Origin of the sequence: Streptomyces sp. WAC 04229 (assembly GCF_003947455.1) — a bacterium.
Lineage (GTDB): Bacteria > Actinomycetota > Actinomycetes > Streptomycetales > Streptomycetaceae > Streptomyces.
Genome location: NZ_QHJH01000024.1, coordinates 1 through 57,671 on the forward strand (window position 1 = coordinate 1; position 57,671 = coordinate 57,671).

Sequence of the window (57,671 nt, forward strand, 5' to 3'; positions counted from 1 at the left end):
CCACCAAAACCACCCCAGAGTAATTGTCCGCCGCCTTCAAATGTTTAAAAAAACAAGCCCCCGCAGACACGCCGCGCCGCCACTACGTGGCGGCCACGGGGCTACGCTCCGCGTAGCCCGGACGGCTCCGCCGTCCGATACGGCCAACTCCGTTGTCCGCGGCTCGAATTGCTCCGCAATTCGGCCTACAGAAATTCGCTTCGCGAATTCCTGGGCTGGCTGCGTCCACCGAATCCACGCGGCCTGGAGGAGCATCCGTCACAGCTCGTATCGGATAACCAGAGTCCGCTCCGCGGCCCTCCAGACAATCAGTGTAAACAGCAACTTACTCAAAAATAAAGGAAACTGATAATGCGTCATTAACTGGTGACACGACATCGGTAATTACAATCACTATCTTCACTCCGCCCCCGCAAACCAACTCCCTGAAAAAACACGGCCCGAATTCCCAATTCGCTGTGAAAGTAGATCAGCAATCAACACACACAACAACAACGACCCGGAATCGTCAACCCATGGCAATGCAGAACACCACACCAACCACAGAGCGCCACATGGTGCGTATCCAAGAATCAGTCAGCGAGAAAACACCGTCAACAAGGCAATGGCCCAAGTTAATTGACGGCCAAACAGCAGATGAGGGGAGCCCGCCACCTACCCTCGCACGCGCCTCTTAGAACTCCTAACGAAATGATCTTCGAGCTGGTTGGATCACTCCGGGACTGACGACCTGGGGGTGTGCGGTGGCGCGGCCGAAGCTGTGGGGGAAGTCGAAGACGAGCTGTGGGCGGTGATCGAGCCGTTGCTGCCCAAGGTGGAGCGTCCGACGCGGCATCCCGCTCGCCGCCACCCTGACTGAGGGCAGTCGCAACGATGAAACCCAGCTAATCCTACTTCTCCAAGCCGTGCCGCCCGTTCGTGGCAAGCGCGGCCGGCCCCGACGTCGCCCCGGCAGTGCCGGCCGACCGCGGCTACGACCCCGACAAATACCGCCGCCTGGTCTGGTCCTCGGGGTGAGGCCGCTGATCGCCCGCCGTGGCACCGAGCACGGATCCGGACTTGGTACCCAACGCTAAGTCGTGGAACGCGCGTTCGCCCATTTACATGGGTTCCGCCGCTTTCGAAGCCGCTGGGAGATACGTGACGACATCCACGGAGCGTTTCTCACTCCGGTTGCGCGCTCATCTGCTGGCGACGCCTGATGCGATCGCGTGGAAGGAGTGCTGGGGTGAGACGACGTGCCGGACTTCCGGACGTCGAAGTGGTGGAGAGTGCATGGAACATTTCATCCAGCACGCCACGGCAAAGAGCGGCACGTCCGAAGCACTCAATGCGGTCATCGCCTCCGGTATCGATCCATACTCCGACAGCCGCGCACTCCTTACCGACGCTGTCGCCACCCTCCTCGCGGTCGGCGCCCGAGACGGAAGCCTGCGAACGGACGTCGCCCCGCCCATGTCCTACGCCTCATGGGTGGCATCGCATCTTCCGTGCAGCACGGCACCAAAGAGCAAGCCCGTCCGCTCCTCGACCTCTTCATGGAGCGCTGACCAAGGATTCGACCGCAAGCTGAACCCGAGCTCCCGGACCGGCACCCCAACGCGAGCGCAGCCACGGTCAATTCATCGAGTGGCTCCGTCGGTTCACGAGGTTCTGGACACATGCCGCGTACAGAGTTCCGAGCGCATTCCGTTAGGAGTTTTTAGCGGCCCAACAAAGGCGTTGGACGCGGTGGTGGGTGATCAGGCAGATGGCCAGTCCGAAAAATGCTTCGTGGATGTCGTCGCATCGTTCCCAGCGGATGCGCAGGCGGCGGGCCGGAGCGTCGCGTGCGAAGGCCGCGACGTCTCGTACGTCTACCGGCTGGATCGTCCTGTCCGGCTGGCCGGGAGCGAGGATCGCGCCGCCGCGCTTGCACCGCGGGGCCACCAGAGCAGGCGGCCGACATGAACACCGAAACAGAGGATCACGCCGGGGCGCCTTTCGGCGTGTGAGCGCAGGGACAATTTAACTTGGGTCGCAGCCCTAGCGGCCACGTCCAACTGCGGTTTCTGGCCGGTTCTCCCGCAGGTCCGGCCAGTTGACTTGCGGAGTGCGTGTGCTATTCGATGCGGGGGCGTTCTGGGCGTGGAGCGCACCGCCTGGCACCCCGTCGACCCGTGGGGCTTTCTGTGCAACGCTGGGCGGATCCGATTTCGTATTGGGGTGTGTCCGTTGGAGGGGTCTATTGGCATGCTTGAGACTGGTTCGAGTTCGGAGGACTGGATCAGCAGGTTTCATCTGGCGCCGGACAGTCCAGTGCGGCTCGTATGCCTGCCGCACGCCGGAGGGTCGGCAAGCTTCTTCTTTCCTGTTTCCGTGGCTCTCGCACCCGCGGTGGAGGTATTGGCGATCCAGTACCCCGGTCGTCAGAATCGGCTCGATGTGCCGCCGATCGACAATCTTTCAGAATTGGCGGATGAGATCTTCGGCGCGCTACGGCTCAGGATCGATGACAGGCCGCTGGCCTTGTTCGGGCACAGCATGGGTGCTGTGCTCGCGTATGAGGTAGCGCTTCGTCTGCAGCGGAGCGGTCTTCCGTCGCCGGCTCGGCTCTTTGTCTCCGGTCGGCAGGCCCCGTCCTGCTATCGAGACGGACGGACTCATCGGGCGTCCGATGACGAGGTCGTGGCTTCGATCCAGGCGCTGAGCGGCACCAGCCAGGCGATTTTGGACGATCCGGAGATGCTGGCGATGATCCTTCCGGCGATCCGCAGCGACTACCACGCCGTCGCGGGGTACCGGCACGACCCGGGTCAGGTACTCGACTGTCCGGTGACCGTGCTGCACGGCGAAAGCGATCCGCAGGTGTCGATCGACGAGGCACGCGCTTGGGCGGAACACACTACTGGGCAGACCGACGTGCAGGTGTTTCCGGGTGAGCACTTCTTTGTCGTCGACCGCAGTCGTGAGGTGATCGGACTGCTGTCACGGGAGTTGCGCGACCTGTGCGCGGGACTGAACCGATGAATCATTTTCGGGGAGTCAGCCCCTTACAGAGAAGGAGGGAGAACAATGATGCGTGTTGAAGTCGACGTTCCCAGCTGTGTTGCTTCGGGTCAGTGCGTGATGCTCGCCCCCGACGTCTTCGACCAGCGTGAGGAGGACGGCAGCGTCGTGCTCCTTGATGAAACTCCGCCTCATGAGCTGCATGACGTCGTGGGCGAGTCGGCCACGATGTGCCCCGCGCAAGCGATTCGTCTCGCGGAGTCGTGACCGTCGCCGAGACCCTCCACTGGTTGGGCCGCGAGGAAGCCCTGTCCGGAGCCTGGGCCCCCGGGCCGGCTGCCCCTGCGCGGCGGTCGGCGGCTCAGCCCGGGAGTTCCTTCCAATAGCGGGCGGAAAGCGTGCAGCGGTCGTCGTATCCGTGGTGCTGGTAGAAGGCGTTGGCATCGAGCCGGGAGCGCAGGGTCGTCACTTCGAGGGCGGAGCAGTCCCACTGTCGCGCCAGTTTTTCGGCGGCGAGGATCAGCCGGCTGCCCGCTCCTGTGCGGCGGGCCGCCTCGTCGACGACGAGGCTCTCGATGCGGGCCCAGTGCCCGGTTTTCTCGAGGTACGGGACGGCGTGCAGGGAAAGGCAGCCGATGACGCGTTCGTTGTGCTCAGCCACCAGGACAGCGCTGAACGGATCGTCGAGCCATAGGGTGAAGCGCTTTTCGACGTCGGGTGTCGTACTGGGGTACCCGAGTTGGCCCAGGAGGCCGGCGATCTGGTCGGCATCCGAGAGAGTGGCTCGGCGTACGGTGACTGTCACCTCGTCAGCCTACTGCGGTTGAGGTTGCGGCGTGGTGACCGTCCGGGCTGTTCTCGCCGGCCCCGTCACCGTGGCCCCTGACTGCCGCTGGGCGCTTCGACATCGAAGTCGCTGTCCCATCCCGTGCTGGGGGTCTCGGCGGGAAGGAGCGCGTCGGCTATCCGCCAGAGTGCGGCTTTTCGGGAGCCTTTGAGAAGCACGACGTCCCCGGCGCGCAGTTCGTCGCGCAGGAGCGCCGTTGCGGCTTCGACGTCCGGCACCAGTTCAGTACGGGTGTCCTTGCTTGCGCTTCTCGCCGCGGCTTCATGGATCTGGCGGGCGTCCTCGCCGATTACCACGATTCTGTCGGCGGACTGCGCGGCGAGCCGTCCCCAGCTGTCGTGCCTGGCGTCTTTGGAGAAGTTGGGGTCGTGTGCCGTCCCGAGCAGCGCCCACTTTCGTGCATCGCCGGTCGTGGCCATCGCGGCCAGGGTGCGCAGGGCAGCCCGCACCGATCCCGAGCTCACGTTGCGCGCGTCGTCGATCAGGGTGACTCCCTCGGGCGTCCGGTGGACCGCCATTCGGTGCGGGGGTGTCGAGCGGTCGTTTTGCAGACCCGCGATGACCTCGTCGCATGTGGCACCGAACTCCAGGGCGACTGCCGCGGCGGCCAGCGCGTTGTCGATCTGGTGCTCACCGTGGGTCGGCAGGGCGACTCGTGCGGAATCACTGATGTCGGGGAGGTTGAGCCGCATGGTGAACCGCGGTCTCGCTTGACTGTCGAGTTCGATTGCGGTGGCGCGCACGTGTGCTTGGGCGGTGCGTCCGGTCAGCACGACTCGGGCCGAGGTCCGGTGCGCCATGGCGGCGACGCGCGGGTCGTCGGCGTTGAGAACGGCGACCCCGCCGGCTGATGCGTGCGGCAGTGCTTCCACGAGTTCGCCCTTGGCGGCGGCGATGGCGTCCTGGGAGCCGAACCTGTTGAGATGGGCGTCGCCGACGTTGAGTACGACGCCGACGCGGGGCGGTGCCGTTGCGCAGAGCTTCGCCATGTGACCGATGCCTCTGGTGCCCAGTTCGAGGACGAGGTGCTGGGTGTCTTTGTCGATCCGGAGGATCGTCCACGGTTGTCCCAACTCGTTGTTGAACGATCGCGGTGATGTGATGGTCGGTCCGAGCTGGGCCAGTAGGTGTCCGATGAGGTTCTTGGTGGAGGTCTTCCCGACCGACCCGGTCACCCCGACAACTGCGCAGTTGGGGACTTGACGCAGCACATGGTTTGCGAGCTTCGCCAGTGCGGCCAGCACTGCCGCGCCGGATCCGTCGTGGTCGCCCGCCAGCGCGAGCACATCGGTGGGGTTGCGGCTGCCCAGCGACGGTACGAGGACTGCGGGTGCTGTCACCTCGTGTGCCGTGAGCACCGCGACGGCTCCTCGGGCGAGCGCCTGCTCGGCGAACTGAAGGCCGTCGGAGCGTTGTCCCGGCAGTGCCACGAAGAGCGATCCGGGTCCCACTTTCCTGCTGTCGAACTCGACGGTGCCGCGAACTTGCTGCGTGCCGTCCGCCCGGTGGAGGCGGCCGCCCACCACGCCCGCAACGGTGTTGAGATCGAGCGGGATCATTATTCCTCCACGGAGTCGATGTGCTGTGGCTGCGGAGCGTCGGCCAGGCGCAGGGTGGTGTCCTCGGGCCGTGGCGGCGGGCCGGTCTCGAGGTAGGACGGATGGTCGAAGAGGTGCTGGCCGCTCAGATCGTTCTGCCGGCTCAGAAAGAGCTGAAGTTTCTTTCGGTCGTCCGACCAACCGAGACCGTCGAAGAATTCCATGCCGGTGAACCTTGTTTTGTATCGGGCGCCTTCGTAGTAGCACGTGCCCAAATACACGTGGGAAAGGCCGTGGTGTTGTAGCTCGCTGATCACACTGCTCATCAGGTGCGAGCCGACGCTCGTTTTCCGGTACCGCGTGTCGTAGAAGGCCAGAGCGTAGTAGGCGATGGGTGGTTCGACGTACAGGGTGCCCAGCGCTGCTGGCGAATTGTCGGTGGTATCCGTCAGCGTCAGCAGATGTGTCGTCATGGGTGAGTTCAGGCGGGCCGTCAGGTCTGCGGTGCGAAATGGACGGCCTCGCCGCGTGAGCCACCACGAACTTTCGTTCATGTAGCGCACACACATGTCTGCCCAGTCATCCGGCCCGGCGAGCTGCGCACGCGGGAGAAATGCGCGGCGGAGCGTGTCGCACTGTCTCCTGACGTAGCGTTCGCGTCTGCTTTCCGTGTACCTGGCGAGGTCGATGCGCACGCTGCGGGCCAGGTAGAACCTGGTCAGCTCGCGGTTGCTCGGCAACATGCCGTAGCCGAACGCGGTGGCGGCCGTCTCGCCGTCTTCCGGAAAGCCCAGCACCTGGTACGGCGCGAGATGGTTTTCGTAGTCAGGGGTGGTTTCCGAGAAGGCCAGTCTCATGGAACGTATCCATCGATGTCGAGGCCGGTTTCGATGAGATCGAACAGTCGTGCTGGATTGGCGTTTATGTGGTCGCCGTCAGGGTGGTACTGAAAGTGCAGGTGTGCTGCCCTTGGCGGAATCGACGTGCCGTCGGCGACAGCGCCGCCGGTGTGGCCGAGGTAACCGATGACCGTGCCCGCGGTGACGGCAACCGGCCGTTCGCTCGTGCCGATGAATTCTGCCGGGAACGCGTCTGCCGGGCATGCGGGGTCGGTACCCAGGTGAAGGTAGTGGTAGAGGGCGCCGCTTATCCCGGTCAACCGCACGCGATGACCCCCGCTTCGGCCTTCCACGGCCAGGATGAACTCCGCGGTTCCCCCTTCCACGGCCAGCAAGGGGGTGCCGATCGGGGCCTTGAGATCGATGCCCTTGTGCACGTGGTTTTCGCTCCTCCGGTGGTGCCAGCCGCCTCGGCCCGGCTCACCGGCGTCAGCCCCCCGAAGTTCCGGCCGCTCCCGGAAGTCTGCCCAGCTCATTCCCGCGACAGGGAACACGAAGTCCGGCACGTTTTGTCACACCCCTTTTTCGGTTCTTTATCAGTCGACTCGGCTGCGCAGGCCCGTGGTCCGGTGTGCTGGGGCCGCCGCTGCTGTCAGCGCACAACAGGACACGAGGACGGCTGCCGCTACGCCCCAGCCGGCGATGCCAAGGGTGGCGATGATGCTGGCCAGAATCGAGCCGGCGATGTTGCCGACGGTTCGGCCCAGGGCGAAGACCGACTGGTACCGGCCGTGCATCGCCGGGTCCGCCAACTCGTAGCTGTAGGTCCATGCTGCCGCCGCGGTCCACATCTCGCCCAGTGTGAACAGCGCGATGCCGGTCACCAGCATCGCGATCGCGGCACCGGTCGCGGTCGTACTGGCGAAGGCGATGAGGGTGAAGGCACCGGCGAAGGCAGCTCCGCCGAACAGCGTCACCTTCGATGCGCCGGCCAGATCGGCAGCGCTTCGGGACAAGCGCACCTGGAGCAGGACTACCACGGTGGTGTTCAGGAACAAGAGAAACCCGGTGAGGCCCGGCGGCGCGTGCGTGTGCGCGACGATCCACAGCGGGACCGCCACGGTGAGTATCCGGGCGCGCGCGGTGAGAAGGCCGCACAGAATGGCCATCACCACGTAGCGCACATCGGCGATCGCTGTTCGGGGGGACTTCCGTTCGGGAGCCGTTTGCGGACAGGGGCCTTTGACGGTGCACGGGATGGTCGCGGCGATGGCGAGCGCCGTACACAGAAAGATGGCCGTGTAGGCCGCGCGGGTGTCGGCCTGCAGCAGCGGCACGACGGCCAAGGTGCCGATCGCGTACCCGACATTCGAAAGCGAGCGGGCGTAGGCCTGGTACCGGATCCGGTCGTCGGGTCCCATGACGCGCCCGACCAGTGCACGCTGTCCGACCGACATGCCGAGCAGTGCGGAGTTCGAAACGCTCTCGAAAAGTATGAACGTGCAAAGGGAGCCGATCCAGACGAAGCAGGTCGTTGCCGTGGCCGCCAGGGCGGTTGAAACGACAATTACCTTGCGTGGGCCGAAATGGTCCACTGCCGGGCCGATCGCGAACAACGCGGCGAAGCTGATTGCCCCGACCGCGGCCATGCCGATGCCGACATCGGCTTCCGGGAGACGTACGGAGCGAACGAGGAAAATGGCTGCTGTGGCCAGGATCGCTCCGGTGCCGATGGAGGTGAAAAGCTGGCCCAGAAGCAGGTAGTTGGACTTTCCGAACGAGGCCAACGGCGCAGCTTTCCCGTGCAGCCATGTTCCACGCATGAGATGAAGCGCACCCCCTGCTTGGTCACGTGCCGGCTTGTCAAGGGAAGTTCACGTCGTCGCGTTCGACGAGGGCGGCGGCCACGGGGATGTCTTGGGCGGAGTCGACTTCGGCCCACTCGTCGGAGGTCGCGTGCAGCACGTCCAGCCCATGGGTGATCGCCAGCTTTCGCATCGCGAATTCGTACCAGTCGCCGATCCGGCCCGCTGCGAGCATCTCGTCGATGGCCGACGAGAACCGGGCCGCGTTGGCTCCGCTCCATCGGCTTACGCCGAAGAACTCGCCCTGGCGCGGCGATGGTTCGAGGTCCTTTCCGAAGTCGACGGCCCTGCCGTCCTGGATCCGGACCTTCATGTCGATGTCCGCGTATGCCTTGCTCGTGTCGACGGCCAGGACATCTCGCGGGGAATCGACCATCCGCTGCAGGAGGTCGCGGCCGACCAGCACGTCCCCGTCGATCACGCAGAACGGCTCGTCCCAGAACGGCCTGGTCAGCGCGAGGGATACGATGCTGTTGGTCGTGGCGAAGTCGGGGTTCTCCACTAACCGCAACGGCGGCGCTTCGGGGCAGGCACGCAGCGATGTCCGGAGCGTCTCGGACCGGTAGCCGCAGACGACGACGGCTTCGGAGACCTTTGCTTTGGCGAGCCGCCGCATGGTGTGCCAGATCAACGGTGTGCCGGCGATCGGCACCAGAGCCTTCGGCGCCTCCTCGGTGTATGGCCGTAGCCGCGAACCGATCCCGGCCGCCGGAATTATCACTTTCACCCTGTCAGCCTCTCCAGTGCGCGGTCGAGTTGCCCCGGGTCACCCGCGAACGACATTCGGATAAAACGTTCGCCCGCCCGGCCGAACGCCGAGCCGGGCACTACCGCCACACCACACTCGTGCAGCAGGTACTCGGCCACTGCGGAGCCGGTCGAATCCTCCACGTGGATGCCGCGGAGCCGAGCGAATTCGCCTACGTCGACGAAGGCGTAGAACCCGCCGTCGGGAAACTCCGTTCTTGCCAGGCCGGGGAGCTGGGCGACATCGGCCAGGAACCGCTCGCCGTGGCGCCGTGTCTTTGCGGCGTGAACGGTCAGTTCACCGTCCGCTTCCGGGTCGCGCAGCGCTGCCGCGGCCGCCAGCTGGACCGCATGGCTGACCGCGAGCATGAAGAACGTGTGCGCCTTGGCCGCCTCGGTGATGACCGCCGGGCTGCCGGTCATCCATCCGATCCGCCATCCCGACATGCCGAATCGTTTGGAGAGACTGTTGACCGTGATGCCGTGGCCGTGGTGGTCCAGTGCGGCGACCGAGCGGTGCTCGATTCCGTAGGCGAACCGGTCGAGCACCTCGTCATGGATCACGTACAGGCCGTGGTCGGCCGCGAAGGTGCACAGATCCGCCAGTTCGCTCCCGCCGGTCACGCGTCCGGTCGGGTTGCCGGGCGAGTTCACCAAGACGATCCGTGAGCGTTTTGTGAGGTGTTTTCGGAGGTCCGGCACGTGCAAGGTGAAACCGTCGGCCGCGCTGGTCGGGACGCGGACGACCCGCCGGCCGAGCAGCTCGATCATCGGGGGGTAGATCATGTAGGCCGGATCGGCGAGGAGGACTTCGTCACCGGGGTCGGTCACCGTCAGGACCGCGGTCCAGAGCGCGCCCGCCGCACCGTTGGTGACCAGAAGCTGTGTGTCCGGATCGAGGTCGATCCCCTGTTCCGACCGGTAGACCTGGGCAATCGCCGTACGAAGCTCGATGGTGCCCCGGGAGTGCGCGTAGTGGTCTTCGGGCCGAGCGCTTTCGCCGGGACTGCCCGACAGTACGGCCAATCGCTCACCGAAGGACCGCGGCGGGCCGAACGAGGGAAGGCCGACGGTCAGGTCGATCGTTTCCGGATGACGCTGAGCGTACTCCGAGATCCGCTTCGATGAATGTGGCGCAAGTGCACTCAACGCACCGTTCACAGCTGGTCTCCCCTCGCCATCGATGTGACCCGGTAGCCGCGGACCAGCAGATTCAGGCCGATTGCGGCCGTCTCGGCCCAGAGCACCGCCAGTGCGGGTTCCGGGCCCCAACCCGCCCACAGGACAAGGGCGATCGTCAGCACCAGCAGCCGGGCGTCGCTGCCGGCGCTGATCCAGATGAAGGGCTTCTCCGCATGCTTCTTCGGATAGCGCGTGCCGAAGGCGGAGTGGAACTTTTCGGAGCTCACCGCGAGCAGCAGGGCACCGGCCAGGGCCAGGAGGCCGGCCCGGAGTGCCTCCTGGCCGACCGACGAGGACAGCCTGACGGCAAAGGCGATGATCAAGAGCGTTTCGACGATCCGGTCGGTCATCGTGTCGTAGAAGTCGCCGATCGCCGACTGCTTTCCCCTGATCCGGGCGACCTCTCCGTCGCAGCAGGAGAGCACGCCGAAGACCTGCACCAGCAAGGCGCCGGCCAGCAGTTGGCCGGTCAGAATGCAGGCAGCGGCCGCGATGCCTGTGAGTAGGTCGAACGTCGTGACCGTGTTCGGTCCGAACCGGCGCGCGAGCAGCGGTGAGAGGAGGCCGGACAGGCGCCGTTGCACGGTGTGGCAGTAGGCGCCGTCCACGGCGGCCTTCGCGTCTTCGACTTCACTTCCCACGCCGCAGTCCCCCTTCGCCGAGCACGGCGCCGAGCGCGGCCAGCACCTGCGTGACGTCCTTGTCGCCGACGTATCCCATGTGGCCGATGCGCAGCGCACTGTCCTTCCATGTCCCTCGCCCGGACGCAATGTGCACCCGGTGTTCCGTCGCCATCCGCTCCCGGAGGTCGCTCGCCCGCACCCCGGCCGGCGCGAAGAAGGACGTCACGGACGGAGAGGCGTGCGACTGATCGGCCGCGAGCGGCAGCCCCAGGCGGGCGAGTCCGCTGCGGCATTGCCCGGCAAGCTGCTGGTGCCTGGCGAGAACCCGGTCCCAGCCTTCGTCCGAGATCATCCGCAAGGATGCCCGGAGCGCGTGGAAGACGGGGATGGCGGGTGTATAGGTGGTCGTGTTCTCCTGGACGGCCCGGGCCATCGCGCTGAAGTCGAAGTAGTACCGCCGAGCCGGGTTCGCCGCAGCCGCGTCGAGGGCTCGCGTGTTCACCCCGATCAGCGCCAGTCCAGGCGGCGCCATCAGGGCTTTTTGGCTCACGCCGACCGCGACGTCGACCCCCCAGTCCCGCATGAGCACCGGTGTCGCCCCGAGGCTGCTGACGACGTCGACGATCAGCAGTGCGTCACTGCACTCCCGTACCACGCGCCCCAGCTCGGGCATCGGGTTCAGTACGCCGGTGGACGTCTCGTTGTGGGTGATCAGGACTGCGGCCACGGCACGGACCCGCCGGAGTGCGAGCTTGAGATCGCGGGGGTCGGCTGCCTGGCCCCATGGCACCTCGATCAGCTCGACAGCGAGGCCTGCCATCCGGGCGATCTCGGCCATGCGGTGTCCGAAGTACCCGGTCGACATGACGACGACTCGCTGCCCGGGTTGCACGGTGTTGACGACGGCCGCCTCGAGTCCGCCGGTGCCTGAGCAGGTGAAGGGCAGAATGGTCGCGGGGCCTCCGAAAACGGGGGCCAGAGCGTCGAGGACTTCCGAGACGAGGTGGCGGAAGCCCGCCGATCGGTGGCTGATCATGTCGGTGGACAGGGCCGTGCGGACCTTCGGTGGCAAGGGTGTCGGTCCGGATATTCGGAGGTTCACGGTGGGCACCAGATGTCTCCCCTCGAGTGCTCACAGCCGGGACCGCAGCAACTTGAGAACCGGGGCTTTGCGGAGCGCGACCGGATGGTTCTGCGCGCGGTTGTTGCTCAGCGCTTCTTCGAACATCGGCTCGAGGTCGGAGGCGCGCACCCCGACCTCGCCGAGCCGGGTCGGGCAGTCGGCCAGGGACAGCAGCCGCGCGAGGGCGGCTCCGGATTCGGCAGCTGTCCGGGCGCCGAGAAGCGTCAGCAGCTGGTCGGTCTCCTCCTTGGCCATGCGGGACCCTGACGGCTCACGGTCGAGTTCAGCGAGCGTGAAAGGCAGCAGCCAGACCAGATGTAATGCGCATGCGAGTCCGTGCGCCACTCCGAACTGCGCGGTCGTGGGGTACGCGAAGGCGTGTGCCGCTGTGGTGCGGGTCAGATCGATCGCGTGGCCGGCCATGACCGCGGCGCTGCTGAGCAGCTCCCGCTGTCGCGTGGTGGTGTCACGAAAGCCCGTTCGCAGGATGGGAGTCAAGTGCGACAGTGCCCCTCGTGCGAGCGCCCGCGACGACGGGCGGGCACGTGGTGACCACCACGACTCGATGGCGTGCGCGGTGGCATCGAGTGCGCAGTGCGCGGTCAGCGTCGGCGGACACGTCCGCGTGAGCAGGGGATCGATAAGTGCCACATCCGCCCGCACGGCCGGATGGTCCAGTGATTGTTTTCGCCTGCCGAGGTAGATCGTGGCGAAGGTCGTGACCTCGCTGCCCGGGCCGGCGGTTGTGGGTATCACCACGAGCCTCGGTGGTTTCGTTGCCGGCACGGGATCCACGCCGCAAAGGATTCGTTCGGCTTCCGCGCCGGTGGGCGGCAGCAGCCGGACCGCCTTCGCGGTGTCCAAAGTGGAACCGCCACCGATGCCGAGCACGACGTCGGGCCGGTACCGCGCCACGGCGCCCGCGCCTCGGACGACGTCCGCGGCCTGGGGATTCGACACGATGTCGTGGAAGTAGTCGTGGTCGTGTCCCACCAGCCATCCTGCCGCGCCGGTCCTATGCACCGCGTTTGGCGTCGCGACTACGAGAACCCGCTGGGCTCTCATCCTTCGGAGCACTGCCGGCAGCTTCGCGGCAATTCCGGTGCCCGCCAGCACCTCAATGCGGCGTTGCTCGTCCGGTTCACTCACTCCGGCCGCCTGCGCGCGTGGCGGCCAGCTCTTGTTCGAACCTGGCCCGGATCCCGGGGAGGGGCAGGTGCGCACTTGGCCGCGGCGGCACGTCGGTCTCCGCCGCCCGGATGCGCACGGCGACCAGGCACGGGCCCGGTTCCGTCAGGGCCTTGTCCAGCGCGGTTGACAGCTCGGAGCCGTCGGGGCACGTCCAGGCGGCGCGGTAGCCGGCGGCGCGGGCCAGCTTAGGCCAGTCGACCGTGGCGGAGGTGGTCGGCTGGCTTCCGGTGGAACCGTAGGTCCCGTTGTCCAGCACCACATGCAGCAAGTTCGCCGGAGCGAGATGGCCCACGGTCGACATGGTGCCCAGATGCATCAGCGCCGCTCCGTCGCCGTCGAGGACGACGACGCGTCGATCGGGCCGGCGCAGTGCTGTCCCGAGACCCAGGGCCAGCGCGTGTCCCATCGAACCTTGCATGTAGAAGTTGCCCGGCCGATCGGCGGCGGCGAACAGCGCGCGCGAGGTGTAGCCGGTCGTGCTGTAGACCGCGGCGTCCGTAACCCGTGCCGAGACCGTCCGGATCACCTCGGCACGGCTCGGCATCGGCGTCTCGTGCGGGCCGGGGGTGTTCGGGGCCGGCTCGGCCGCTTCGACCGTCCCCTTCGGCACGAGCAGGAAGTACGGCTTGCCGGCTGTCTCGGCCTCCCGCGCGCGCGCCAGCGCTGCCTTCAGCGAGGCGGTCGACGGCTCGAGGAGCGTGCTCGGTACGCCGTAGAGACGGGCCGTGGACTCGGTCGTGCGTCCCATGACGCTGTGCTGCGGTTCGTCGGTGCCCTCCGGCCAGCCGCGGAGACTCACCACGATGAGCACGGGGATCTCGTAGGCAAGTACCAGGGAGGTCAGCGGGTTGACGAGGTTGCCGAGACCGGAGTTCTGGATCAGGACGGCCGAGCGGGTGCCGGCCATCCGGGCGCCGGCGGCGGCAGCCAGGGCGGCACCCTCGTTGGCCGCCGGGACGTAACGGCCTTCGTGGCCGGACAGGACCGAGACCGGGCCCGCCAGGCGGGAACAGGGAACGCCGGAGAAGAACCGGTAGTCCTGTGCCAGCAGCGCTGCGGCGAACTCCGCCGCGCCGATCACCGGTTCTCCAAGTGCAGCCATTTGTCGAGGTGGGTCAGCTCGAACACCTCGGAGACCGGGGAGATCAGGTCCTCGACTGCGGTGGACGTGCCGGTCGACTCGATGCTGGTCAGCACCCGGTACATCGACCTGATCGCGGCCCGCAGGGCGTGGTTGGCGTAGATGACCAAGGACACTCCGGAGCTCTGCGCGTCCGTGACGTGCCAGTCGTGGTAGGTGGTGGGCACCACGACCACCGGTGCTCTCGCCTGCCAGGCATCGAGGAATTCGATCACCTCGCGGGGGGAGTCCTTCTTCGAGTGCACCAGGATCATGTCGGCGCCGGCATCGACGTAGGCATCGGCGCGGTGCAGCGCCTCCTGCACGTCGTGTCCGGCGATCAGCGCCTCGGTGCGTGCGACGAGCACGAAGTCCGGGTCGCGTTGCGCGTTCTTGCCCGCTTCGATCTTCCGGGCGAACTCGTCGACGGGGAGGAGTTCCTGCCGTCGGTCGACGAAGCTGTTGGTCTTGGGGAAGAGCTTGTCCTCGATGCAGACCCCCGCGACGCCGGCCGCTTCGTAGCGCTGGACGAGATACGCGACGTTGGGGGCGCCACCGAAACCGGTGTCGCAGTCGGCGAGGATCGGTACCGAGCAGACTGCCGCCATCCGCCCGGCAGCCTCCAGGAAGTCGGCCATCGACAGCAGGCTCATGTCGGGCAGGCCGTTGGCCGCCGAGATCGTGAAGCTGGAGGCCCACACTCCGTCGAAACCGCTGATCTCCACCAGGCTTGCGCTCAGCGGATCATGAGCTCCCGCGAACCTGGCGATCTGCCGGCTCGTGATCAGTTCGCGAAGCTTCGTAGTGCTGTTCATCAATCCCCCACTCCGATGTCGTCGACAGGCGTGCCAAGCGGTGCCACGCCACACTGCTCCGCTACGCGCACCAGATCCGTCACGACAGCGGGCGTCAGCGGAATGCCGGCCGCCAGCCGGTGCCGCTCGATTTCGTGCTCGCGTTCGCCGGCGACCAGGATGCGGTCGTGCCCGCGCGCCTTGGGCGAGGCCCGCAGTTCGCCGAACATCCTGTTGGCCTCGGCCTGGAAGTCTGCGAGCGTGGTCAGTGCGGCCACTTGACCGCAGAGGAAGAAGTGACCGAGGCCGGCTCCTTCGGCTCCGTACACGTGGCGTCCCCAGTGAGCTCCCGCAAGTGGTCCGCAGAACAGCTCCACCACGGTGGCGAGGCCGTATCCCTTGTGCCCACCGTGCGACTCCCCCGGGCCCCCCAGCGGAAGAAGGGCGTAGCCCTCGCGGGCTTTCAGTCCCTCCACGACCTTCGGGATGTCCGTGGTCGACTCGCCGTTCGGGTCGACTGCCCACCCGGATCGCATCTCCCGCCCTTCTCGATGCAGGCGTTCCAGCTTCCCTCGCGGGACGACGCTGGTCGCGGCGTCGAACACGAAGGGCTGGTCGGCGTCGGTCGGGAAGGCGACCGCGAGGGGATTCGTCCCGAACATGGGAGTGGCGCCGTGGGTCGGCGCCACCTGGGGTGAGGCGTTGGTGCCGACGATGGCGAACAGGCCCTGCCGGGCGGCGCGCAGGGCGTAGTAGCCGGCGATGCCGAAGTGGTTCGACCGGCGTACGGTGGCCATGCCGATGCCTGTCTTGACGCTTTTCGCGATGGCCATGTCGACCGCCTGGCACGAGGCCGGCTGGCCCAGGCCGTGGCCGGCGTCGAGGGCCACGGTCGCCGCGGTCTCGGCCAGGACGGTGGTCCTGGCATCGGGCAGGATCTTGCCGTCCCGCACTCCGTCGACGTACCTGCGCAGTCTGGCCACGCCATGGCTGTCGACGCCGCGCAGGTCCGCCGCCGTCAGTACGTCGGCGACCAGCGCCGCGTCCTTGCTGGGCACACCGACGGCCAGCAGGCACCGGCATGTGAAGTCGTGCAGTGATCGGTGGTCAACTCGCATGGGTCATCGCTGCCTGGGTGAGGGCCTCCATCGCCGCGCGCTCGAACGCGGGGCGGCGCTCGGCGGACTCCGCGTTGGCCGGTGTCGGCGGTTCGAGCCCCAGCTCCACGCAGTGGACGCCCGGGGGCAGTTCGTCTGCGGGCACCGCCAGCTCGCCGGCGATGATCACGACAGGCTTGCTCTGCTGCCTGGCCATGGTGGCGACCAGTCCCGGGACCTTGCCGTCCCACGACCCGCGGTCGAACCGTCCCTCGGCCGTGAGCACCAGGTCGGCGCGCTCGATCTGATGGGCGAGCCCGGCCAGCGAGGCGAAGAACGCGCCTCCGTGGCTGGCCGGCGCGTCGAACGCGGCGTGCAGACCGGCGGCCAGGCCGCCGCCTGCGCCGAGGAACGGCTCGGCCAGCAACAGGTCGTCCTGTCGGCCGAACGCGGCGGGCAGCGCGGCCAGCATGTCGTGCAGGACCACCGCGTCCGGCGGGGTGATCCCCTTCTGGGCGCCGAACCGCTCGACGTTGTGCCGCAGCGCAGTGGACACGTCGCTCAGCACTTCGACACGCACGTCGCCAAGCAGTTCCACGGCGGGAGCGGTGTCGACGCGTCGCACGTGCACGAGGTCGCGTGGCACAGGCGTGAGCGACCGGCCGGCGGAGTCGAGAAAGCGAACTCCCAGTGCGGCAAGGGCGCCTGTACCGAAGTCGACCGAGGCGGTTCCGCCCGCCGTGACGACTACGCGAGTCGCTCCCTGGCCGACTGCATGCGCGATCAGCTGTCCGGTCCCCTTGGTGTTCGCCAGGAGGGGTTGCCGGGGGCGGTCGGCGACCAGCCGCAGTCCGCTCGCTCGGGCTGTCTCGACGAACGCGGTTTTGTCGTCCGTCAGGAGGTAGTCCGCCGGCACCGGCGCGCCGAGGGGATCCTGGGCCGTCGTCCACATGCGGGTACCGCCCAGCAGTTCGGCAGCGATGTCCAGTGCGCCGTCACCGCCGTCCGACAGCGGGATCGTCACCACGCTGTCCACCGATCCGGTCCGCACCAGGCCCCTCGCCAGCCCGTCACCCACCCACCGTGCGCCCGGCCCGCCACGGAACGCGTTGGGCGCGACCAGAACTCGCATGCGATCACTGCCCGGCGGTGGGGTGGGCTGATGGCGTGCGCCGAATCCACGTCCGGTAGAGCAGCCGTGCTCGGCCGGGGTCGGGGTGGTCGTCGAACGTGGTCCTGCCGTGCAGTATCCGCAGGTTGTTGAAGACCGCGAGCTCGCCGGCGGCCATGCGGCCCTCGACGGCGCTGGCCGGATCCTCGAGGACCGCGTCGAACGCGTCCAGCGCACCGCGCTGTGCGGGCGTCAGCGGGTCGGTCCCGGGCTGACCGTGTCCGATCTCGATGTACTGCCGCAGATAGGTCACGGCGTGCCGGTCGTCGGCGGTCTTGAAGAGTACGGGTTTGCGTACCGTGGCCGGCTCCCCCGGCGCCTGGTCACCCCGCCGGTCGAAGTGGAAGTCCTGTTCCAGCACCGCAAGCGTGTCGGGGCGGTCGGCAAGGAGAGTCCGGAGGCGGTCCACCGGAACGAGCCTCAGCATGCCGCCGGCCTGCGCCGGCCGCACGCACAGGAGGGTGAAGTAGTCCGGCAGCGGGAAGGGCCGCTCCGCGCCGTCGGTGTGGAGGTGGCCTCCGTGCCGCGAGTCCGCGTAGCGAGCCGATCTGCCCTCGCCGACCGCGGTGCCGCGGTTGCGCACGGATCGGATCCGCGTGCCCGCTCTGTCCTGGTCCATCACGGTGCCCAGCGTCTCGGAGGCCCACAGCAGCACCTGCTCGCAGAGGTCCTGTTCGGTGGCCTCGAGGCCCGTCATGACCAGAAACCCGGCGCCCGCGTCGACGTGGTCCCGCACGAGCGTCCGCACTCTTTCACGCTCGGACTGGGCCGCTCCGCCGTCGAGTTCTCCCTGCCGGACGGCGGCGAGAAAGCTTTCCGACCACCTGTGTCGTTGCCGATCAAAATCCACGCGGGTTCACCTCGCAGGCTATGGAGGACACGACCGTGGAGCCACTCAGTGGGGCGCCACGCCGTGCGTCCTGCGGACGCATGAGTCACGTTTGGTGGTTGCGCTGTGTGGTGCCGTGAAGGGTGGAAGCGTATTGCGGATACCAGGGCGTCCACAAAGACGCGCGGATGGATTTGCGCGGCCTCGCCCGCGCGGCGATGCCGCGCAACGACTCGTACTGGGCTGTGCGGTTCAGCGTCCGCGCCGTTTCATGTAGAGGTCGAAGACCCGGTAGACCACCGGCCGCAGCGGCAGGTCCCATTCACCGACGTATCGCACCGCTTGGCCGCCGGTGCCGACTTTGAACTGGATGAGGCCGACGTGCGAGTCGTCGGCGTCAAGGGTGGGGGTGATCCCGCGGAGGTCGTAGACATCGCAGCCGGCTGCGAGCGCGTCGCGGATCATCGCCCACTGGCAGGCGTTGGAGCCGCGCACCTCGCGTTTCGCGGTGGCGGAGGCACCGTAGGCGTATACCGCGTGGGTGCCTACGCGGACCAGGATGGTGGCGGCGACCAGGTCGCCCTGGTGGCGGGCCAGGTAGAGCTTGATTCGCTCGGGGTCCTCGGCGCTCAGTGCCGCGAACATGGTGTCGAAGTAGCCGAGCGGCCGGGGTGTGAAGTGGTCGCGTTCGGCGGTGTGGACGTAGAGGTCGTGAAATGCCTTCAGGTCTTCGGGGTCTTGGTTGCCGACCGTGACCTCGACGCCTTCCTTGGCCGCCTTCTTGATGTTGCGGCGCCACTGCTGGTTCATGCCTTTGAGCAGTTCGTCCTGGGTCCTGCCCGCCAGTGGGACCTCGTACTTGAACTGCGGATGTCCGACCCCGAACCCGTCCAGCGGGTTCTGCGGCAGCCAGCCTGCGTTCTTCAGCCTGCTGCTCAGGTGGGCGCCGACCGGGTCGCTCCACTGGGCCGGCAGGTCGGTCAGGCGCCGGATGTCCGGGCCGGCGATGCCCTCCTTGACCTGGGCGGCGCTCCAGGTGTCCGTGACCACCGGCGGGCCGAGCCGGATGGCGAACGCCCCGTGCTCCTTGAGGTATGCCGCCAGCGGATCGAGCCATGCGTCGATCTCGCCGGTCCAGTCGATGACCGGGCCCTCGGGCAGGTACGCCAGCGTGAAACGGTCGAGTCGCGGCACCGGGCGGTGCAGGACGAGTCCGGCACCGACCAGGCGTGGTCCGTCGAACCAGCCGAGGGACTCGTTGCGCCATTCGGTCTTGACGTGGCCCCACGCCGGGGTCTGCAGGAAGCTGACCGACCGCTGGGCCCGCACGAACAGCAGATGCTCAGCGGCGCTGATCGGCCTGACGACAAGTCTTCCGGCCGCGGTTCGCATGGGCTGGCTGGAGGGGGTGTAGGACATGGTGCCAGTCAATGTAGCGGGGTGTTGTCCGGGTGTATTGGATTCTCGATACGCCGACGATATGTTGCGGCGCCGTCGGGTCTGCCGACGCCCGCCAGGGAGCGGGGTGCCGGTGCCGGGGTGGGCGCCTTGTTGTCGAGTTGCGTCTCCAGGCGTTTCGGGAGCGCCCGGCGGTACAGCGGCAGGGCCGCGGCGCTGGTGACGACGGCGACCACGACGAGGACGGAGAACACCGGCTTGGTGATCAGGCCTTGCGCCAGGCCGATGTTGATGAAGATGAGGATCATCATGCCGCGGGCGTTCATCAGTCCGCCTACGGCGAAGGCTTCGCGCCAGCTGAAGCGGAGTGTCCTCATGGCCAGGGTGCTGCCGAAGTACTTGCCCGCGAATCCGGTCAGGAGTACGGCGACGCCGAAGAGCAGGGTGTCGGCCGAGATGCCCCGCAGGTCGGTGGTGAGGCCGGACAGGCAGAAGAAGATGGGCAGCAGCAGTGTGGAGACGGTGTCCATCATCCGGTTGTGCAGCGCTTGGCGGAACCGCGGGTCGCGGGGCATGGCCAGGCCGGCGACGAATCCGCCGAAGACGGAGTAGATGCCGATCAGGTCGGTGAGGTATCCGCAGACGATCGGGACGATGACGACGACGTGCATCACGCCGGGGCTCAATGTTCCCTGTGGGCCGACGTGTCGTGCCAGGGGCCGCAACAGCCGTTTCACTCCGAGCAGCATCACGGCGGTGAACAGGAGGCTGTAGCCGATCATGGGTAGGGCGTTGGCGGCTCCGGAACCGGTGTGGACGGCGGTCAGCGCGGCCAGGAAGCACCAGGCTGCCGCGTCGTCGATGGAGGCGGCGATGAGGGACAGCCGCCCCAGGCGGGAGTTCTGCAGTCCCCGCTCGTACAGCATGCGGGCCAGCATGGGGAGTGCTGTGAGGGACAGGGCTCCGCCGACGAAGAGGGAGAATTCCCATCGGCCGACGTCTTCGGGCGAGAGGTCGTCCCACATCAGCAGGCCGACGAGACCGCCGAGGACGAGGGAGGGCAGGAACCCGGAGAGGGCTAGGACCGCCGGGTGGTGCTTGCGGTCGGACTCGTGGCGGGCGGGGTCGAGGCCGGCTCCGACGAGGAACATGTAGAGGGTCAGTCCGATGGTGCTCAGGACGTGCAGTACCGGTCGTGTATGCGCCGGGAAGACATCTGCCTGGAGGCCGGGTGCCAGCCAGCCGAACAGTGTGGGGCCCAGCAGGATGCCGGCCACGATCTCGCCGAGGACGCGCGGTTGTCCGAGCAGGGTCGCGAGTCTGCCGACCACGGCCGCTGTCAGCAGGATGACCGTCAGCGCGGGAAGTACGTCGAGCGTGAGTTCAAGGTTGCTGTCGCTCATGGCCGAGGACACGTGGTCCTGCATGGGGGTGGGTCTCCTTGGGTGGGGGGCCGCGGGCCGGCGTCGCTGAGGGGTCGGGCTGCGCGGCTGCTGCCCGCGTGGCCGGGGGCGGGTGCGTGTACCGGATGCGGTTCATGTCCGCTGCGCGGTGAAGCGGCCCACCTTGTCGATGACGTCGGCGCCGTACAGCCGCAGGGCCTGCTGGAGCGCGAACTCCGCCATGTAGCGGCGAAACTCCTCGGGCGGCTCGTCGGACAGATTCAGCATCCGGCGGTTGGCGAGGACCGCTTCTCCGCTTAGCCGTTGCAGGGCCCGTTCGATCGCGTCGTCGAGGTCGGCGGGTTCGGCGACCTCGTCGATGAGGAGGCGGGCGTCCGGCTCGCTCGCCCACAGCCGTCGGCCGCCGAGGATCACCTGCCGGGCGGTGCGCGGGCCGAGGGACCGGGTGAGGCGGAGGTTCGCGGCGCCCGGGATGATGCCCTCCTTGGCGGCGGGCAGGCTGAGGAAGGCGTCGGACGCGGCCAGCACATGGTCGAAGACGAGCAGGAGCTGGGTGCCGCCGCCGATCGCGAAGGCGTCGACGGCGGCTGCCCACGGCTTGGCCGCGTACGGTGGGCGCCAGTCGCCGTCGTCCAGGCGGAGCCCGCGAACGATCTTGTTGATGTAGCCGAGTTCTCGGCGGAGCAGGAATCCGACGAGCGGGATGTTGCCCGATGACAGGTACTTGAGGTTGATTCCGGCGCTGAATACGCGTTTGCCGCGGTAGCGGGGGTGGGTCATCTCGCCGCCGCGGACGAACGCGACCTTGACGTCTTCGTCCAGCAGGGTCAGGTCGACCGCGGTCTCCATGTCCTCGACCTGTTGCTCGTCCTCGGCGTTGAGGCGGTCGCCGCGGCACATCGTCAGGTGGGCTACGCCGTCGCGTCGCTCCAGGCGAACGGCCTCGGTCTGCAGGAGGCCGGTTCGCCGGAAGTCGGGGAGCAGTGCGAGCGCCCGCGCGGTTGGCCGCAGCATCGCGTCGATCAAGTGGGGGCCGGTGACGGGCGAGCCGAGCACGGCGCGTAGGAAGATGCCCTGGTCGATCTCTCGGCCTTCTTTGTCTGCCTGGGTCCGCGACCGCTCGTCCGCGAGTTGCGCCGCCGTCGGGACCAGGCCGGGGAAGACTTCGGCGGCTTGTGTGACCAGGGTTTCGATGCGCAGGCTGTGGCCGCCGGTGAGCTGGGCGTACACCTCTTCGACGTGGTGGGCCAGGAACCGTTCGCGCATGCGGCGTACGTCGTCCTGGGCGGCGGCGGCCTCGGCTCGTTGGCCGGGGGGCCGTCGTGTCGGCCGGGGCAGGGTGGCGAGGAGGTCGTCGACGTGCTCGGCCGCCCCCCGCAGCGTGTTTGCGGCGGCGGCGAGAGGGCTGGGGAGGGTGCTCGCGAGCGTCATGCGGACGGGCCCGTGCGGCGCAGGGCGCGGTCGCAGGCGGCGAGGTGTCTGCCGAGCGCGTCCTCGAAGGCCGTCGAGGCGGCTTCGAAGATCAGTTGGCGGCGGATCGCCAGCTCGGTGCCGTCCACGGCGCCGGCCGCCTCGGCCAGGTGGGCCAGTGTCGTTGCCGGGTCGTCGGTCACCTCGTCGATCAGGTTGAGTGCGAGTGCGCGGTCCGTTGTGATCGGGGTCCCGAGCAGTACGGCCTGTCGGATGGCTGCCGCGCCGGCCTGTTGGGTGAGTCGGTGCACGGTCATCCCCGGCCAGGTGGCACCTCCTGTCCTGGGGAGCAGTAAGCGGGTGCCGGGGGCGACGATGCGGACGTCGGCGGCGAGGAGGACGTCGAGGGCTGTTCCGGCGCAGTCGCCCGACGCCACCGCGACGGTGAGCCGGCTGAGCCGTTCGAACCGGCGTACCGCTCGTTCCCATTTGGAGAGCAGGCCGAGGGTCAGTTCCGTGCACCAGTCGGCTGGTGGGACACCCGTGACGTGGAGGGTGACCGGGCCGGGTTCGCGGTGGTCCTCGGCGTGGTCGCACAGGTCGTCCATCTCTTCGACCGATGTGGCCGACAGTGGCCGGGTGCCGTCCAGGCGCAGCATCAGTTCGCCATCCGTTTCCCCGCGCGTCACCACTGGATCAGCGCCGTTTCGATCGAGGAGCCGGGCCCCATGGTCATCAGTACTCCGTAGTCGCCGGGCCGGGCGATGTCCTCTTCGGCGAGTCGCTCGTAGGAGAAGAGGAAGGAGCCGCTGGAGAGATTCCCGTAGTCGCGGAGCACACCGGTGGTGTGCCGGACGTCGTGCCGGCTGAGGCCGAGATTGACGACGACGGCGTCGATCACCTTTTTGCCGCCGGAGTGCACCAGCCAGTGGCTGATGTCGCTGCGGCGCAGCCCGGTACCGGACAGGAGCCTGTTGACGACGATCTCGGCGTGTGCACCGACTACGTAGGGGATCTGCGGGTCGAGGAAGAAGCTGAACCGGTCCTGGTCGCGGTCCCATTCGTAGCGCATTGCGTCGATCGCGTCGGTGATGATGTAGCTCGCGGACTTCAGCACGCGGGGGCCTGGTGTCTGCTCGTCGCCGGCGACGACGGCGAGGGCGGCGGATCCGTCGCCGAACAGGCTGTTGACCACTGCGGTCCGCATCGTGCCGTCCAGGGCGTACGCGGCGGAACATGCCTCGCTGCACAGGACGACGCCGAGTTCGCCCGGGTGTGCCGCGGACCAGCCTGCGACCATGTTGAGCGCGTTGAGGCCTGCGTTGCATCCCATGCCCACGATGTCTGAGCGGCTGCAGTGCGGGTCTATACCGAGTTCGTGGATGATCAGTGCGCTCAGGCCGGGGGTGAGGTAGCCGGTTGAGGTGACGCAGCACAGGTGACGGAGGTCCGAGAGCGTCGCTCCCGCCGACTTCAGGCAGGCTTCGAGTGCACGGCACCCCATGTCGACGGCTGTTTTCTTGTGTTTGTCCAGGAGGTCGCCTTGTGGTTCCGGTGTGCGCGTTCCATCGGGGCGTTCCTGCGGGAGGGTGAGGAAGCGCCGGTCGATCGCGCTGTTCAGGAAGACCGATCGGATCCTGGGGTCCGTGATGTCGAGGATGTCGAGCAGTTCGGACTGGGTGTAGGAGGTGTCGGACACTGCGGTCCCGACGCCTGCGATTCGGGTTATCTCGGTTGGTCCGGTGGGGGCGGCGGGGTCTGCGGCCGGCGCGATGGTGGTCGTCATCGATACATCCAGCCCCAGGTCCTGAGCTTGCTGCGGAGTGGCCTTATGGGTGGCGCGGTCATGGGTTTCACCTTTCGCGGGGGGGGAGTTTTCGCGGGGGGCGGTGTCGGCCCGGTTCGGGGGGTGTCAGTCGTACCGGGGTCTTCGGGTGCTCAGGCGGCCGGCGTCGTGCACGGATTCGCAGCCCGCCAGGCCCATCGCGTCGCGGAGTTCGACGGCGAGCAGTTCGAGTACCTCTCGAGCGCCGTCCTGGCCCGCTGTGGCCAGGCCCCACATCATGGGCCGTCCGACCAGCACGGCTGATGCGCCGAGGGCGAGCGCCTTGAGGATGTCTTGGCCGCTGCGGATTCCTCCGTCCAGCAGCACCTGACAGCCGTCGGCGACCGCTGCGGCGATCTCGGACAGCACCTCGATTGCGGGTACGGCACCGTCGAGTTGACGGCCTCCGTGGTTGGAGACCACGACGCCGCTGACGCCTGTTTCGACGGCGCGGCGGGCGTCTTCGGCAGCGAGGATTCCTTTGAGTACCACCGGCAGGTTCGTGCGTGCGCACACTGCTGCCACGGAGTCCCAGTTGGCGGGGGCGAACTCGCGCGCGGTGTGGTCGGCGATGGCCGAAGCCCCTCGGATACGGCGGTGCGCGGCGGCGGGTGACTGGAGGTTGGCGGCTGTCACCCACGGGGGCAGTGCGAAGCCGTTGCGCATGTCACGTAATCGGCGGGCCATCCATGGCACGTCGACGGTGAACACGATCGCTTCGCAGCCGGAGTCCTCCGCTCTGCGTACCAGTTCCAGGGATCGTTTCTGGTCGCGCAGCCAGTACAGCTGGAACCAGGGCCGGCCGCCGACGGCGGCGATTTCTTCGAGGGGAACGCTGCTGAGGGTGCAGATGGTGTAGGGCACGCCGGCGTCGCGGGCCGCGCGGGCTGCTGCGAGCTCGCCTTCGGGGTGGAACAGCTGCTGGTAGGCGATGGGGGCGACTGCGACGGGCATGTCGGCGGGGTGGCCGAGGACGTCGGCCGCCGTGCTGTTGTCGGTCAGGTCACGCAGCATCCGGGGTATCACGAAGATCCGCTCGAGGGCGGTGCGGTTGGCGATCAGTGATGTTTCGGTGCCGCTGCCCCCGGCGAGGAAGTCCCAGATGTGGCGGGGGAGGGCGTCCCGGGCGGCGCGTTCGAACTCTGCCAGGTGGAGGTGCGTCATCGTTGAACGGGACCGGGTTCGCTCTGCCCGGTCCGCTCCAGCTCCACGGCCTCGTAGAGGGCCTTGATGTTGGAGCTGCCGAAGGTTTCGGCGCCCTGTCGCTCGATGATCTCGAAGAAGATCGTCCGTCGCGGGTGGGTCGAAGCGGTGAAGATCTGGAACATCTGGCCGCCGTGGTCCTCGTCGGCGAGCACGTTCGTCGCGCGCAGATCGTCCAGTTTGTGCGTCTCCAGCGCGATCCGTTCGCCGAGCATGTCGTAGTAGGTCGCCGGCGTCTTCAGGAACTCCACTCCGCGCCGGGACAGCGCCTGGACCGAGCGGATCGCGTCCTTGCTGGTGAAGGCGATGTGCTGGACGCCGGCTCCGTGGTGCTCCTTGAGGAAGTCGTCGATCTGGCCCGGGTCGGCGCTCGCGTCGGGCTCGATCAGCGTGAGGGTGACCGCTCCCGACGCGCTCTGTACGACGATGGAGTTCATCGCCTGGGCGCCGACCACGATGTGCTCCTCGAAGATCTGCCGGAACCCCAGTGCCCGCTCGTAGAAGCGCACGGTGGGGCCGAGGTCGCCCCCGCTCAGGCAGATCGCGAAGTGGTCGATCCCGAGCAGCTCCGCGTCGGTCCCGCGTTCGGCGTCGGCGTGCGGCGGTGCGGTGGTCGGGTCGCTTTGGACCAGGGTGTGCACCACGTCGCCGAAGCCGACGATGGCGGCCGTGACGGCCGGTGTGTCCGGCTGTGTTCCGTCGGTCTGTGCGGGCTCGCGGAGGGCGACCGCGCCGCCCTGCACGGCAGCCTCGAAGGCGGCGGCGACGTCCGGCGTACGCAGGGCGACATCGGCCACGCCGTCGCCGTGTGTCTGGAGGTAGGCCGTGGCCGGGTGGCGATCCGACGTCGGCTCGGTGAGGACCAGTTTGATGGGCCCCTGGCGCAGGGTGACGCTCCGGTGGTCCGCCGAGCGGCTCGTTGCGGCGACGGCGAATGCGTATTGGTCCACCCAGCCGAACGCGGCTTCCTCGAGATTCCCGACATATATTTCCACGTACTCGATCTCGAAATTCTGCACAGTGTTCAAGACTTCCTCCATGAATCGGACAGATGCCTATTCACAGCATGACTGCGAGTCAATTTCGTATCAACGGTGTCAGCTTGACGTCTCCCGGGCGCAGGCGTCATGGGCAATGGTTGGACATGCACCGCCCGCGCCTCGTTTGCCGTCCGGGTCGCCTGTTGCTGAGCTGCTGTCCGTGAAATGACAGGGGTCAGCGCCCGGTGAACCGCACCGGGAGCTCCCGGTACCCCTGTACGGCTATCGCGCGCAACCAGGTGGGTTCCTTCACCAATTCCACCTGGGACACGCGTTCGGCCAGCGCGCGCAACACGACCGACAGTTCAATGCGGGCGAGTGCGGAGCCGAGGCAGTGGTGCACCCCGTGGCCGAACGTGATGTGCCGGTTGGGTTTTCGCCCGGGGTGGAACGCGTCGGGGTCGTCGAACTCGGCGGGGTCCCTGTTCGCGGCGGGCAGCCAGGCGACCACCGGCGTGTCCGGGGGCAGGAGACGGCCGTTGACCGTGACTTCGCCGGTCGTCACCCGGAGCACGTGCATCGCCGGTGAGGTCCAGCGCAGCACCTCCTCCACGACGGTGTCGACGTCGGCGCTCTTGTCGTTGAGGCCGCTGAGCAGGCCGGGCACCGTGGCGAGCGCGTGCACCGCACCGGTGATCGCGTGCCGGGTGGTCTCGTTGCCGCCGATCAGTACGTTGTCGCAGTTGAGCAGCACATCGTCGATGGTGAGGCTGTCGTCGGCCACCAGTGTGCTGACGAGGTCGGTGCCGGAGTGCCCGCGGCGGGCGGTGATCAGCTCGTAGAAGTAGACGAGGATCTCGGTGTGTGCCTGCCGCGGCGTCATCCCGTCGAACATCTCGTCCGCGCCGCCGAACGCGTGGTGGGTCAGCTCGATGAGCATGTCCTGGTCCTCGGCCGGTACGCCGAGGACGTCGCAGACGATGGCTGCGGGGACGCGGGAGCCGATCGCCGGGGCCACGTCGCACACGCCGCCGTCGAGCGCCTGGTCGAGCACGCCGCTCACTTCTGTCCGTACCCGTTCCACCAGTTTGTGCGCGGCCGCTCTGGAGAGCAGCGGTCCGACCAGTCTGCGCAACCTGCGATGCTGCTGCTGCTCGGAGACCACCATCATCCGGCCGCCCGAGGTGTCCGGGTGGTCGCGGTCGAAGCCGATCATCATCCCGTACTCGGAGGTGAAGGGTGCGGAGGGCGCGAGGACCGCGGCGCATGCCCGGTGCGAGAACACGGACCAGAAGCCGGTGGGTGAACTGCCTGGTTCGCTCCAGACCATCGCGTCCTGCTCGGCGAGCGCCCGCCAGCGGGGGTGCCGGTCGAGCGTCGTGTACAGGTCGGGGTCGCCGAGGTCGGTGCCGTCGACGGTCTTCTTCGTCCGCATGGATGGTCTCCAGGTCACGTCGGTGAGCCGTCGAGTACCTTGGCGAGTTGGGCGACGGTCGGTGCTTTGAAGAAGGCCTGTACCCGCAGCCGGACGTGCAGGCTCTCGCGGATGCGGGCCACCAGCCGAGTCGCGAGCAGCGAGTGGCCGCCGACCTCGAAGAAGCTGTCCTCGACGCCGATGCTGCTGACGCCGAGTACTTCGGCGAACAGCGTGGCCAGGTGGATCTCCGTGGGTGTGTTCGGCGCTCGCCCCGATGTCGCGCGTTCGGCGTCCTCGGGGTCGGGCAGGGCGGCGCGGTCGATTTTGCCGTTCGGCGATGTCGGCAGCCGTGGCAGGGCGACGACGACGTCGGGTACCAGGTAGGCGGGCAGCCGTTCGCGCAGCTGTGCCAGGAGGTGTTCGGCCGTCACCGGCGCGCCCGCCGTGGCGACCACATAGGCGACCAGTCTGTTGTCGTGCTCGACCGCCACTGCCTGGGCCACCCCGTCCGCTTCGAACAGGGCGGCCTCGACCTCGCCCGGCTCGATGCGGTGGCCACGGACCTTCAGCTGGTCGTCGGCGCGGCCGACGAAGACGAGCTGGCCGTCCGGGCGGGCCCGTACGCGGTCGCCGGTGCGGTACATACGGTGGCCCGGTGTGCCGAAGGGGTCCGGCAGGAACCGCTGGGCGGTCTGCGCCGGCCGGTTGAGGTAGCCGCGGGCGAGGCCGGGGCCGCTCACGTACAGCTCGCCCACGTCTCCGTCGGGGACGGCCTGTAGCCGGTCGTCCAGGACGTGGGTGCAAACGCCGGTGATCGGCCTGCCGATCGGTGGGGTTCCGTCGCCGGTCAGTGGTTCGCTTGCGGTCACCGCGACGGTGGTCTCGGTCGGGCCGTACGCGTTGATCATCACGCGGTCGCCGGCCCAGCGTTTCGCGACTGGTGCCGGGCATGCCTCGCCCGCGACCAGGAGGGTCAGTCCTGCGGGCAGGCCGCCGGCTTCCTCCAGCGGCGCCAGTGCGGAGGGCGGCAGGGTGACGTGGGTGATGCTCTGCTCGCGTACCAGCCGGGCGAGCGGCTCGCCGGGGACCAGGTCCGCCGCGGGAGCCAGCACCAGGCAGCCGCCGGCCAGCCAGATCGGCCAGAACTCGGCGACGGAGGCGTCGAAGCTGGGTGACGCGAACGCCAGCAGTCTGCTGTCGGGCTGCAGCCGTTGGCGGCGCACGTAGTCGGCAGCCAGGTTCGGGATGCCGCGGTGGGTGACCAGTACGCCTTTGGGCCGTCCGGTCGAGCCCGAGGTGTAGATGACGTACGCGGGGTGGTCGGGGAGCAGGGCGCCGGGCCGGTCGTGGTCGGCCGGGTTCGGCGCGGACCGGTGGGGCTGCTGTTCCACGCTCAGGGCGAGGGGGGCGCCGGCCACTTCCTGTCCTGGCAGGGACAGCACGCAGTGTGGTGACGCGTCGTCGAGTATCTGCTGCCTGCGTGCCTGCGGATAGTCCGGGTTGACGGGCACGTAGGCGGCGCCGGCCTTGTGCACGGCCAGGACGGCGATGACGAATTCGATCGATCGCGGCATCACCGTGGCGACGAGTCGTTCCGGGCCGGCGTGGTGCTCGATGAGCCGGCGCGCGAGGAGGTTGGCCTGCGCGTTCAGTTCGGCGTAGGTCAGTGTGGTGTCGCCCATCGCCGCGGCCGGCCGGTCGGGCATCGCCGCGGCGGTTGCCTCGAAGAGTGCGGGCGCCGTGGAGGGCAGCACGATCGCGCCGGTCATATTCGCTCCTCCGCGGCTTTTGCGCGTGCGTCCGTGATCGTGTCGGCGGGGTGCTGTGCGCGATGCGGCCGGTGGTCGCGGGCTGAGTCAAGGGGTGTCATGCGGTCTCCTCGCATCGCGCGGGCTCGGCGCGCAGGAACCGGATCAGCTCGCGATTCACCGCTTCCGGGTTCTCCAGGTAGCCGAAGTGCCCGCACCCGGGAATCGTGCGGTGCGTTGCGCCGGGTATCGCGGCGGCCAGTTCCCGTCCGGCGGCCGGCGGCGCCACGAGGTCGTGCTCGAAGGAGATGACGTGGCAGGGCACTTTGATCGCGCGGTAGGCCTGGGTGCGGTCGGGTAACGCGCTGACCAGCAGCTGAGTGCGGACTCCCGGTCCTGCCGTGCCTGACGCCTCGAGCAGGTCGAGCCAGTCGGCGGTGAGGTCGTCGTCGGTGAGCGTGGCGGGCCCCAGGTTGCACATGGCGCGGACGGCGGCGAGGTACCTGTGGGGCAGCTCGGTGCCGCGTTCGATCAGCTCCGCTTCGGCCTCCGCCAGGAACCGCTGGACGAGGCTGCTCCTGCCGCAGGCCGCCATCAGCACGGCCGAGTCCAGCAGTTCGGGGCGGGCAAGTGCCAGCTCCTGCGCGATGTATGAGCCCATCGAGGTGCCGACCACGCGGCACGGGGCCACGCCGAGGTGCTCGATCAGGGCGGCCACGTCCGCGACGAGGTCGTCGATGGTGAATCCGTCCGTGCCGTCGTCGCTGGGCGGGATCCCGCGGTTGTCCATGGTGATCACGCGGAATCCGGCGGCACGGAGCGCGGGCACCTGGTGCAGGTCCCACACCGAGCTCGGCGCCCCGGTGCCGGTCAGCAACAGGACGGGCGAAGCGTGGCCGTGGCCGTGGCCGTGGTCGTGATAGGACAACCGGATCCCGTTCTGCGTTGTCATCAGCATGCCGGTCCTCCCCCGTCCGCCGCACGTCCACTGCGCGGCGGAGTTTTCGTTTGCCCGCGACGGTTGTGCCTTCACCCAGGTGCTGTGGCATACGTGTGACCGTACCTTCGGATATCGAGCATCCGGAAGAGCGGCTATAGACGTCCATAAAGTCGGACACGCTCAGCGCAAATCAGTGAGAAACGCCATGGATTCGCGTCCACGTGGGCTGCTTGACACCTCGACCGCCCATGAAAAACCCTAGCATTCATGGATTCATACGGTCTGTCCACTCGCTTGAGCATGGAATCTCTGCACGGCTCGCTCACCGATCCGGCCATCTCGTCGATGAACCTGCTCAATGAGCTGACCGGCACATATCCTGCGGCAATTTCCATGGCGGCAGGTCGCCCGTACGAAGAGTTTTTCGACGTGCGCCTCATCCACGAGTACATCGACGCCTACTGCGACCATCTCCGAAACGACCGGAAGCTGGGCGAGGCGGAGATCACCCGCACGCTCTTCCAGTACGGCACCACGAAGGGCGTCATCACCGATCTCGTCGCCCGCAACCTCGCCGAGGACGAGGACATCGACGCCGACCCCGAGTCCGTGGTCGTGACCGTGGGCGCGCAGGAGGCCATGTTCCTGGTTCTCCGCACGCTGCGGGCAGACGAGCGGGACGTGCTCCTGGCCCCCGCCCCCACCTACGTCGGCCTGACCGGGGCCGCGCTGCTGTGCGACATGCCCGTCTGGCCGGTCCGGTCCACCGAGAACGGCATCGACCCCGAGGACCTCGCCCTCCAGCTGAAGCTCGCAGGCGAGCAGGGCAAGCGCGTCCGGGCCTGCTACGTGACGCCCAACTTCGCCAATCCCACGGGTACCAGCATGGACGTGCCCTCCCGCCACCGGCTCCTGGAGGCCGCCGAGGCGGGCGGCATCCTCCTGCTGGAGGACAACGCGTACGGGATCTTCGGATCCGAGCGTCCTCCCACGCTGAAGGCGCTCGACCGGTCGGGAAGCGTGGTCTACGTCGGCTCCTTCGCCAAGACCGGCATGCCCGGGGCCCGGGTCGGCTACGTCGTGGCGGATCAGTACGTGGCCGGGGGCGGCCTGCTCGCCGACCAGCTCTCGAAGCTCAAGGGCATGCTCACGGTGAACACCTCGCCCGTGGCGCAAGCGGTGATCGCAGGAAAGCTCCTGCTCAACGACTTCAGTCTGCTCAAGGCCAATGCCAGGGAAATCGCCATCTACCAACGCAACCTCGAGCACACGCTGGGCGAGCTCACCCGCAGGCTCGGCGGCTGTCCCGGGGTCAGCTGGAACACGCCGAAGGGCGGGTTCTTCGTCACCGTCACCGTGCCCTTCGTCGTCGACGACGCGTTGCTGCAGCAGGCCGCCGGCGACTACGGCGTCCTGTTCACCCCGATGCACCACTTCTACGGCGGCAGGGACGGGTTCAGCCAGCTGAGGCTGTCGATCAGCCTGCTCACACCGGAGCTCATCGAGGAGGCCGTCTCCCGGCTCGCCGCACTCATCACCGCGCGCCTCACCTGATCCGGGCTCCATCGCTCATGCGGGACCGGTCTTCCATGACGCCTCCAGCAGCAACGCGTCAGGGCGGCCGCTGCCCCCGGCGGACCTGAACGGAGCCGGCTCCAGCACGTCGAATCCGGCCTGTTCCAGTTCCCGTACCACCTGCTGCGGCTCCAGGAGCCGCAGGCGGCTCGTGCAGACGACGAAGGGGTCCGAGGTGTCGTCGGCGGGGTATACGGTGATGTCCTGGATCGCTTCCGCCGGCGATCGCCGCACGTGCAACACGTACCGTCGGCCGCTGCGGCCCGACAGCTCCTGGTCGCGCTCGAGCGACTGCGACCCGCCCGTGTCGGCCATGCTGATCAGGAATGTCCCGCCGGGTTCGAGGTGGTCACGAACCGACGCGTACAGGCCACGCCTACCGGTGTCGTCCAGGAGGTTGATCGAGCCGTAGCTGATGACCACGGCCCCGAAGCGCTGATCCAGCGCGAAGGCGCTCATGTCGCCTTGTACCACGGTGCACCGGTCCCGGAGATCCGCCGGCCCGTTCTCCAGCTGCCGCCGGAGGGTGGCGGCCATCGCGGTCGACAGCTCGAGCGCGGTCACCTCGAACCCGAGCGTCAGGAAGGGGAAGGTCAGCCGGCCCGTTCCGGCGGCGAGTTCGAGGACCGGTCCCAACGCGGAGCGGATGCGGGCGCCCATCACCTGCGCTTCCGAGAGGCCGTCCGCGTCCTGCATCAGATCGGACCCGATGTCCTCGTCGTAGAAGCTGCGCAGGACGCCTCGCTCACCCACGGCGGCCAGCAGAGTGTCCGCGCGAGTCGTCCGGACCGGGCCGTGCTCCAGCTGATCACTCATGAGGCCAACCTCCTGGTCGACGTGTGACGGGCAACGGGCCAGGTCTTCTCGCCGTATCCGCCGTGTGGTGAGCTGTCCCGAGCGTGCTTGTCCAGCTGGGCGAACACGTCCTTGCCGGGCCCGTTGAGCATCGACATCTGCGACGGATAGCGTTTCAGGGCTTCGAATTTCCGCTCCCGCGTCGTTGTCCCGACACAGCTGAACTCGGGCGGGCCGAGACGAAATCCCCTCGGCAGCTCGACGTCGCCCAACCCGAAGACCGCGTGCGGAAGGTCTTCCCACAGCCGCACCGGAACGCCCCGCTCGTGCGCCGTGAACAGCGCGGCGTCCCGTGCGATGACGTTGTCGACATGACCGTTGGCGGCCGCGCTGGTGACGATCAGCGTCGGAGCGCACTCGTCGGCCGCCGACTCGATGTCGGCCTTCACCGCCCAAAACAGATCCGGATCGCCCTGTGACGATCGCCTGTCGATCGCCACTTTCTGCCGGCCCGGCACGTTGTCTGCCAGCCATCGGCCGTCCGGCGACTTGCGGTAGAGGGCCTCGAGGAAACGGCCGTGCCGGTGGCCGGCCCCCAAGTGGCCGAGCGCGGCGATGTCTTCTTGTCTGCGGCACAGCGATGCGTCCTGGTCCGGCGAGATGCCCCAGATTCCGTGCAGGCGCTGCGCCGCCGGGGAGTAGGGAGGTGACGCGGTGCCGGCGAACACCGTGAAGACGGTCACCCGTGCACCGTCCTGTGACCCTTGGGCGAGACCGGCCCCGAAGGACAGGACCGCGTCGTCCAGATGAGGGGATATCACCAGTAGCCGGGTCCGGTCGGAGCCGCGAGACATGGCAGCCAATCTATGGACGGCGTTGCCGCTCAGCAACGCATGAGTACTGGACGGACCGGTGTGGTTCATGCGGGCACAGCCGGCTTGTCCCGGCCGGCCGCGGCGAGCAGCAGCCGGGCGGCCACTGTGGTCCCGTCGCCGCGGATCGTGCCGGCCGTGGCCGCCGCCCGCGTGCGGGTTGCCGGGTCGAGGGCTGTTGCGAGCGCGGCCGTCAGGGAGGCGAACGTCGGGGCCGGACCGTCATGGGCCACCCCGATGCCCAGCTCGGCCACCCGGCCGGCGTAGTAGGGCTGGTCCGCGATCTGGGGCAGGACGATTTGGGGGGCGCCTGCCCGCGCGGCCACGTGCGTCGTGCCCGCGCCGCCGTGGTGGATGACGGCGGCCACGCGGCCGAAGAGCACCTGCTGGTTCACCTCTGCGACGGTGAAGCAGTCCTCCCGGTCGTCGGGCGGGATCAGATCGGCCCATCCGCGGGAGAGGATCACCCGGCGGCCATGGGCCCGGACCGCCTGGACGGCCACCCGGACGGCGTCCGCGGGCGCGCGCAGGCTGCCGAAACCCACGTACACCGGTGGTGACCCGGCGTCCAGGAACGCCTCCAGCTCCGCCGGGAGGGGCCGTTGGTCCGGCAGGATCCACGCGCCGGTCTGCACGGCGTCGAGCTTCGTGGGCTGCAGCGGGGCCAGGACCGCGTCCGTCGCCAGCCAGGGGTGGTCGGTGTAGCCGAAGGCGAAGATGTCCTTGACCGGTGGCAGGCCGATCGCGTCCCTGTGCTCGTTGAGCGGGCCGCCGTACCGCTGATGGGCGCTGCGGTTGTTGCGGTCCCACAGCGCTCCGATGCCGGCCGCGTCCCGTGCGGGCGGCTCGCCGAGGGGCGGCGGCGGCGGGTAGTACGGCGACGGCACGTAGATCGGGCAGTGGAAGGCGTAGATGTAGGGGATGTCCAGCTTCTCGGCGACCGACCGCACGCCGATCGCGACGGGCAGCAGTCCGGTCGTCACCACCGCGTCACACCCCTGGGCGGCTTCCGGGAGTCGGTCGAACTGCGTGGCGATCGCCTCGGCCGAGAACCTGAGCATGTCCTCGGGCGTCGGCGGGGCGGTTCCGTGTCTGGGCGCGCGCGCCGACGGGCCGAGGGTCACATGCTCCACACCGACCTCGGCCAGCCGTTCCGCGCAGTCGGGCGGTGCGCACACCCGTGCCTGCACGCCGAGCTCCCGCAACCCGGCCGCCAGTGCCGCCAGCGGTTCGACGTCTCCGCGGCTGCCGTACGTCGACAGCAACACGCGCATTTCGCGCCCCCTGTTCGTAGGGTTTCGAGGACCGGTGGACTGTCCGGAGCGCGGAGGTCTCACGCCGGTCGATGCGGCTGCCATGTCATTCCGTCGGGCGAGGTCACGAGCCCGCCGGGGAACAGCGGCAGCTCGGGTTCGGCGTCGGCGCCGAGCAGCGCCTTCATCTGCACCTGGCCTGCCTCCTGCATGGCCTGCCTGACCACCTGTGACTTGAACATCGGCACCATGTTCTCCTGGTCGCCGCCTGCCATCTGGTCGACGGCCGCGGCGAACTCGGCGCTGCGCTCGGCTATCCGGTCCGCCGTCGTCAGCGCCGTCTCGCCGGACGACACTCCGCCGATCAGCTCCACGAACGATTCGATGTCGGTGGTGGTCTGGCTGTTCGTCACCTTTTTGGCCTGCCAGAAGTACGAGTCCTCGTTCACGTTCATTTGGTAGAACGACATGAGGAACTCGTAGAACACCTGGTACTCGCGGCGATACCGTGCCTCGAACTCGGTCAGTACCGTCTTCTCGTCGAGTTCGCCCGCGAGGACGCTGTTGATCGACCGGGCGGCGAGCAGGCCGCTGTAGGTCGCCAGATGTACACCGGAGGAGAACACCGGATCCACGAAGCACGCGGCGTCGCCGACCAGGATCATCCCCGGCCGCCAGAAGTGCGTCTGCTGATATGAGTAGTCCTTGCGGATCCGCAGTTCCCCGTACGTGCCGGTCGTCACCCGGGTCGCGTCCGACAGGTATTCCGAGATCATCGGGCACTCGGCGATCAGGGAGTTGAACGCTTTCTCCCGGTCTCCCTGGACCTTGTCGGCGTCCTCCCTGCGTACGACCGCGCCGACGCTGGTCAGCGTGGGGCTCAGCGGGATGTACCAGAACCAGCCGCTGTCGAAGGCCACGCTCAGGATGTTGCCGGAGACCGGCTCGGGCAGCCGCTTTCCGCCTTCGAAGTATCCGAACAGGGCCAGGCTGCGGAAGAACTCGGAGTAGTTCCGGGCGCCGCCGACGTTGGCGTACAGGCGGCTCTTGTTGCCCGACGCGTCGACCACGAAGCGTGCCGTCACCTGACGCTCGCTGCCGTCGGGGCCGGTGTAGCGCAGACCGGTGACGCGATCGCCGTCCTCCACGACATCGGTGACCGCGCACCCCTCCCGTACGACCACTGACCTGCGCTTGGCGTTGTTCAGCAAGATCTCGTCGAATCGTGCCCGCTCGACCTGATAGGCGTACGACGTCGAGCCGGCCATCCGGGCGGAGAGGCCGAAGTGGAACGTCCACGGTTCGGGGCGGGCGCCCCAGCGGAACGTGCCGCCCCGCTTGACGGGGAAGCCGGCGGCGGCCAGTTCGTCGGAGACGCCGAGCATCCGGCACACGCCGTGGACCGTGGCGGGCAGCAGCGACTCGCCGATCTGGTACCGGGGGAAGTTCTCTTTTTCCAGCAGCAGCACCCGATGGCCCTGCATGGCCACGAGTGTGGCCACGGTCGAGCCGCCCGGCCCGCCGCCGGCCACCACTACATCGAATTCTTCGACCGACATCTCGCCACCGTTTCCTGTGTTGCGGGTGAATGTGTCGCGGCCAGTTCTGTGAGCGTGCGCCGCTCGCTCGTCGCTACCAGGTGACCGGCACCCGGTCCGGGCAGTCGACGAACGCGTTTCGGTATGTCACTTCTCCCATGGGCACTGCCAGCCGCAGCGCGGGGAAGCGGCGCCAGAGGGACTGGTAGGAGATCCGCAGCATTGCCCTGGCCAGTGCCGCGCCCACGCAGTAGTGGATGCCGTGTCCGAATCCGACGTCCGAGACAGGTGCACGGTTCGCGTCGAGGACGTTGGGGTGCGGTGTCAGCGCCTCGTCCCGGTTGGCCATGAGAACGGAACACAGCACATAGTCCCCCGACTTGATCAACTGTCCGTCGATGACCACGTCGTTGATGGCCAGGCGGGGATTCGGGCCCTGCACGGGCGACAGGTACCGCACCAGTTCGGTGACTACGAGATCGGCCTTCTCACGGCTCGCGAAAAGCATCGGTATCTGGTCGGGATGGTCAAGGAGCGCGACGACCCCGAACCCGATCATCCCCGCGACGGTCTCGACACCACCGAGGATCAGCGCCATGCACAGGCCCTTCAACTCCTCGTCCGTGATGTTGTCTCCGTGCCCTTTCACGACCATGCCGAGGAGCCCCTCGCCCGGGTCCTTCCGCTGCCGGGTGATCAGGTTGTCCAGGTACCGGTTGAACGCCGCGCTGTCGGCGGCCCTCGCCTTGAGCCCGCGGCTCAGATCGACGTTGCGCCGCAGCCGCCGGACGAACTCACGCCGGTCGTCCCGCGGGATGCCGAGCAGCTCGCACAGGACACCCGCGCCGATCGGATCGGCGAAGTCCCGCTGGATGTCCGCGGGCGGTCCCGCGGTCTCCATCAGGTCGAGCCGGTCGTCGATGAGGCCTTGGATCTGGGGCTCCATCTTGCGTATACGCCGGACCGTGAACTCCGGTGTCAGCATCTTCCGCAGGCGCGTGTGCTCGGGCGGATCGTACGTCGATATCTGCCCGACGAACTGTGGCTCGACGCGTTTTGCCGACTCCCCCTGGGTGAACCGGGGCCGGGTCGTGAAATTCTCGTGGTCGCCCAGTATCCGGCGCACGACGTCGTACCCGAAGGCCTGCCAGACATAGTCCCTGCCCAGCTGCTCGGACGCCTCCCCGGTGATCCGGAACAGCGGGCCGTGCGCTCTGAGTTCGAAGTTGTCCGTATGCGGATCGCAGTCCGTTCTCACCTTGAAGTTCGGCGGCTCTCGTAGGAGTGGTGCGACGCGGCCCATTCCCTGCCCCATACGAATGGAATCTCCTTCACTGGCTGGGACCGGCATTTCGGGGACGGCCGGTCAGTCGGCGTACCCGTACTGCTTCGCGTAATGAGCGTATGCAGAGTCGCCATGCAGCAGTTCCTGGTAGGCGGACTCGATCTCCTCGCCCAGGAAGGACAGTGAACGGTGCCCGTACCGTCCCTCGCCCACGAATTTCGGGCCGTCGCCGCCGGCCTCCTGGCCGGTGGGTGATGTTCCGCCGCCCACCCGCGCGCTCTCCTGCTCCAGTGCACGCATGCGTTCCAGGGTGCTGGCCTCCACCGCGCGGCGGACGTTCCCGGTCTCGACGGGCTCGCCGAGGGCGAGGAATTCCATGATCTCGGTGAGCCGTGCCACCGGATCGGCCCGCAGGTCCTCGTAACGCACCGTCAGCAGGTCCGCGTTCGGGAAGCGGTCGCTCGGCGACTCGGTCCAGCTGCGCACGTTCTGCGGCCACGACCCGATGCCGACCCCCGGCGAGAGTGCCGCCATCTGATGGCCCTCCGTGGCGATGAACTCGCGGACGAAGGCGCGGCTTCGCTCCAGGTCGTCGGCGGGGATCGCGGCCATGCGCAGCGAGCTGAGCAGGATGTCCCTCGGGTTGCGTACGAGGTAGAGCACCTTGCCGGTGGACTTCCTCAGCACGTCCAGCACCGGTACATCGGCCCTGAGGTGTGTCTTCAGCAGCACCGGTTCGGCCGGTTCCGCCGGCGGCAGATCGCCGTGCCGCAGCATCCCCTCCAGCACGGGGGTCGTGGCGTACACGTCGTTCCAGACCTTCGGTGCCTGTCCCGTGATGTAGGCGGCCAGCATGCACCTCAGCCACGTGTTTCCGGCCTTGGGGTAGGACGCGATCCATCGGATTTGGTTCATGCCTGCTCCTGTGTGGTCGTTTGCGTCACCGGTCACAGCGGTCGTCCCAGACGATCACCAAGCGACCATCAGCTCCGTCAGTCCGTACGCGGGGGTGGTCAGGCGGAACATGTCCTCCTGGGCGGGGTCGGCGAGTCGCAGCCCGGGAAACCGCCGCCACAGAGCGGTGTAGACCGTCCGCAGTTCGAGGCGGGCCAGAGCGGCGCCCAGGCAGTGATGGACGCCGTGCCCGAACGCCACGTGCGGGACGGGCTCGCGCGTGACGTCGAGGCGTTCGGGATCCGGTGTCAGAGCGGGGTCACGGTTGGCCGCCGGAAGCGAGCAGATGACGCTCTCGCCCCTCTTGACCACCTGGTCCCCGAGGGTGACGTCCTCCATGGCGATGCGGGGTGTCGGGGAGTAGGTGACGGTCAGGTAGCGGATCAGCTCGTCGACGGCCCGTTGCGCCGACCGCTCGTCCCCCCGGAACGCGGCGATCTGCTCGGGGTGCCGCAGCAGCGCCAGCACACCCAGCCCGATCATTCCGGAGATGTTGTCGTCGCCGGCCAGCATCACCTGGACGCAGAAGCCCCTGAGCTCCTCGTCCGTTGCCGCGTCGCCGTGTTCGGCGACGACGGCTCCGATCAGCCCCTCGCCCGGATCCTTCCGTTCCCTGGCGATCATCGCCAGCAGGTAGCGGGAGAACGCCTCGCCGGCCGCCGCCCGCCTCTTCTGGCTGCGCGAGGCGTCGAGGTGCCCGTGGCACAGCTGCATGAACATGGCACGGTCGTCCCGGGGCACGCCGATCAGTTCGCACAGCACGGCCCCTGGCACCTCGTCGGCGACGAACTCGATGAGGTCCGCGGGGGATCCCGCCTGCTCCATGGCGTCGAGACGCTCGGTCACGAGCTGTTCGATGGAGGGCTGCAGACGCCGCATCTTGCGCAGCGTGAAGCCGGGCGTCAGCTTCTGCCGCATCCGGGTGTGCTCCGGCGGGTCGTAGTCCATCAGGTTGCCCACCAGCTCACGCGGCCGGAAGTGGCCCTCCCCGCCGATCCCGTCGCGCCGGTCCCAGCGCCGTCGTGTGCTGAACCTCTTGTGATCGCCCATCACCTGTCGGACGACGGCGTGCGTGGTCGCCATCCAGCGGGTCTCGGCGTCTGCTCCGGATCCGACGGTGACTCTCGTCAGCGGTCCCGCCGCGAGCAGTTCGTCGGCCGGATCGAGGCCCTGCCTGCGCACGTGGACGGGGCGCGAATCGTCAGCACTCAACGGGAAGCTCCTCCCCTGCCATCGGTTCTCCTTCCAGATCCGGCGCTACCAGTCGAGCCGCAGGGCTTCCACGTTGAGCGGCGGCCGCCCCAACCTGATCTCGCGATCCGGTTCGGCCAGCCGCAGGGTCGGAAAGCGGTGTGCCAGAGCCGGAATCGCCACCCGGAACACCATCTCGGCCAGCGACCGGCCAAGGCAGTGGTGGATGCCGTGCCCGAACGCGACGTGCGCGGGCTTGTGCCTGGTGATGTCGAACCGGTCGTCCGGGCCGGGGAAGTTCCAGCGGTTCGCGGCCAGGAACGAGGGGGTGACGGTGTCGCCCGCCTTGACGGGGCACCCGCTGATACTTACGTCCTCCAACGCGACGCGCGGCGTGGTCTTCTCGTCGCTGGTGATGTACCGGACCACCTCGTCCAGCCAGTCCGGCACGGTGTCCGGCCGGTCCCGCACCACGGCGAACTGCTCGGGTTCCTCGACCATCAACCATGCGGCGGCCGCGAGGAAGCGAGCCACCTGGTCCCCGCCCGCGCCCATGACGAACGCGGCCACTCCGATCAGCTCGGCGTCGGTGATCTCGTCGCCGTGCTCGCGCACCACGACGCCGAACAGGTCGTCACCGGGATCGCGGCGGGTACGCGTCACGACCTGGTTCATGTAGGCCCAGAACTTGTTTCCCGCCGCAAGCCGCCGCTTGCCCGACCGTTCGGCCCGGCTGGCGTGCAGGGCACGGGACAGCTCCGCCTGATCGTCGCGTGGAATGCCAACGAAGTCGCAGGTCACGGTCGTTGCGATGGGCCACCCGAAATGCGGGACGAAGTCGGCCGGGCCACCGGTGGCCTCGATGTCGTCGAGGGTGGCCTCGACGATCTTCTCCACCTGCGGCCGGAACCCCTGTATCCGCCGGATGGCGAACGGGCCCGTCACCATCCGGCGCAGACGCGTGTGCTCCGGTGGATCGTACTGAGTGAGGAAGCCGGGGAATATGAAGCCGGCCGCGGTGCCGCGGTAGAGCAGCTTGGAGCTGAATTTGTCCGAGCCGAGCACGTGCCGGATCTCGTCGTACCCGGCGGCGAGCCACGCGGTCCGCCCTTCGGGGGCGTCCTCGACGCCCAGGACGGCCATGGGGCCCTCGGCCATCAAGGCACGTAGCTCCGGCACCGGGTCGAACCGGTCCCGTCGGTGTATGTCCAGGCCCAGGTCAGTGTTGATCTCCTCGAACGAGCCCCGGACAACGTTGTTCTCCTCGAGCACTGCGCAGGTCCTTTCGCCTCGTCCAGCCCTCGGATGCCGATGGTTGCCGCGAGCCGGCCGGACGGGTGCCAGACCCGTCCAACCGTCCGCATTGAGCGGCTGGACACCTTCGCCTCAGGCGCCGGCTTCCTGGATGAGGCTCTTGGGCCGGAGGTCCTGCCAGTTCTCCTCGACGTAGTCGAGGCATTCCTGGCGGGTGGCCTCGCCGTGCACACGGGTCCATCCGGCGGGCACTTCCGCGAAGGCCGGCCACAGGGAGTGCTGGCCCTCGTCGTTGACCAGCACGAAAAAGGAATTGCTGTCGTCGTCGAACGGGTTGGTCATCGTTGTGTCCTCTCGCTCTTCGGCTGGGGGTGGAGCTTCGCGGCGACGATGGCTCCAATCTGGGCCAGTGCCGCGGGTTGCACCAAGTCGTAGTGGTTGGACGGGATTTCGTGGGCCTCGATGGTTCCGCTGGTGAAGTCCTTCCAGCTGGCTGCCGCCTCCGGCACGGGCAGGTGCGCGGGCCGGTCCAGCGAGGCGATGAAGAGCAGGATGTCGCCGGCGAAGGGCACGGCGGTGTGCCGGGGCCCGACCTCCCAGAGGTTGCGCATCACCGCCTCGAGGCGCTTTTTGGTGCCGGGCCCCTGCACCAGTGCACCGGCGAGTTCCAGGTCCTGCTGCTTGCGCTGTTGAACGGCCTCCTCGTCGCGCATGGCTTCTTCGCTGACCGTGCCGGTCGCGTTCCGTCCCATGTAGACGGGATAGGCGTCGAGCAGGGCGAGCAGGCCGACGTGTTCGCCTTCGGCCTCGAGCAACGCGGCCATCGCCTGCGCGATCCGCCCGCCGAGGGACCAGCCGAGGAGGTGGTAGGGGCCGGTCGGCTGCACGGCCCGGATGTGCGCGAGGTAATCGGCCGCCATCTCCTCGACGCTGCCGGGCAGGGGTTCGGTGCGGGCCAGGCCGCGTGCCTGCACTCCGTAGACCGGCTGGTCCGCCGGAAGATGCCGCAGCAACGGCTGGTAGTTCCAGCTCAGGCCGCCGCTCGCGTGGAGGCAGAACAGTGGCGGGCGATCACCGCCGGCTTGCAGCGGCAGCAGGATCTCGTAGTCGCCCATCTTCAACGACGGGGTCGAGCGCCGCCGCTCGCCGACGACGACCAGGGTTTTGGCGGAGGTCTTCCGGGCGAGCAGGCCCGTGTGCAGCATCTGGTGTCCCGCGGTCCCGAACGGACAGGGCACGGTCGGCCGGCCGGCTTTTCCCTCGTCCACGGCCGGCCCGGTGACGTAGAGGTCGCCCACGGCGCCGGGCGTGATGGGGCGCAGCCGGTCGTCGAGGAGGAGTGCGCCGAGCGGGCCGTCCTCGGCCAGGCCGGCGAGTGCCGGGGGCGCGGCCTCGTGCCACCGCGCCGGTGCGATGACCGGACGGCTGCGTTCGGCGTCGTCCAGGAAGAGGTCCAGGTCGCTGATCCGCAGCCGGGGGTCCTGCGCCACCTGTTCCAGGACGCGGACCAGCCGCCGGGCCACCGACTCGGCCGTGTCCCGGTCGAACAGGTCGGTGGCGTAGCGCAGGGTGCCTTGGAGGCCGTCCTCGTCGTCGAGGTCGTCGGTGAGCCGGAACGCGAGGTCGAGTTCCATCGGTTCGGTTGCGCCGGGTGCGGCTTCGGTGCGCAGGCCCGGCAGTTCCCTCGCGTCCCAGGTGCCGAGGCCTTCCTCCAGTACCTCGAGTCCGACCTGGAACACGGGGTGGCGGGAGAGGGAGGCGGGCAGGTCGAGCAGCTCGGCGAGCCGCTCGAAGGGCACGTCCAGGTGCTCCTGCGCGGCCTGGGCGGCTTCCTGCACGCGGGTGAGGACTTCCATGAAGTCCGGGTCGCCCGAGACGTCTGTGCGCAGGGCGACCGGCCGGGCGAACGGTCCGATCATCGGCTCGAGGTCGATGAGGTCTTCGTCCCGGGGCAGGATCGTGCCGATCACCAGGTCGTGGCCCGCGCCCAGTTTCGTCAGCAGCATGGCGAGCGCGGCGTGCACGACCTGGAAGGTGTCTGCGCCGGCCGGCTCCGCTTGCTCCATCAACCGGGTGTACGGGTCCGCGTCCAGCCGCAGCCCGACCGTGCCGGCCCGGCGCGACGGGACGGCAGGCCGCAGGCGGTCGAACGGCAGCACCGTCTCCCCGTCGATGCCGGCCAGGGTGTCCCGCCAGAAGGCGATCTGTTCGTGGGGCAGGCTGCCCGGCTCGTTCTCGTCCGCGAGCAGCCGCTGCTCCCAGATCGCGTAGTCGGCGAACTGCACCGCCAGGGGCGCGCGTTCCGGGGCCCGGCCCTCGCGCCGCGCGCCGTATGCGGCCGCCAGGTCGCGGAAGAACACGTCGAGGGAGTCGTCGTCGGCGAGGATGCGGTGTACTTGCAGGAGCAGTACGTGCTCGTTGTCCGCGAGTTCGAAGAGTTCACATCGCCACGGCACGTCCTCGGTGAGGTCGAACACCGTTTCGTGCCGTTCGGTGAGCAGGCCGGGCAGGTCCTCCTCGTTGGCCGGGACGGGGGTCAGCTCGACCGTCAGGGCGTCCTGGATGTCCTGGTGGACGCTGTGTGCGTCGCCGGGGAAGGTGGTGCGCAGAATGTCGTGCCGGGCCGCGACGTCGCCGAGCGCCGCCGCCAGCGCGGGTGTGTCCAGCCGGCCGCGCAGGCGCAGTGCGACCGACGTGTGCAGGCCGGCTGTGTCCTTCCCGGGGTCGGCCAGCAGCCGGGCGCGCAGCTGCCGGGTGGTGACCGGCACGCGGTGGGGCCGCTGGGCGGCTTCCAGTGCGGGGCGTGACTTCGCGGCGAGCACCCTCGCCAGGCCCGCGGGGGTCGGGGAGGAGAACAGCTGCCGGATGGGCAGGTCGGCGCCGAGTTCCTCACGGATCCGTGCGATGAGCCGCATGGCCAGCGCCGAGCTGCCGCCGAGGTCGTGGAAGGTGTCGTCGCCGCCCACGTGGTCGACGCCGAGGATCTCGGAGAACAGGGCGCACAGCACCTTCTCGGTCTCGCTGTCCGGCGCCTTCTGCGAGGCGTGGTGCGCGAGATCCAGGGCGGGCAGGGCACGGCGGTCCACCTTGCCGTGGGCGGTGACCGGCAGGCCGGGCAGGGCGACGATCGCCATCGGGACCATGTACGCGGGCAGGACCAGGGCCATCTGCCGTCGGATCTGTGCTGAGCCCGGGTCGCTGCCGTCGGAGACGAAGTAGCCCACCAGGCGTTTCTCACCCGGCTGGTCCTCCCGCGCCACGACGACTGCCTCGACCACGCCGGGCTGGGCCGCGAGTACGGCTTCGACCTCGCCCAGCTCCACCCGGTAGCCGCGGATCTTGACCTGGTCGTCGGCGCGGCCGAGGAACATCACCTCGCCGTGCTGGTTCCAGCGGGCCAGGTCGCCGGTGCGGTACATCTGTTCTCCGGCGAGGAACGGGCATGCCACGAACCGTTCGGCGGTCAGGGCCGGGCTGGTGAGGTACCCGCGGGCCAGCCCGGTGCCGGCGAGGTAGAGCTCGCCGGCGACTCCCGGTGCGACGGGGCGCAGGAAGGTGTCGAGGATGTAGACCTTGCGGTTGGTCATGGGGCGGCCGATGGGCAGTTCCCGTCCGAGGTCCTCGCCCGGCTCGATCGGTTTCCATGTCGCGCACAGGGTGGTTTCGGTCGGTCCGTAGGTGTTCCGCACCCGCAGTCGGGGCTGGGCCTGTCGCAGGTTCTGCACGGACTGCGCGGGGACCACGTCCCCGCCGGTCCCGATCTCGACGAGGCCCGCGAAGCACTCCGGATCCGTCTCCGCCAGGGCGCGGAAGGTGCCGGCGGTGAGGTGGACGGCGGTCGCGCCGCGTGCGACGGCCTGGCGTACCCCGGCGGCGTCCAGCACACCCGGCTCGGTGAGCAGGACGCGGCCGCCCGTGGCGAGCGGCACCCACATCGCGTAGAGGGAGGGGTCGAAGACGTGTGTCGCGTGCATGAGCACGCCGTCGCCGGGGCCGATCTGCCAGCCCTCGTCACCGGCGAGGCCGGCCACGGCCCCGTGGGGGATGCCTACGCCCTTGGGCAGGCCGGTGGATCCGGAGGTGTACATCACGTACGCCAGGTCGTCGGGGGCGGGCCTGGTCTCCGGTGCCGTGGCGGTGCAGGCGTCGACGGCCGCCCGCGTCTCGGGCGCGTCGAGGACGATCGCGTCCTGCGGTGCGACGGTGCGGGTCGCCTGGGTGCACAGGACGAGGGAGACCGCGGAGTCGTCGAGGATGAACGCGATGCGTTCGGCCGGGTACTCGATGTCCACCGGGACGTATGCCGCGCCTGTCTTCCAGATCGCCAGGAAGGCGATGAGCAGGTCCGGCGACCTGTCCATGGCCACCCCGACCCGGTCGCCGCGGCGTGTGCCGCGACCGGCGAGGTAGTGGGCCAGCCGGTTGGAGGCCCGGTCGACCTCGGCGTAGGTCAGATCCGTGCCGCCGGCGTCGGTGATCGCCACCGCGTCCGGTGCCGTGGCCGTCCGCTGCGCGAACATCTCGACCACGGAGGGGCCCGGTACCGGGCCCGCGGTCGCGTTCCATTCGTCCACCACCAGGGCGCGCTCGGTCTCGCTCAGCAGCGTCAGGCGGCCGACGGGCACGTCGGGCTCGGCGGCCAGTTGCTCCAGCACGCGGGCCAGCGCGCCCACGACGGATTCGGCGATCGCGTGGTCGAACAGTCCCCGGTCGTAGTCGAGGATGAGCGGCATCTGTTCGCCGGGTCCGGTGATCAGAGTGAACGGGTAGTGCGAGGAGTTGCGCCCCCGCTTCACCGGGTGCAGGGCCAGGCCGTCGTCCGGTGCCCGGCCGAGTCCCTTGCGGGGGAAGTTCTCGTAGATGACGAGGGTGTCGAAGACCGCTCCGGGGCCGGCGGCGGCCTGTACGTCCTGCAGGCCGAGATGGTGGTGGGCCATGAGTGCCGACTGGCCGCGCTGCAGTTCGGCGAAGAGCTCGACGGCCGGCCGCCCGCCGTCGAGCCGGACCCGTACCGGCAGGGTGTTGAGCAGTTGGCCGACCATCGATTCCACACCGGGGAGGTCGCCGGGCCGCCCCGAGGCGGTCGCGCCGAAGACCACGTCGGTACGGCCGGCCAGTTGGGACAGCACGACGGCCCACGCGCCCTGCACGATGCTGTTCAGGGTGAGGTCGTGACGGCGCGCCAGGTTGGCCAGGTCTTGTGTGAGGTGCGTGGGCAGTTCGAGCACCACGGTGTCGATGTCCGGCACGCGGGCCGGGTCGGCCGGGGCGATTGTGGTGGGCGTGGACAGCCCTGCGAACTGATCCCGCCAGGCTGCCCTGGCCGCTTCCTTGTCCTGCCGGCCCAGCCATGCGAGATAGTCCCGGTAGGACCCGGTGGGCGGGAGTCCGGACGCGTCCCCGTCGGCCGCGTATATGGCTGCCAGTTCGCGGTGGATGACCGGCATCGACCAGCCGTCCACCAGCACGTGGTGAAGGGTGTGGACGAGGCGGTGGCGCTCCGGGCCGAGCCGGATCAGGTGCAGTTTCATCAGCGGTGCCGTCTCGATGTGCAGCCGTTCGGCCACCTCGTTGGCGGCCAGCCGGTCCACTTCGCTGTCGGCGGCGTCGTCCGGCAGCCCGGACAGATCCGTCTCGCGCCAGGGGATCTCGGCGTCCCGCGCGATGACCTGCACCATCTGCGCGCCGCTGACGTAGCGGAAGCAGGCCCGCAGCGCGGCGTGCCGGTCCACGACGGCCTGCCACGACGCCCTCAGCCGGGCGGCGTCCAGCGGGCCGTCGATGCCGTAGACGGTCTGCACGGTGTAGGTGTCGGGACCGTCGTGGTCGAGTGCGGTGTGGTACAGCATCCCTTCCTGCAGTGGCGAAAGGGGCCAGACGTCCTCCACGCTGGAGCGGGGCTTCGGGCGGGTGCCGTCAACGGTCACGGTCTGCTCCTTACAGCGCTTGTTCATCGGCCAGTCCGGCCTCGAGTTGGTCCATCTGGTCGGATGAGAGATCGACGAGCGTGCCCGCCGAAGGCTCCGGTGCGGCGGTGGCGGCGCTGTCGGCGGGGAGTTCTGCGACCAGCACCGCAAGCCGTTCCGGTGTCCTTTCCTCGAACACCTGCCACGCGGTCAGTTCCAGCCCCTTGCGGCGGGCTCGGGCCGAGAGCTGCATCGAGATGATGGAGTCCCCGCCGAGTTCGAAGAAGCTGTCGTCGGCGCCCACCCGGTCCAGGCCGAGCACCTCCGCGAACAGCTCGCACAGCTTCGCCTCCATCGCGGTGCGCGGCTTTCGCCCGGAGGACATCCCGGCGAAGTCGGGGGTCTGCAGCGCCCGGTGGTCGAGCTTGCCGTTCGGGGTGAGCGGCATCTTTTCCAGCGACACGAACGCCGCGGGCATCATGTACTCCGGCAGGCGTTCGGCCGCCAGTTCGCGCAGCGCGGAGGTCAGTGTGCCGTTCTCGCCGTGCGCGTCGGCCGAGGGCACGACGTATGCCACCAGCTGCTTGTCGCCGGGGCCGTCTCTGCGGACGGCGACCGCCACCTGGCCGACCCCGGGATGCTCGGCGAGGACGGCCTCGATCTCGGCCGGCTCGACCCGGTATCCGCGGACCTTGACCTGGGCGTCGACCCGGCCCGCGAAGATCAGTTGGCCCTCACGGGTCCAGCGGAACCGGTCGCCTGAGCGGTACATCCGCTCACCGGGGGTGAACGGGCTTGCGACGAACCGTTCGGCTGTCAGGCCGGGGCGTCCGAGGTAGCCGCGGGCCAGTCCGACGCCTGTGATGTAGAGCTCGCCGACCACCCCTGGCGGTACCGGCTGGAGGAAGGCGTCGAGCACGTAGTGCCGCACGTTGTGGATCGGGCCGCCGAGTGGGACCAGGTCGTGTCCTGGAGCCAGCGGGGCGCTCATCGTCGAGCAGATGGTGGTCTCGGTCGGTCCGTAGGCCTGGATCACCCGGCGGCCCGGTGACCAGCGGTCCACCAGCGCGGCCGGCAGCGCCTCGCCGCCCGTCAGCACCGTCCGCAGGGTGTCCGGCAGGTCGTCCTCGCTCGCCAGCACGCTCGGCGACACGGTCAGGTGAGTGATGTCGGCCCTGCGGAGCGCGTCGCCCAGGGTCACCCGGGGGGGCATGCTCGCCGTGTCCGGCAGTACCAGGGTCGCTCCGGCCAGCAGGGTCATGTAGAGCTCGGAGACGATGGCGTCGAAGCCGATCGCGGACAACTGCAGGATCCGCGAGGACGATGTCACGGCCATCCGCTCGATGTGCGCGTACCCCAGGTTGACGAGTCCGCAGTGGGCGACCAGGACGCCCTTGGGCACTCCGGTCGACCCCGACGTGTAGATCACGTACGCCGCGTCCTCGGGTGCCACTGGCGGCAGCCGCACACCCGGGTCGGGGGCGGGCAGTTCGTCCAGGACCAGCACCGTGCCCGTGAACTCGGCGGGCACGACCGCTCGGGTGGTGCTCGTGCAGACCAGCACCTGCGGCGCCGAGTTCGCCAGGATGAACTCGATGCGCTCACGGGGATAGTCCGGATCGACGGGTACGAACGCCCCGCCGGCGAATGTCACCCCCATCAGGGTCACCGCCAGCTCGGCCGAGCGCTCGACCAGTACGCCCACCCGTGCCTCGCGCCGCACGCCCAGGCTCACGAGCACGCGCGCCAGGGCTTCGACCTCGTCGTGCAACTCGCTGTACGACAGGCTCCGCGCGGCGTCCTGCACGGCCGGCGCGTCCGGCGTCCGCCGGACCTGCCTGCGGAACAGGTCCGGCAGTGTCTCCGCCGCAAGCGGCCGGTCGGTCCTGTTCCACTCGTCCACGACCAGGCGGCGTTGCTCGGCTCCGATCAGGCCGACCCGCCCCACCGGTGTGTGCGGATCGGCCACGACCTGTTCGAGAGCCCGCAGGAGCGACGCGAGAAGGTCCTCGACCTGGGTTCTCGCGAACGCGTCGGGGCGGAAGATGACTTCGCCGTGGACGGGGCCCGCTACGGATGCGCGCATGGACAGGGGGTAGTGCCCGGTGTCGTTCGGGATTCCCGCGGGGCGCATGACGAGTGCGTCGGGTTCGTCGGACACGGGCGGCGGGGGCGGGTAGTTCTCGAACACCACGATCGTGTCGAAGGCCGCGCCGGGCCCGGCGTGCTGGTTGATCTCGGTCAGCCCGACGTGCTGGTGCGGTATCAACGCGACCTGCCGTTGCTGCAGGTCCGCCAGCATGTCGAGGAACGGTTCGGCGCCGGCGAGGCGGGCCCGGACGGGCAGCATGTTCATGAACAGGCCGACCGCGGACTCGACACCGGGGATCTCGGGCGGACGGCCGGCCACCGCGGCGCCGAAGACCACGTCCTTGCGACCGGTCAGGCGGGCCAGCAGCAGTGCCCAGACCCCTTGGAAGAGCGTGTTCGCCGTCACTCCGTGGTGGCGGGTGAACTCCACCAGGCGCCGGCTCAGATCGTCGTCGAGTGCGAACCCGATCCGGTCGGGTTCGACGGGCGCGATGATCGTTTCCGGTGGCACGACGTGGGTCGCCTCGTCGAGCCCCGCGAGTTCGGCCCGCCACGCCTGGCGGGCGGCTGCCTTGTCCTGGTGAAGGGTCCAGGCGAGATAGTCGCGGTAGGACGTGGGGGCCGGCAACGCCCGGTCCGCGCCGCCGGCGTAGTACGCCGCCAGCACCTCACCGGTGATGAGCGGCAGGGACCATCCGTCTGCCGCGATGTGGTGCGACGTGAAGACGAGCCGGTGCCGGCGGTCGCCGAGGCGCAGCAGGTGCAGCCGCAGCTGTGGCGCCCGGGTCAGGTCGAACCGCTCGGCGTGCAGCTCCGCCGCGAGACGGTCGACTTCCGCCAGCGCCTCGTCCTCGGGCAGGTGGGACAGGTCGGTCTCCTGCCAGGGCGGCGACACCGCGCCGGCGACGGCCTGCACGGTGGCGCTGGACGCGAGCTGATGAAAACTCGCCCGCAGGGCGGGGTGCCGGTCCAGCAGCACCTGCCAGGACCTGCGGAAGCGGGCGACGTCCAGCGGTCCCTCGATGACGAGGGTGCGCATGCTCGCGTAGACGTCCGGGCCGCGCTCGTCGGAGGCGTGGAACAGCAGGCCCTCCTGGAGCGGAGACAGCGGCCAGATGTCGAGCAGGTCCGGTACGGCGGTCTCGATCTCCGCCACATCGCGCTGGGTCAGGGTGGTGAGCGGGAAGTCGGAGGGCGTGTGCCCCCCGGCGCCGCCGGCGTCGACGTGGGTGGCGAGGCCGGTGAGCATGGACAGCCAGCTCTGCCCGAGCGACTCCGCCTCGGCTTCGCCGAGTAGGCGGCCGGCCCAGGTCAGGGTCAGTTCGAGTGCGGGTCCTTCGGCGGCGTCCAGCACGACCGCGTCGATCTCCAGGGCGTGCCGCAGCGCCGTGTCCTGGTCTGTGGTGCCGCCGATGGTTCCCACCATCTGCCAGGGCTTGGCGGCATCGCCGGTCCCGGTCGGGAAGCGGCCGAGGTAGTTGAACCCGATCTCCGGCTGCGGCAGCGCGGCCAGGGCCGGCCCGGTCTCGGCGTTGAGGTGGCGCAGCATCCCGTAGCCGAGGCCGCCGTCGGGCACGGCGCGCACGTTCTCCTTGACGCTCTTCAGCAGGCTGCCTGCCGCGGCGCCGCCCGAGACGGCTTCGGCCGTGTTGATGCCGGTCACATCCAGCCGGAGCGGATGGATGTCGGTGAACCAGCCGACCGTCCGGGACAGGTCCAGGTCGCCGATGGGCCGGCGGCCGTGTCCCTCGACGTCCACCACGACGGCCGGGTCGCCGCGCCATCGGGCCACCGCGCCCGCCAGGGTGGCCAGCAACACCTCGTGAACACCGCAGTGGAAGGCCGAGGTCGCCTTCGTCACGAGCACGCCTGCCGTGTCCCGCGGCACCTTCCAGGACTTGCGTCCCGCGGTGGACAGGGTGTCGCGCGCGGGGTCGAACTCGCCTGTCCGCGGCTGCGTTCCCTCGAGGATCGCCGTCCACGTCTCCAGCTCCGCGGTCCGGGTCGCCGCCTGGTCGGCCAGGGTCCGCGCCCAGCGCCGGTAGGAGACGTCGACCGGATCGAGCGCCGGTTTCCGGCCCGCGGCCGCGGCCGCGCAGGCCACCTGCAGGTCCGACAGCAGGACTCGCCACGACACGACGTCGGCCAGGAGGTGGTGGGCCACCACCACGAGCCGTCCGGGGCGGCCGGGTCCGGCGTCCACCCACACCGTCCTGATCATCACGCCGGCGGTGGGGTCCAGCCGGGCGGCCGTCTCCTCGGCGCGGCGCTCGGCGATCTCGTCCACGTCGCCGGCGCCGGCCTCGACCCGTTCGACGAGCGTCGCCGCGGCCGCCGTCGCCCGGTCGGCCACGACCAGCCGGGGCTGCTCCCCGTCGGTCTCGACGATCCGGCTGCGCAGCATGTCATGGGTGTCGATCAGCGCGGCCAGTGAGGCCGTCAGCACGTCCGCGGACAGATCGCCGGGTGCGGCCACGGTCACCCACTGCGCCAGTGCGCGTCGGGTCAGCGCGCTCGGGTCGCGTTCGAGCAGTGCCCGCACCACTGGGGTCCACGGGACCTCGCCGACGCCGTCGGCGGCATCGGCCCGGGCCGGTCCGCCGCGCTCGGCGACCGCCGCGATCCCCGCGGGTGTCTTCTGCTCGAAGACCTGCTTCGCCCCGAAGACGAGGCCCTCGCGGCGTGCGCGGGCGGCCAGGCGCATCGACAGGATCGAGTCACCGCCCAGCTCGAAGAAGCCGTCGTCGGCGCCGGCCCGGTCCACCCCGAGTATCTCGGCGAACAGGTCGCACAGGACTCGCTCGGCCTCGGTGCGCGGTTCGCGGCCGGCCGTCTTCGCGGTGAACTCCACCGCCGGGAGGGCCGCAGTGTCGATCTTTCCGTTGAGCGTCAGCGGGAAGCTGTCCACCACCACGACCGCGGGCACCATGAACTCCGGCAGCCGCGCCGCGAGGTGCTCGCGGACCGTGCCGGGGTCCGGTCCCGGATCCCCTTGCGCGGTCACGTACGCGATCAGCCGCTTGTCGCCGGGCCGGTCCTCGCGCACCACCACGGTCGCCTGCGCGACCTGCGGTACCTCGGCCAGGGCCGCTTCGATCTCGCCGGGCTCCACGCGGTAGCCCCGGATCTTCACCTGGGAGTCGGCCCTGCCGACGAAGAGCAGCTCGCCCGTGTCCGTCCAGCGCGCCAGGTCGCCGGTGCGGTACATCCGCTCGCCCGTCGCCCGGCCACCCGCTGCCGGGGCGCTGTGCGCCGCGGGGTCGCCGGGGGCGAACGGATCGGCGACGAACCGCTGCGAGGTCGTCCCGCTCGCGCCCGCATACCCGTGTGCGAGGCCGGCGCCGGCGAGGTAGAGCTCGCCGGTCACGTGGGGTGCGACCGGCTGGAGGAACGCATCGAGCACGTAGGCCCGCCGTCCGGCCAGCGGCCGGCCGATCGGGAAGGTGTCGCCCGTCTCGTCCCACGGTTCGAGGAGGTGCCAGGTGGCGCAGAGGGTGGCCTCGGTGGGGCCGTAGAGCTGCCGGACCCGGACCTGCGGGCACGCCCGGCGCACCCGCGCGACGGACGCGAGGGGTACCGCGTCCCCGCCGGTCAGGATCTCGCGCAGTCCGCTGAAGGACTCCGGCGCCTCCTCGGCCACCACCCGGAAACTTCCGGCCGTCAGGTGGGCGGTGGTCACGCCGCGTGCGATCGCTTCGCGCAGCCGCTGGGCGTCGACCGCGCCCGGTTCCGCGACCAGCACGCGGGCTCCGCTGACCAGCGGCACCCAGATCTCCAGCAGGGACGCGTCGAATGCGTGCGAGGCGTGCATCAGCACGCAGTCGTCCGGGCCCTGCGACCAGCCGGGCTCGCCCGCCAGAGCCGCCACGCTCGCGTGCGGCACCGCGACGCCCTTGGGGACCCCGGTCGATCCCGACGTGTACATCACGTAGGCCACGTCGTGCGCCCCGACGGTGAGGCCCGGCGCCTCGTGCGGCTTTTCCTGGATCGCGGGTACGTCCATGGCCACCGGCTCGACCCCGTCCGGCACGGCGTCGCGGGTCGCTGCGACGCAGACGGCCACCCGTGCGCCGGCGTCGGCCAGCATCCGGTCGATCCGTTGCGCGGGGTGGTCCACGTGCACCGGCACCTGTGCGGCGCCCGCCTTCCAGACCGCGAGCAGGGCGACGAACAGGTCCGCGCCGCGTTCCAGCACCACGCCGACGCGGTCGCCGCGCCGCACGCCCGTCGCTGCGAGGTGGCCCGCCACAGCGTTGGATGTCCGGTCGAGTTCGGCGTAGGTCAGGGTGCGTGCGCCGTCCATGACCGCCACCGCGTCCGGGGACCTGTCGGCCTGCTGCCGGAACAGCTCCAGCACCGACTGCGGGCCGGGCGCGGCGCCGGCCGCGTGGCCGTGCTCGAGCATCGACGTGCGCGCCGATGCGTGCGTGACGGCGAGGCGGCCCACCGGAAGCGAGGGGTGCGCCACCATCCGTTCGATGACCCGTACGACCTGCCTGGCCACCTCGCCGGCCGTTTCCCGGTCGATCCGGTCGGGCCGGTAGGCCACATCGATCCGCAAGCGGTTGCCGGGAGCGACGCTCATGGTCAGCGGATAGTTGGTACCGGTCCGGGTGCGGACCGAGCTGATCGCGAAGCCGCCGTCGTCGCCGGGGCCGGCGGCGCCGTCCGGGTAGTTCGCGACCATCACGGCGGTGTCGAAGAGCGCGCCCGTCCCCGCCAGCCGCTGGATCTCCGGCAGTCCCAGGTACTGATGCTCCGTCAACGCCGACTGGCGCCTCTGCAGGTCCCGCAGCATGTCCAGCGTCGGCCGGCCGCCTTCGAGCCGCACGCGCACCGGGACGGTGTTGATGAACATCCCCACCATCCGCTCGACGTCCGGCACGTCCGCGGGACGCCCCGACACCACCGTGCCGAACACGACGTCGGTCCGGCCGGCCAGCCTCGCCAGCACCAGTGCCCATGCGCCCTGCACGATCGTGCTCAGCGTCAGTTCATGGCCGCGCGCGAAGTCGGTGAGCGCCTGTGTCGTCTCCTCGGGCAGCCATTCGGTGTGCCCCTGCGGCATGACCATCGTCTTGTCCGCGTCGGCGTCCGTCAGGGTCGGTTCGTCCGACCCGGCGAGTTCGGCCTGCCACGCCGCTCGGGTCGCCTGCTCGTCCTGACGGCGGAGCCATGCCAGGTAGTCGCGGTAGGACGGTGGCGTCGAGGAGCCCTGTCCGCCCGCGTACCCCGCCGCCATCTCGCTCAGGACGATCGGTGTGGACCAGCCGTCCAGGACGACGTGATGCGACGTCACGACGAGCCGGTGGGTGCTCTCCCCCAGGCGGATCAGCAGCAGCCGCAGCAGCGGCGCCCTGGTCACGTCGAACCGTTCGGCCTGGTCCCGCGCGAGCAGGCGGTCGGCCTCCGCGGCCGCGGCCGCCTCATCGAGGTGCGACAGGTCGGCCGTACGCCAGGGGACGTCGGCCTCGCTCGCGACGGCCTGCACCGTCTCGCCGGATCCGAGCTGGTGGAAGCTGGTCCGGAGCGATTCGTGGCGGGCGACGAGCCGTTGCCATGCCGCACGCAGCCGTTGCGCGTCGAGTGGTCCTTCGAGGTCCAGGATCCGCTGGCTCTGGTAGACGTCGACGCCGCCGTCGTCGATGGCCCGTTCGAAGAGCATGCCTTCCTGCAGCGGTGTCAGTGGCCAGACGTCCGTCAGCGCCGGCACCGCGGCCTCCAGCTCCGCCACGTCCCGCTGCGTCAGTTCCACGAGGTCGAAGTCGGACGGTGTGTGCCCGCCGGCGCCGGGATCCTCCGCCAGTGCCGCGAGGCCGGTGAGCATCTCCAGCCATGCCTCGCCGAGCTGTTCCACCGTGGCGGGGTCGAGGTCCCTGCCGTCGATGGCCAGCCTCAGCCGGGGGCCTGCGGGCGTGTCCTGGACATCCGCGGCGACCTCCACCGGGTGGGCCGCGGGCGTGGTGGGGCCGCCGCCGAGCGACTCCTGGCTCGCCTGCCACGGGGTCTCCCCGGCGGCGAGGCCGGACCGGCCGAAGTAGTTGAATCCGATCTGCGGGGACGGCAACCCGGCCAGCCTGGCCCCGGTTTCGGGGTTGAGGTGGCGCAGCAGCCCATAGCCGAGGCCGTCGCCGGGGACGGCGCGTACCTGTTCCTTCACGGCCTTCAGCAGCTGCCCGGCCGCGGCGTGGCCTGCTGCCGCGGCGGACAGGTCGACGTCGCGGACGTCGAGGCGGACCGGGTGGACGCTGGTGAACCAGCCGACGGTGCGCAGCAGATCCATCCCGTCCGCACCGTGGCGGCCGTGGCCCTCCACGTCGACCAGGATGCCGGCGCCGGTCCCGCGCCGGCGTGCCACCGCACCCCCGAGGCCCGCCAGCAGGACGTCGTTGATCCCGCAGTGGAAAGCCGCCGGCAGCCGGGCCACCAGGCTGCGCGCCGTGGTACCGGTCAGCGTCCGTGACCAGGAGTGCGACTGCCCGGTCCGCGTTTCGAGGGCGGTGTCCGCGCCGTCCAGCACGGCGACCCAGTGATCGGCTTCGGCGATCGTGCTCGCGCTGAACGCCTGCTCGGTCAGCTGCCGCGCCCAGTGCCGGTACGAGGTCGGCGCAGGTTCCAGGGCCGGGGTCCCACCCAAGACCACCGCGTCGTACGCCGCTCGCAGATCGGGCACCAGGATGCCCCAGGAGACCGCGTCGACCGACAGGTGGTGCGCCACCAGGGCCAGCCGGCCCGGCCGGTCGCTTCCGGCGTCGATCCATACGGCCCGCACCATGGTTCCCGCCGACGGGTCCAGCGTGGGTGCGGCTGTCCTGGCTTCGTGCTCGGCGAGCTCGTCGAGGTTCCCGGTGCCGGCCGGCACCCGCGTGAGCAGGCCTGCCGCGTCCACCGCGCCGCGCTCGGCGACGAACAGCCGTCCGTCGGGCGCCACCCGTGCCCGCAGGCAGTCGTGCACGTCCAGCAGCGCCTGCAGGGCACTCACCAGGGCATCCGGACGCAGGTCGGCCGGGGTGACGACGGTTTTCGCCTGTACGAAGCCAGGGCGCGTCGCGGCGTTGCCGAGGGCACGCATCACCGGCGTCCACGGGATGTCTCCCACGCCCGTGTCCGTCTCGGAGTGATCCTGTGCCGGTGTCGCAGGGGCCTGTCGGGTCAGTCCCGCGAGCCGCTCGGGGGTCCGGTGCTCGAAGATCTGCCGCGGGGTGAGGGGCATCCCTTCGCGCCGCGCGCGGGCGGCCACCTGCATGGACGAGATCGAGTCCCCGCCCAGTTCGAAGAAGCTGTCCTCGACCCCGACGCGTTCCAGGCCGAGGACTTCGGCGAACACGGCGCACAGGATGCGCTCTGCCTCCGTGTCCGGCTCCCGGCCGGCCGTCTTCGCGGCGAAGTCCGGTGCGGGCAGGGCCTGCCGGTCCACCTTTTGGTTGACCGTCAACGGCAGGTGGTCCAGCACCAGCACCGCGGCCGGAATCATGAATGCGGGCAGCGTCTCGGCGAGCTGTTCGCGCAGCCGTTCCGGGTCGGCGTCGTGTCCCGCTTCGGCGACCACGTAGGCGATCAGGAGGTCGTCCCGTGGGGACACCACCGCCTGGGCGACACCGGGCAGGCCGGCGAGGACCACCTCGATCTCGCCGGGCTCCACCCGGTACCCGCGGATCTTGACCTGGTCATCGGCGCGTCCGGCGAACACCAGCGCGCCCTGGTCCGTCCAGTACGCCAGGTCGCCGGTCCGGTACATCCGCTCACCCGGCACGCGGGCGCCGCGGGAGGGCGTGGGGGCGGGAACGAACGGGTCAGCGACGAACCGCTCCGCCGTCAAGGCCGTGCGGCCGAGATAGCCGTGCGCCACACCGGCTCCGGCGACATACAGCTCGCCCACCACGCCCGGTGGCACAGGTCGCAGGAACGCGTCGAGGACGTAGGTTCGCCGTCCCGGCAGCGGTCGTCCGATCGGCAGCACCGAGCCCGTCCCGTCGCCGGGTTCGAGCGTCCACCACGTCGCGCACAGCGTGGCTTCGGTCGGGCCGTACAGATGCCGCACCCGTAGGCCAGGACTGCTGCGCCGCACCCGCTCCACCGCCGCGGGCGGCACCACGTCCCCGCCGGTCAGCACCTCGCGCAGACCGGCGAGCGACTCCGGTGACTCCTCGGCCACCACGCGGAAGGATCCCGCGGTCAGGTGGGCGGCCGTGACACCGCCGGCCACATGTCCGGCCAGCGCCTCGCCGTCCACGGCCCCCGGTCCGGCGAGCACCACCCTGGCACCCGACAGCAGCGGCACCCACAGCTCGAACAGGGATATGTCGAAGGCGTGCGAGGCGTGCATCAGCACGGCGTCCTGGGGGCCGACGGTCCATCCCGGCTCGCCGGCCAGCGCCGCGACGTTGCCGTGCGACACCACGACGCCCTTCGGTGTTCCCGTGGACCCCGACGTGTACATCACGTACGCGAGGTCGTCGGCGCAGACGCCGACGGACAGGCGGGTGCACTCCGCCACCGCCTGCCGGGTGCGGGTGTCGTCCAGGACGATCGGCTCGAGCCCTCCGTCCAGCACGACGTCTCGGTACGCCTGCGAGCAGATCACCGCCGCCGGTTCCGCATCCGTGAGCATGAACTTCAGGCGTTCCGCCGGATAGGCGGGGTCCAGGGGGACGTACGCCGCTCCTGCCTTCCACACCG

40 protein-coding genes and 1 pseudogene (1 of these 41 running past the window's edge) are annotated in these 57,671 nt (G+C 69.3%); 5 read left to right on the top strand and 36 right to left on the bottom strand.

Translation table 11 applies throughout. The features are described from left to right. Positions 1 to 830 precede the first annotated feature (830 nt). From DMH12_RS39715 to DMH12_RS09830, 4 genes and pseudogenes are all read left to right on the top strand, one after another. Positions 831 to 1,201, top strand: a pseudogene (locus DMH12_RS39715) (transposase); the annotation flags it as partial. A gap of 74 nt (positions 1,202 to 1,275) precedes the next feature. Next, positions 1,276 to 1,950: a hypothetical protein gene (locus DMH12_RS40235; RefSeq protein ID WP_185832223.1), complete on the top strand. Its 675-nt coding sequence runs from the start codon at positions 1,276 to 1,278 to the stop codon at positions 1,948 to 1,950. Between the two features lie 282 nt (positions 1,951 to 2,232). Then, positions 2,233 to 3,009, top strand: a complete 777-nt coding sequence (locus DMH12_RS09825; protein ID WP_125491179.1) for a thioesterase II family protein — start codon at positions 2,233 to 2,235, stop codon at positions 3,007 to 3,009. Between the two features lie 48 nt (positions 3,010 to 3,057). Next, complete coding sequence (locus DMH12_RS09830) at positions 3,058 to 3,255, top strand: ferredoxin (RefSeq protein ID WP_125491216.1); 198 nt, start codon at positions 3,058 to 3,060, stop codon at positions 3,253 to 3,255. A gap of 94 nt (positions 3,256 to 3,349) precedes the next feature. Here DMH12_RS09830 and DMH12_RS09835 read toward each other — a convergent pair whose 3' ends face one another. From DMH12_RS09835 to DMH12_RS09955, 25 genes are all read right to left on the bottom strand, one after another. Further along, on the bottom strand, positions 3,350 to 3,793 hold the full coding sequence (locus tag DMH12_RS09835) for a GNAT family N-acetyltransferase (RefSeq protein ID WP_125491180.1): 444 nt from the start codon (positions 3,791 to 3,793) through the stop codon (positions 3,350 to 3,352). 65 nt (positions 3,794 to 3,858) lie between these two features. Further along, the gene (gene murF, locus DMH12_RS09840) at positions 3,859 to 5,394 is read right to left on the bottom strand and encodes a UDP-N-acetylmuramoyl-tripeptide--D-alanyl-D-alanine ligase (protein WP_125491181.1); all 1,536 of its coding nucleotides are present in this window, start codon (positions 5,392 to 5,394) and stop codon (positions 3,859 to 3,861) included. Then, positions 5,394 to 6,230: a GNAT family N-acetyltransferase gene (locus tag DMH12_RS09845; RefSeq protein WP_125491182.1), complete on the bottom strand. Its 837-nt coding sequence runs from the start codon at positions 6,228 to 6,230 to the stop codon at positions 5,394 to 5,396. The genes murF and DMH12_RS09845 overlap by 1 nt, the downstream gene beginning before the upstream one ends. Then, on the bottom strand, positions 6,227 to 6,649 hold the full coding sequence (locus tag DMH12_RS09850; protein WP_125491183.1) for a M23 family metallopeptidase: 423 nt from the start codon (positions 6,647 to 6,649) through the stop codon (positions 6,227 to 6,229). Before DMH12_RS09850 ends, DMH12_RS09845 begins: the two co-directional genes overlap by 4 nt. 159 nt (positions 6,650 to 6,808) lie before the next feature. Beyond that, on the bottom strand, positions 6,809 to 7,999 hold the full coding sequence (locus DMH12_RS09855; RefSeq protein ID WP_185832224.1) for an MFS transporter: 1,191 nt from the start codon (positions 7,997 to 7,999) through the stop codon (positions 6,809 to 6,811). 76 nt (positions 8,000 to 8,075) lie between these two features. Beyond that, positions 8,076 to 8,804 carry a phosphocholine cytidylyltransferase family protein gene (locus tag DMH12_RS09860; RefSeq protein WP_125491185.1) on the bottom strand — a complete coding sequence of 243 codons (729 nt, stop codon included), beginning with the start codon at positions 8,802 to 8,804 and terminating at the stop codon, positions 8,076 to 8,078. After that, positions 8,801 to 9,985, bottom strand: a complete 1,185-nt coding sequence (locus tag DMH12_RS09865) for a pyridoxal phosphate-dependent aminotransferase (protein WP_185832226.1) — start codon at positions 9,983 to 9,985, stop codon at positions 8,801 to 8,803. The genes DMH12_RS09860 and DMH12_RS09865 overlap by 4 nt, the downstream gene beginning before the upstream one ends. Further along, positions 9,982 to 10,647: a CDP-alcohol phosphatidyltransferase family protein gene (locus DMH12_RS09870; RefSeq protein ID WP_185832227.1), complete on the bottom strand. Its 666-nt coding sequence runs from the start codon at positions 10,645 to 10,647 to the stop codon at positions 9,982 to 9,984. Before DMH12_RS09870 ends, DMH12_RS09865 begins: the two co-directional genes overlap by 4 nt. Beyond that, positions 10,637 to 11,665 (bottom strand): alanine--glyoxylate aminotransferase family protein, encoded by a 1,029-nt coding sequence (locus tag DMH12_RS09875; protein WP_260474159.1) that lies wholly within the window; start codon positions 11,663 to 11,665, stop codon positions 10,637 to 10,639. The genes DMH12_RS09870 and DMH12_RS09875 overlap by 11 nt, the downstream gene beginning before the upstream one ends. Positions 11,666 to 11,761: 96 nt before the next feature. Continuing rightward, a complete protein-coding gene (locus tag DMH12_RS09880) occupies positions 11,762 to 12,901 on the bottom strand; it encodes a phosphonoacetaldehyde reductase (RefSeq protein ID WP_185832229.1) in 1,140 nt (379 codons plus the stop codon). Further along, positions 12,894 to 14,045, bottom strand: coding sequence for a phosphonopyruvate decarboxylase (gene aepY, locus DMH12_RS09885; RefSeq protein WP_125491190.1), 1,152 nt, complete (start codon positions 14,043 to 14,045; stop codon positions 12,894 to 12,896). The genes DMH12_RS09880 and aepY overlap by 8 nt, the downstream gene beginning before the upstream one ends. After that, entirely contained in the window at positions 14,021 to 14,878 is an 858-nt protein-coding gene (locus DMH12_RS09890; RefSeq protein ID WP_125491191.1) for an isocitrate lyase/phosphoenolpyruvate mutase family protein, read from the bottom strand. Before DMH12_RS09890 ends, aepY begins: the two co-directional genes overlap by 25 nt. Next, on the bottom strand, positions 14,878 to 15,975 hold the full coding sequence (locus tag DMH12_RS09895; RefSeq protein ID WP_125491192.1) for an Ldh family oxidoreductase: 1,098 nt from the start codon (positions 15,973 to 15,975) through the stop codon (positions 14,878 to 14,880). The genes DMH12_RS09890 and DMH12_RS09895 overlap by 1 nt, the downstream gene beginning before the upstream one ends. Continuing rightward, the gene (locus tag DMH12_RS09900; RefSeq protein ID WP_125491193.1) at positions 15,965 to 17,086 is read right to left on the bottom strand and encodes a glycerate kinase; all 1,122 of its coding nucleotides are present in this window, start codon (positions 17,084 to 17,086) and stop codon (positions 15,965 to 15,967) included. The genes DMH12_RS09895 and DMH12_RS09900 overlap by 11 nt, the downstream gene beginning before the upstream one ends. Positions 17,087 to 17,090: 4 nt before the next feature. Beyond that, positions 17,091 to 17,975, bottom strand: coding sequence for a TauD/TfdA family dioxygenase (locus DMH12_RS09905; RefSeq protein WP_125491194.1), 885 nt, complete (start codon positions 17,973 to 17,975; stop codon positions 17,091 to 17,093). Positions 17,976 to 18,206: 231 nt separating this feature from the next. Further along, complete coding sequence (locus DMH12_RS09910) at positions 18,207 to 19,373, bottom strand: peptidoglycan bridge formation glycyltransferase FemA/FemB family protein (RefSeq protein ID WP_125491195.1); 1,167 nt, start codon at positions 19,371 to 19,373, stop codon at positions 18,207 to 18,209. 8 nt (positions 19,374 to 19,381) lie between these two features. Next, the gene (locus DMH12_RS09915) at positions 19,382 to 20,779 is read right to left on the bottom strand and encodes a cation:proton antiporter (RefSeq protein ID WP_125491196.1); all 1,398 of its coding nucleotides are present in this window, start codon (positions 20,777 to 20,779) and stop codon (positions 19,382 to 19,384) included. A 108-nt stretch (positions 20,780 to 20,887) separates the two neighbouring features. Next, positions 20,888 to 22,186, bottom strand: a complete 1,299-nt coding sequence (dpgC, locus tag DMH12_RS09920; protein WP_125491197.1) for a (3,5-dihydroxyphenyl)acetyl-CoA 1,2-dioxygenase DpgC — start codon at positions 22,184 to 22,186, stop codon at positions 20,888 to 20,890. Continuing rightward, positions 22,183 to 22,824 carry an enoyl-CoA-hydratase DpgB gene (gene dpgB, locus DMH12_RS09925; protein WP_221763117.1) on the bottom strand — a complete coding sequence of 214 codons (642 nt, stop codon included), beginning with the start codon at positions 22,822 to 22,824 and terminating at the stop codon, positions 22,183 to 22,185. The genes dpgC and dpgB overlap by 4 nt, the downstream gene beginning before the upstream one ends. 26 nt (positions 22,825 to 22,850) lie before the next feature. Continuing rightward, positions 22,851 to 23,951, bottom strand: coding sequence for a 3,5-dihydroxyphenylacetyl-CoA synthase DpgA (gene dpgA, locus DMH12_RS09930; protein ID WP_125491199.1), 1,101 nt, complete (start codon positions 23,949 to 23,951; stop codon positions 22,851 to 22,853). A gap of 126 nt (positions 23,952 to 24,077) precedes the next feature. Next, positions 24,078 to 25,154 carry an alpha-hydroxy acid oxidase gene (locus tag DMH12_RS09935; protein ID WP_125491200.1) on the bottom strand — a complete coding sequence of 359 codons (1,077 nt, stop codon included), beginning with the start codon at positions 25,152 to 25,154 and terminating at the stop codon, positions 24,078 to 24,080. Beyond that, the gene (hppD, locus tag DMH12_RS09940; protein ID WP_260474160.1) at positions 25,151 to 26,212 is read right to left on the bottom strand and encodes a 4-hydroxyphenylpyruvate dioxygenase; all 1,062 of its coding nucleotides are present in this window, start codon (positions 26,210 to 26,212) and stop codon (positions 25,151 to 25,153) included. The genes DMH12_RS09935 and hppD overlap by 4 nt, the downstream gene beginning before the upstream one ends. A gap of 196 nt (positions 26,213 to 26,408) precedes the next feature. Then, positions 26,409 to 27,608 carry a cytochrome P450 gene (locus DMH12_RS09945; RefSeq protein WP_125491202.1) on the bottom strand — a complete coding sequence of 400 codons (1,200 nt, stop codon included), beginning with the start codon at positions 27,606 to 27,608 and terminating at the stop codon, positions 26,409 to 26,411. 14 nt (positions 27,609 to 27,622) lie between these two features. Continuing rightward, a complete protein-coding gene (locus DMH12_RS09950; protein ID WP_125491203.1) occupies positions 27,623 to 29,359 on the bottom strand; it encodes an amino acid adenylation domain-containing protein in 1,737 nt (578 codons plus the stop codon). 97 nt (positions 29,360 to 29,456) lie between these two features. Further along, the gene (locus DMH12_RS09955) at positions 29,457 to 30,296 is read right to left on the bottom strand and encodes an alpha/beta fold hydrolase (RefSeq protein ID WP_125491204.1); all 840 of its coding nucleotides are present in this window, start codon (positions 30,294 to 30,296) and stop codon (positions 29,457 to 29,459) included. Positions 30,297 to 30,578: 282 nt separating this feature from the next. Here DMH12_RS09955 and DMH12_RS09960 point away from each other — a divergent pair, with 282 nt between their 5' ends. Continuing rightward, positions 30,579 to 31,832 carry a PLP-dependent aminotransferase family protein gene (locus tag DMH12_RS09960; protein ID WP_260474157.1) on the top strand — a complete coding sequence of 418 codons (1,254 nt, stop codon included), beginning with the start codon at positions 30,579 to 30,581 and terminating at the stop codon, positions 31,830 to 31,832. Positions 31,833 to 31,847: 15 nt separating this feature from the next. Here the strand turns inward: DMH12_RS09960 and mpaM are convergent, their stop codons facing one another. The 11 genes from mpaM to DMH12_RS10015 form a co-directional block, all read right to left on the bottom strand. After that, positions 31,848 to 32,669: a daptide-type RiPP biosynthesis methyltransferase gene (gene mpaM, locus DMH12_RS09965; protein ID WP_125491206.1), complete on the bottom strand. Its 822-nt coding sequence runs from the start codon at positions 32,667 to 32,669 to the stop codon at positions 31,848 to 31,850. Next, positions 32,666 to 33,571, bottom strand: a complete 906-nt coding sequence (locus DMH12_RS09970; protein WP_221763118.1) for a PIG-L deacetylase family protein — start codon at positions 33,569 to 33,571, stop codon at positions 32,666 to 32,668. The genes mpaM and DMH12_RS09970 overlap by 4 nt, the downstream gene beginning before the upstream one ends. Then, positions 33,568 to 34,794: a glycosyltransferase gene (locus DMH12_RS09975; protein WP_125491207.1), complete on the bottom strand. Its 1,227-nt coding sequence runs from the start codon at positions 34,792 to 34,794 to the stop codon at positions 33,568 to 33,570. Before DMH12_RS09975 ends, DMH12_RS09970 begins: the two co-directional genes overlap by 4 nt. Positions 34,795 to 34,853: 59 nt before the next feature. Beyond that, positions 34,854 to 36,332 (bottom strand): tryptophan 7-halogenase, encoded by a 1,479-nt coding sequence (locus DMH12_RS09980; protein WP_125491208.1) that lies wholly within the window; start codon positions 36,330 to 36,332, stop codon positions 34,854 to 34,856. A gap of 73 nt (positions 36,333 to 36,405) precedes the next feature. After that, positions 36,406 to 37,626 carry a cytochrome P450 gene (locus DMH12_RS09985; protein ID WP_125491209.1) on the bottom strand — a complete coding sequence of 407 codons (1,221 nt, stop codon included), beginning with the start codon at positions 37,624 to 37,626 and terminating at the stop codon, positions 36,406 to 36,408. A 51-nt stretch (positions 37,627 to 37,677) separates the two neighbouring features. Next, positions 37,678 to 38,511, bottom strand: a complete 834-nt coding sequence (locus DMH12_RS09990; protein ID WP_125491210.1) for a sulfotransferase domain-containing protein — start codon at positions 38,509 to 38,511, stop codon at positions 37,678 to 37,680. A 54-nt stretch (positions 38,512 to 38,565) separates the two neighbouring features. Next, positions 38,566 to 39,762 carry a cytochrome P450 gene (locus DMH12_RS09995; RefSeq protein ID WP_125491211.1) on the bottom strand — a complete coding sequence of 399 codons (1,197 nt, stop codon included), beginning with the start codon at positions 39,760 to 39,762 and terminating at the stop codon, positions 38,566 to 38,568. Positions 39,763 to 39,807: 45 nt separating this feature from the next. Next, positions 39,808 to 41,013: a cytochrome P450 gene (locus tag DMH12_RS10000; RefSeq protein WP_221763119.1), complete on the bottom strand. Its 1,206-nt coding sequence runs from the start codon at positions 41,011 to 41,013 to the stop codon at positions 39,808 to 39,810. A gap of 114 nt (positions 41,014 to 41,127) precedes the next feature. Then, entirely contained in the window at positions 41,128 to 41,337 is a 210-nt protein-coding gene (locus tag DMH12_RS10005; RefSeq protein ID WP_125491212.1) for an MbtH family protein, read from the bottom strand. Further along, positions 41,334 to 46,922, bottom strand: coding sequence for a non-ribosomal peptide synthetase (locus DMH12_RS10010; RefSeq protein WP_125491213.1), 5,589 nt, complete (start codon positions 46,920 to 46,922; stop codon positions 41,334 to 41,336). The genes DMH12_RS10005 and DMH12_RS10010 overlap by 4 nt, the downstream gene beginning before the upstream one ends. Positions 46,923 to 46,932: 10 nt before the next feature. Continuing rightward, positions 46,933 to 57,671: the 3' portion of a non-ribosomal peptide synthetase gene (locus DMH12_RS10015; protein ID WP_125491214.1), read on the bottom strand. It continues 1,570 nt past the right edge of the window; 10,739 of the gene's 12,309 nt are visible here — the last part of the coding sequence; the start codon falls outside the window, past its right edge; its stop codon occupies positions 46,933 to 46,935.

What these genes read in the sequence shown, in the direction of transcription:
- DMH12_RS10005 (WP_125491212.1), bottom strand. Translation starts at nt 41,337, where the DNA reads ATGACCAACCCGTTCGACGACGACAGCAATTCCTTTTTCGTGCTGGTC.
- DMH12_RS09990 (WP_125491210.1), bottom strand. Translation starts at nt 38,511, where the DNA reads ATGAACCAAATCCGATGGATCGCGTCCTACCCCAAGGCCGGAAACACG.
- DMH12_RS09845 (WP_125491182.1), bottom strand. Translation starts at nt 6,230, where the DNA reads ATGAGACTGGCCTTCTCGGAAACCACCCCTGACTACGAAAACCATCTC.
- dpgB (WP_221763117.1), bottom strand. Translation starts at nt 22,824, where the DNA reads ATGCTGCGCCTGGACGGCACCCGGCCACTGTCGGCCACATCGGTCGAA.
- murF (WP_125491181.1), bottom strand. Translation starts at nt 5,394, where the DNA reads ATGATCCCGCTCGATCTCAACACCGTTGCGGGCGTGGTGGGCGGCCGC.
- DMH12_RS09980 (WP_125491208.1), bottom strand. Translation starts at nt 36,332, where the DNA reads ATGTCGGTCGAAGAATTCGATGTAGTGGTGGCCGGCGGCGGGCCGGGC.
- DMH12_RS09950 (WP_125491203.1), bottom strand. Translation starts at nt 29,359, where the DNA reads ATGACCGGCGCGATCGTGCTGCCCTCCACGGCGCCCGCACTCTTCGAG.
- DMH12_RS09985 (WP_125491209.1), bottom strand. Translation starts at nt 37,626, where the DNA reads ATGGGGCAGGGAATGGGCCGCGTCGCACCACTCCTACGAGAGCCGCCG.
- DMH12_RS40235 (WP_185832223.1), top strand. Translation starts at nt 1,276, where the DNA reads ATGGAACATTTCATCCAGCACGCCACGGCAAAGAGCGGCACGTCCGAA.
- DMH12_RS09825 (WP_125491179.1), top strand. Translation starts at nt 2,233, where the DNA reads ATGCTTGAGACTGGTTCGAGTTCGGAGGACTGGATCAGCAGGTTTCAT.
- DMH12_RS09890 (WP_125491191.1), bottom strand. Translation starts at nt 14,878, where the DNA reads ATGAACAGCACTACGAAGCTTCGCGAACTGATCACGAGCCGGCAGATC.
- DMH12_RS09970 (WP_221763118.1), bottom strand. Translation starts at nt 33,571, where the DNA reads ATGAACCACACCGGTCCGTCCAGTACTCATGCGTTGCTGAGCGGCAAC.
- DMH12_RS09915 (WP_125491196.1), bottom strand. Translation starts at nt 20,779, where the DNA reads ATGCAGGACCACGTGTCCTCGGCCATGAGCGACAGCAACCTTGAACTC.
- dpgC (WP_125491197.1), bottom strand. Translation starts at nt 22,186, where the DNA reads ATGACGCTCGCGAGCACCCTCCCCAGCCCTCTCGCCGCCGCCGCAAAC.
- DMH12_RS09875 (WP_260474159.1), bottom strand. Translation starts at nt 11,665, where the DNA reads ATGATCAGCCACCGATCGGCGGGCTTCCGCCACCTCGTCTCGGAAGTC.
- DMH12_RS09830 (WP_125491216.1), top strand. Translation starts at nt 3,058, where the DNA reads ATGCGTGTTGAAGTCGACGTTCCCAGCTGTGTTGCTTCGGGTCAGTGC.
- DMH12_RS09975 (WP_125491207.1), bottom strand. Translation starts at nt 34,794, where the DNA reads ATGCGCGTGTTGCTGTCGACGTACGGCAGCCGCGGAGACGTCGAACCG.
- DMH12_RS09945 (WP_125491202.1), bottom strand. Translation starts at nt 27,608, where the DNA reads ATGCGGACGAAGAAGACCGTCGACGGCACCGACCTCGGCGACCCCGAC.
- aepY (WP_125491190.1), bottom strand. Translation starts at nt 14,045, where the DNA reads ATGGCTGCACTTGGAGAACCGGTGATCGGCGCGGCGGAGTTCGCCGCA.
- dpgA (WP_125491199.1), bottom strand. Translation starts at nt 23,951, where the DNA reads ATGACGACCACCATCGCGCCGGCCGCAGACCCCGCCGCCCCCACCGGA.
- DMH12_RS09910 (WP_125491195.1), bottom strand. Translation starts at nt 19,373, where the DNA reads ATGTCCTACACCCCCTCCAGCCAGCCCATGCGAACCGCGGCCGGAAGA.
- DMH12_RS09955 (WP_125491204.1), bottom strand. Translation starts at nt 30,296, where the DNA reads ATGCTGATGACAACGCAGAACGGGATCCGGTTGTCCTATCACGACCAC.
- DMH12_RS09960 (WP_260474157.1), top strand. Translation starts at nt 30,579, where the DNA reads ATGGAATCTCTGCACGGCTCGCTCACCGATCCGGCCATCTCGTCGATG.
- DMH12_RS09900 (WP_125491193.1), bottom strand. Translation starts at nt 17,086, where the DNA reads ATGCGAGTTCTGGTCGCGCCCAACGCGTTCCGTGGCGGGCCGGGCGCA.
- mpaM (WP_125491206.1), bottom strand. Translation starts at nt 32,669, where the DNA reads ATGAGTGATCAGCTGGAGCACGGCCCGGTCCGGACGACTCGCGCGGAC.
- DMH12_RS09895 (WP_125491192.1), bottom strand. Translation starts at nt 15,975, where the DNA reads ATGCGAGTTGACCACCGATCACTGCACGACTTCACATGCCGGTGCCTG.
- DMH12_RS09935 (WP_125491200.1), bottom strand. Translation starts at nt 25,154, where the DNA reads ATGACGCACCTCCACCTGGCAGAGTTCGAACGCGCCGCCCGGGACGCC.